At 69.6% G+C, this 56000-nt stretch carries 55 protein-coding genes (2 of these 55 only partly in view); 36 read left to right on the forward strand and 19 right to left on the reverse strand.

The genetic code is table 11. The annotated features are described in order from the left end of the window. The 19 genes from OG975_RS32560 to OG975_RS32650 all read left to right on the forward strand — a co-directional run. A protein-coding gene (locus OG975_RS32560; RefSeq protein WP_406332884.1) for a trypsin-like serine protease crosses the window boundary here: on the forward strand, positions 1–1185 show its 3' portion. Its footprint begins 669 nt before the window's first position; the window shows 1185 of its 1854 coding nt (coding positions 670–1854); its start codon lies off the left edge, out of view; its stop codon occupies positions 1183–1185. A gap of 205 nt (positions 1186–1390) precedes the next feature. Then, the gene (locus OG975_RS32565) at positions 1391–2530 is read left to right on the forward strand and encodes an LCP family protein (RefSeq protein ID WP_406332885.1); all 1140 of its coding nucleotides are present in this window, start codon (positions 1391–1393) and stop codon (positions 2528–2530) included. Between the two features lie 147 nt (positions 2531–2677). Beyond that, complete coding sequence (gene rpmE, locus OG975_RS32570) at positions 2678–2899, forward strand: 50S ribosomal protein L31 (protein ID WP_382787376.1); 222 nt, start codon at positions 2678–2680, stop codon at positions 2897–2899. A 135-nt stretch (positions 2900–3034) separates the two neighbouring features. Further along, positions 3035–4111 (forward strand): peptide chain release factor 1, encoded by a 1077-nt coding sequence (prfA, locus tag OG975_RS32575; protein ID WP_406332886.1) that lies wholly within the window; start codon positions 3035–3037, stop codon positions 4109–4111. A 70-nt stretch (positions 4112–4181) separates the two neighbouring features. Beyond that, positions 4182–5027 carry a peptide chain release factor N(5)-glutamine methyltransferase gene (prmC, locus tag OG975_RS32580; RefSeq protein ID WP_406332887.1) on the forward strand — a complete coding sequence of 282 codons (846 nt, stop codon included), beginning with the start codon at positions 4182–4184 and terminating at the stop codon, positions 5025–5027. A 53-nt stretch (positions 5028–5080) separates the two neighbouring features. Then, on the forward strand, positions 5081–5728 hold the full coding sequence (locus OG975_RS32585; RefSeq protein WP_406332888.1) for an L-threonylcarbamoyladenylate synthase: 648 nt from the start codon (positions 5081–5083) through the stop codon (positions 5726–5728). After that, positions 5725–6390, forward strand: coding sequence for a protein-tyrosine-phosphatase (locus tag OG975_RS32590; RefSeq protein WP_327431763.1), 666 nt, complete (start codon positions 5725–5727; stop codon positions 6388–6390). Before OG975_RS32585 ends, OG975_RS32590 begins: the two co-directional genes overlap by 4 nt. A gap of 135 nt (positions 6391–6525) precedes the next feature. Beyond that, the gene (gene glyA / locus OG975_RS32595) at positions 6526–7764 is read left to right on the forward strand and encodes a serine hydroxymethyltransferase (RefSeq protein ID WP_406332889.1); all 1239 of its coding nucleotides are present in this window, start codon (positions 6526–6528) and stop codon (positions 7762–7764) included. Between the two features lie 129 nt (positions 7765–7893). Next, complete coding sequence (locus OG975_RS32600) at positions 7894–9255, forward strand: MraY family glycosyltransferase (RefSeq protein WP_406332890.1); 1362 nt, start codon at positions 7894–7896, stop codon at positions 9253–9255. Between the two features lie 293 nt (positions 9256–9548). Next, positions 9549–9986 (forward strand): hypothetical protein, encoded by a 438-nt coding sequence (locus OG975_RS32605; RefSeq protein WP_330307327.1) that lies wholly within the window; start codon positions 9549–9551, stop codon positions 9984–9986. A gap of 225 nt (positions 9987–10211) precedes the next feature. Continuing rightward, entirely contained in the window at positions 10212–11033 is an 822-nt protein-coding gene (atpB, locus tag OG975_RS32610) for a F0F1 ATP synthase subunit A (protein ID WP_406332891.1), read from the forward strand. A gap of 75 nt (positions 11034–11108) precedes the next feature. Further along, positions 11109–11351, forward strand: a complete 243-nt coding sequence (locus OG975_RS32615; protein WP_406332892.1) for a F0F1 ATP synthase subunit C — start codon at positions 11109–11111, stop codon at positions 11349–11351. Positions 11352–11393: 42 nt separating this feature from the next. Further along, entirely contained in the window at positions 11394–11936 is a 543-nt protein-coding gene (locus tag OG975_RS32620) for a F0F1 ATP synthase subunit B (protein ID WP_381260593.1), read from the forward strand. Beyond that, entirely contained in the window at positions 11933–12748 is an 816-nt protein-coding gene (locus tag OG975_RS32625; protein ID WP_406332893.1) for a F0F1 ATP synthase subunit delta, read from the forward strand. The genes OG975_RS32620 and OG975_RS32625 overlap by 4 nt, the downstream gene beginning before the upstream one ends. Before the next feature lie 129 nt (positions 12749–12877). Further along, on the forward strand, positions 12878–14470 hold the full coding sequence (gene atpA / locus OG975_RS32630) for a F0F1 ATP synthase subunit alpha (RefSeq protein WP_406332894.1): 1593 nt from the start codon (positions 12878–12880) through the stop codon (positions 14468–14470). A gap of 20 nt (positions 14471–14490) precedes the next feature. Then, entirely contained in the window at positions 14491–15405 is a 915-nt protein-coding gene (locus OG975_RS32635; RefSeq protein WP_406332895.1) for a F0F1 ATP synthase subunit gamma, read from the forward strand. Beyond that, entirely contained in the window at positions 15405–16841 is a 1437-nt protein-coding gene (gene atpD, locus OG975_RS32640) for a F0F1 ATP synthase subunit beta (RefSeq protein ID WP_406332896.1), read from the forward strand. Before OG975_RS32635 ends, atpD begins: the two co-directional genes overlap by 1 nt. A gap of 110 nt (positions 16842–16951) precedes the next feature. Then, positions 16952–17326 (forward strand): F0F1 ATP synthase subunit epsilon, encoded by a 375-nt coding sequence (locus OG975_RS32645; RefSeq protein ID WP_327431774.1) that lies wholly within the window; start codon positions 16952–16954, stop codon positions 17324–17326. Positions 17327–17464: 138 nt separating this feature from the next. Continuing rightward, a complete protein-coding gene (locus tag OG975_RS32650) occupies positions 17465–17911 on the forward strand; it encodes a DUF2550 domain-containing protein (RefSeq protein WP_327431775.1) in 447 nt (148 codons plus the stop codon). Positions 17912–17927: 16 nt separating this feature from the next. On the opposite strand, the gene OG975_RS32655 is transcribed toward OG975_RS32650, so the two are convergent. Continuing rightward, positions 17928–19754, reverse strand: coding sequence for a glycosyl hydrolase family 18 protein (locus OG975_RS32655; protein WP_406332897.1), 1827 nt, complete (start codon positions 19752–19754; stop codon positions 17928–17930). Positions 19755–19972: 218 nt separating this feature from the next. Between OG975_RS32655 and OG975_RS32660 the strand changes: the two genes are divergently transcribed. After that, complete coding sequence (locus tag OG975_RS32660) at positions 19973–21460, forward strand: M4 family metallopeptidase (RefSeq protein WP_406332898.1); 1488 nt, start codon at positions 19973–19975, stop codon at positions 21458–21460. Here the strand turns inward: OG975_RS32660 and OG975_RS32665 are convergent. From OG975_RS32665 to OG975_RS32675, 3 genes are read right to left on the reverse strand one after another with little or no spacing between them, the layout of a single operon-like run. Beyond that, positions 21457–22029 carry a cob(I)yrinic acid a,c-diamide adenosyltransferase gene (locus OG975_RS32665; protein ID WP_406332899.1) on the reverse strand — a complete coding sequence of 191 codons (573 nt, stop codon included), beginning with the start codon at positions 22027–22029 and terminating at the stop codon, positions 21457–21459. The two genes, OG975_RS32660 and OG975_RS32665, sit on opposite strands and share 4 nt — an antisense overlap. 13 nt (positions 22030–22042) lie before the next feature. Then, positions 22043–22792: an ABC transporter permease gene (locus tag OG975_RS32670; RefSeq protein WP_406332900.1), complete on the reverse strand. Its 750-nt coding sequence runs from the start codon at positions 22790–22792 to the stop codon at positions 22043–22045. Positions 22793–22805: 13 nt separating this feature from the next. After that, on the reverse strand, positions 22806–23588 hold the full coding sequence (locus OG975_RS32675; RefSeq protein WP_330307341.1) for an ATP-binding cassette domain-containing protein: 783 nt from the start codon (positions 23586–23588) through the stop codon (positions 22806–22808). A 98-nt stretch (positions 23589–23686) separates the two neighbouring features. Between OG975_RS32675 and OG975_RS32680 the strand changes: the two genes are divergently transcribed. The 4 genes from OG975_RS32680 (at position 23687) to OG975_RS32695 (ending at position 28618) form a co-directional block, all read left to right on the forward strand. Next, the gene (locus OG975_RS32680; protein ID WP_406332901.1) at positions 23687–24328 is read left to right on the forward strand and encodes a TetR/AcrR family transcriptional regulator; all 642 of its coding nucleotides are present in this window, start codon (positions 23687–23689) and stop codon (positions 24326–24328) included. Between the two features lie 124 nt (positions 24329–24452). Beyond that, positions 24453–25301 carry a 3-hydroxyacyl-CoA dehydrogenase family protein gene (locus OG975_RS32685; protein ID WP_327431782.1) on the forward strand — a complete coding sequence of 283 codons (849 nt, stop codon included), beginning with the start codon at positions 24453–24455 and terminating at the stop codon, positions 25299–25301. Between the two features lie 180 nt (positions 25302–25481). Next, positions 25482–25805 (forward strand): STAS domain-containing protein, encoded by a 324-nt coding sequence (locus tag OG975_RS32690; protein ID WP_261707178.1) that lies wholly within the window; start codon positions 25482–25484, stop codon positions 25803–25805. 269 nt (positions 25806–26074) lie between these two features. Next, positions 26075–28618 carry an ATP-binding protein gene (locus tag OG975_RS32695; protein ID WP_406332902.1) on the forward strand — a complete coding sequence of 848 codons (2544 nt, stop codon included), beginning with the start codon at positions 26075–26077 and terminating at the stop codon, positions 28616–28618. Positions 28619–28685: 67 nt separating this feature from the next. Here the strand turns inward: OG975_RS32695 and nucS are convergent, their stop codons facing one another. After that, positions 28686–29357: an endonuclease NucS gene (gene nucS, locus OG975_RS32700; protein WP_381260618.1), complete on the reverse strand. Its 672-nt coding sequence runs from the start codon at positions 29355–29357 to the stop codon at positions 28686–28688. Between the two features lie 301 nt (positions 29358–29658). Between nucS and OG975_RS32705 the strand changes: the two genes are divergently transcribed. Further along, the gene (locus OG975_RS32705) at positions 29659–30051 is read left to right on the forward strand and encodes an SCO5389 family protein (protein ID WP_165340641.1); all 393 of its coding nucleotides are present in this window, start codon (positions 29659–29661) and stop codon (positions 30049–30051) included. 76 nt (positions 30052–30127) lie between these two features. Here OG975_RS32705 and OG975_RS32710 read toward each other — a convergent pair whose 3' ends face one another. After that, the gene (locus OG975_RS32710) at positions 30128–31156 is read right to left on the reverse strand and encodes an LLM class flavin-dependent oxidoreductase (RefSeq protein WP_406332903.1); all 1029 of its coding nucleotides are present in this window, start codon (positions 31154–31156) and stop codon (positions 30128–30130) included. Between the two features lie 221 nt (positions 31157–31377). Between OG975_RS32710 and OG975_RS32715 the strand changes: the two genes are divergently transcribed. Then, positions 31378–31710, forward strand: coding sequence for an ATP/GTP-binding protein (locus tag OG975_RS32715; protein ID WP_330307347.1), 333 nt, complete (start codon positions 31378–31380; stop codon positions 31708–31710). A 49-nt stretch (positions 31711–31759) separates the two neighbouring features. Here OG975_RS32715 and OG975_RS32720 read toward each other — a convergent pair whose 3' ends face one another. The 3 genes from OG975_RS32720 to OG975_RS32730 form a co-directional block, all read right to left on the reverse strand. Beyond that, positions 31760–32611, reverse strand: coding sequence for an ABC transporter permease (locus tag OG975_RS32720; protein WP_406332904.1), 852 nt, complete (start codon positions 32609–32611; stop codon positions 31760–31762). Further along, on the reverse strand, positions 32608–33885 hold the full coding sequence (locus OG975_RS32725) for an ABC transporter ATP-binding protein (protein ID WP_406332905.1): 1278 nt from the start codon (positions 33883–33885) through the stop codon (positions 32608–32610). The genes OG975_RS32720 and OG975_RS32725 overlap by 4 nt, the downstream gene beginning before the upstream one ends. 202 nt (positions 33886–34087) lie before the next feature. Beyond that, on the reverse strand, positions 34088–34975 hold the full coding sequence (locus OG975_RS32730) for a hypothetical protein (protein WP_406332906.1): 888 nt from the start codon (positions 34973–34975) through the stop codon (positions 34088–34090). A gap of 118 nt (positions 34976–35093) precedes the next feature. Between OG975_RS32730 and OG975_RS32735 the strand changes: the two genes are divergently transcribed. Further along, positions 35094–36065, forward strand: coding sequence for a hypothetical protein (locus tag OG975_RS32735; RefSeq protein WP_381260622.1), 972 nt, complete (start codon positions 35094–35096; stop codon positions 36063–36065). Between the two features lie 27 nt (positions 36066–36092). Here the strand turns inward: OG975_RS32735 and OG975_RS32740 are convergent, their stop codons facing one another. The 5 genes from OG975_RS32740 to mce all read right to left on the reverse strand — a co-directional run bounded on the left by OG975_RS32740 (position 36093) and on the right by mce (position 43748). Continuing rightward, positions 36093–36863: an ABC transporter permease gene (locus OG975_RS32740; protein WP_330307352.1), complete on the reverse strand. Its 771-nt coding sequence runs from the start codon at positions 36861–36863 to the stop codon at positions 36093–36095. 2 nt (positions 36864–36865) lie between these two features. Further along, positions 36866–37864 carry an ABC transporter ATP-binding protein gene (locus OG975_RS32745; RefSeq protein WP_406332907.1) on the reverse strand — a complete coding sequence of 333 codons (999 nt, stop codon included), beginning with the start codon at positions 37862–37864 and terminating at the stop codon, positions 36866–36868. 232 nt (positions 37865–38096) lie between these two features. Next, a complete protein-coding gene (locus tag OG975_RS32750; protein ID WP_406332908.1) occupies positions 38097–39032 on the reverse strand; it encodes a cellulose-binding protein in 936 nt (311 codons plus the stop codon). Positions 39033–39215: 183 nt separating this feature from the next. After that, positions 39216–43064 (reverse strand): polarized growth protein Scy, encoded by a 3849-nt coding sequence (gene scy, locus OG975_RS32755; RefSeq protein WP_406332909.1) that lies wholly within the window; start codon positions 43062–43064, stop codon positions 39216–39218. A gap of 243 nt (positions 43065–43307) precedes the next feature. Continuing rightward, the gene (gene mce, locus OG975_RS32760; protein ID WP_266762866.1) at positions 43308–43748 is read right to left on the reverse strand and encodes a methylmalonyl-CoA epimerase; all 441 of its coding nucleotides are present in this window, start codon (positions 43746–43748) and stop codon (positions 43308–43310) included. 146 nt (positions 43749–43894) lie between these two features. Here mce and OG975_RS32765 point away from each other — a divergent pair, with 146 nt between their 5' ends. The 3 genes from OG975_RS32765 (at position 43895) to OG975_RS32775 (ending at position 47741) form a co-directional block, all read left to right on the forward strand. Then, positions 43895–45097 carry an acetyl-CoA C-acetyltransferase gene (locus tag OG975_RS32765; RefSeq protein WP_406332910.1) on the forward strand — a complete coding sequence of 401 codons (1203 nt, stop codon included), beginning with the start codon at positions 43895–43897 and terminating at the stop codon, positions 45095–45097. A gap of 88 nt (positions 45098–45185) precedes the next feature. Next, on the forward strand, positions 45186–46142 hold the full coding sequence (gene meaB, locus OG975_RS32770) for a methylmalonyl Co-A mutase-associated GTPase MeaB (protein ID WP_406332911.1): 957 nt from the start codon (positions 45186–45188) through the stop codon (positions 46140–46142). 348 nt (positions 46143–46490) lie between these two features. Then, positions 46491–47741, forward strand: coding sequence for an MFS transporter (locus tag OG975_RS32775; protein ID WP_406332912.1), 1251 nt, complete (start codon positions 46491–46493; stop codon positions 47739–47741). A gap of 151 nt (positions 47742–47892) precedes the next feature. Here the strand turns inward: OG975_RS32775 and OG975_RS32780 are convergent, their stop codons facing one another. From OG975_RS32780 to OG975_RS32795, 4 genes are all read right to left on the reverse strand, one after another. Beyond that, positions 47893–48369 (reverse strand): MarR family transcriptional regulator, encoded by a 477-nt coding sequence (locus OG975_RS32780; RefSeq protein ID WP_330307360.1) that lies wholly within the window; start codon positions 48367–48369, stop codon positions 47893–47895. 92 nt (positions 48370–48461) lie between these two features. After that, positions 48462–49262 (reverse strand): AIM24 family protein, encoded by an 801-nt coding sequence (locus tag OG975_RS32785; protein WP_381265021.1) that lies wholly within the window; start codon positions 49260–49262, stop codon positions 48462–48464. After that, positions 49259–49909, reverse strand: coding sequence for an AIM24 family protein (locus OG975_RS32790; RefSeq protein ID WP_330307361.1), 651 nt, complete (start codon positions 49907–49909; stop codon positions 49259–49261). The genes OG975_RS32785 and OG975_RS32790 overlap by 4 nt, the downstream gene beginning before the upstream one ends. 1 nt (position 49910) lies before the next feature. Beyond that, on the reverse strand, positions 49911–50543 hold the full coding sequence (locus tag OG975_RS32795) for an AIM24 family protein (protein WP_327435213.1): 633 nt from the start codon (positions 50541–50543) through the stop codon (positions 49911–49913). A 159-nt stretch (positions 50544–50702) separates the two neighbouring features. Between OG975_RS32795 and OG975_RS32800 the strand changes: the two genes are divergently transcribed. From OG975_RS32800 to OG975_RS32820, 5 genes are all read left to right on the forward strand, one after another. Next, a complete protein-coding gene (locus tag OG975_RS32800) occupies positions 50703–51050 on the forward strand; it encodes a DUF3817 domain-containing protein (protein WP_406332913.1) in 348 nt (115 codons plus the stop codon). Further along, positions 51047–51340: an MTH1187 family thiamine-binding protein gene (locus OG975_RS32805; RefSeq protein ID WP_406332914.1), complete on the forward strand. Its 294-nt coding sequence runs from the start codon at positions 51047–51049 to the stop codon at positions 51338–51340. The genes OG975_RS32800 and OG975_RS32805 overlap by 4 nt, the downstream gene beginning before the upstream one ends. A gap of 149 nt (positions 51341–51489) precedes the next feature. Then, the gene (locus OG975_RS32810; RefSeq protein WP_406332915.1) at positions 51490–52242 is read left to right on the forward strand and encodes a hypothetical protein; all 753 of its coding nucleotides are present in this window, start codon (positions 51490–51492) and stop codon (positions 52240–52242) included. Next, the gene (locus tag OG975_RS32815; RefSeq protein WP_406332916.1) at positions 52239–52919 is read left to right on the forward strand and encodes a DUF4166 domain-containing protein; all 681 of its coding nucleotides are present in this window, start codon (positions 52239–52241) and stop codon (positions 52917–52919) included. Before OG975_RS32810 ends, OG975_RS32815 begins: the two co-directional genes overlap by 4 nt. Then, positions 52916–53545: a TetR/AcrR family transcriptional regulator gene (locus tag OG975_RS32820; protein ID WP_406332917.1), complete on the forward strand. Its 630-nt coding sequence runs from the start codon at positions 52916–52918 to the stop codon at positions 53543–53545. The genes OG975_RS32815 and OG975_RS32820 overlap by 4 nt, the downstream gene beginning before the upstream one ends. Positions 53546–53780: 235 nt before the next feature. On the opposite strand, the gene OG975_RS32825 is transcribed toward OG975_RS32820, so the two are convergent. Beyond that, a complete protein-coding gene (locus tag OG975_RS32825; RefSeq protein ID WP_406332918.1) occupies positions 53781–54764 on the reverse strand; it encodes a DUF5937 family protein in 984 nt (327 codons plus the stop codon). A 119-nt stretch (positions 54765–54883) separates the two neighbouring features. Between OG975_RS32825 and OG975_RS32830 the strand changes: the two genes are divergently transcribed. After that, positions 54884–56000, forward strand: the 5' portion of a protein-coding gene (locus tag OG975_RS32830) for an MFS transporter (RefSeq protein ID WP_406332919.1). The gene runs 161 nt beyond the window's last position; the window shows 1117 of its 1278 coding nt (coding positions 1–1117); its start codon is at positions 54884–54886; the stop codon falls past the right edge of the window.

Here is a 56000-nt window from a genome sequence, read left to right on the forward strand (position 1 = left end):
CGCATGACGACGTCCGGCGACACCGCCTCGTACGCGTCCGGCACCAACGCGACGCTCTACGGCTGGGGCCGCACCAGCTCCACCACGCAGGACATCTCCGAGACGCTGAAGACGGCCACGCTGCCGATCAAGTCCGACAGCACCTGCAACACCGCCATGAAGTCGGTCCTCGGTGAGGACGACTTCATCGAGGGCCACATGGTCTGCGCGGGCACCGCGGCGACCGGCAGCGACACCGGCACCACCACGGCGTGCAACGGCGACTCCGGCGGCCCGCTGATCGTGAAGGACTCGGCCGGCAACCCCCGGATCGTCGGCGTCGTCTCCTGGGGCGTCGAGGACTGCGTCGCGAAGGGCGCGTACGGCGTCTTCTCGAAGGTCAGCACGTACGTCGGTGCCGCGTACCCGCGCGTCGACGACGGCAACCTGAGCCGTGACCACAAGGCCGACCTGTGGGTGCGCAACTCGTCCACCAAGACGGGTTACGAGAAGGACTCCACCGGCACGGGGTTCGGCGCGCGCCAGTCGTGGGACAAGTGGGACGGCGTCAACGTCGTGCTCCAGGCCGATCTGAACCGGGACGGCGTCGAGGACCTCGTGGTCCGCGACAGCGCCACCGGCAACGTCTTCTGGTCCCACTACGTGTTGGCGAGCGACAGCTGGTCCACCGACCAGATCTTCAGCAACTGGAAGACCCGCACCCGCATCATCGCTCCCGGCGACATCAACGGCGACTACCTGCCCGACCTGCTCTCGGTCGACTCCGGCGGCGTCCTGTGGCTCTACCCGGGCAAGGGCAACGGCACCTTCTCGGCGCGGGTCCAGGTCAGCTCCGGCTGGAACCAGTACAACACCGTGCGAGGCCACGGCGACTTCACCGGCGACGGCAAGGCCGACCTGCTCGCGCGCAACAAGAGCACCGGGGACCTGTACCTGTACAAGGGCACCGGCAAGTCCGGCACGGGCGCCTTCTCCAGCCGTATCAAGGTCCGCAGCGCCTGGACCGGCTACAACGCCTTCGACGCGGTCGGTGACATCACCGGCGACGGCAAGGCCGACTTCCTGGCCCGTACGCCCGGCGGCACGCTCTACCTGTACAAGGGCACCGGCAAGGCGACCAGCGAGATCTTCGCCACAAGGGTCTCCGTCGGTACCGATTTCAAGCAGTACGACATTTTCGGCTGAAATCGCAGGTGAGCGGGGTTTCCCCGGATTCACCGATCACGCAGCGTGCCCACCGCTCCACGCGGTGGGCACGCTGCGTTGTGCAACCCTTTCCCGAGTTTCCCCGTCTGACCGTACGGAGTGACCATGGAGCAGTGCGTGTCACGACCAGACGGGCTTGGCCCTGAAAGCAGGGGTATCCGACCGCAGAGGGACTGAGGAGCACATGCCTGCCGAGAGCACGCCGGAACCCGGCATACCGGGGGAGCCCGGCACGAGCGCCGCTCGCCCCCGTGCGAAGGGGCGCCGCCGCAAGGCCCGCAGCGCGCGCCGCAAGGCCCTCCTCGTCACGGCCTGGACCGCCGCGGGCATCGTCGTGCTCGGCGGCACGGGCGCCGGGATCCTGTACTTCAAGCTCAACAGCAACCTCAAGAGCGTCGACATCAACCAGGCCCTCGGCACCGACCGGCCGACGAAGGTCGACAACGGCTCCGAGAACATCCTGGTCCTGGGCTCCGACACCCGCTCCGGCACGAACAAGAAGCTGGGCGGCGGCACCGACGACGGCAGCGCCCGCTCCGACACCGCGATGATCGTGCACGTGTACCAGGGCCACAAGAAGGCCAGCGTGGTCTCCATACCCCGCGACACCCTCGTCGAGCGGCCCTCCTGCACCGACACCAAGGGCGTCACGCACGACGCGGCCTCCAGCGTGATGTTCAACTCCGCGTACTCCACCGGTGGCGCCGCCTGCGCGGTGAAGACCGTCGAGTCCATCACCGGTATCCGCATGGACCACTACATCGAGGTCGACTTCAGCGGCTTCGAGAAGCTCATCGACGACCTCGGCGGGGTGGAGATCACCACCACCAAGGACATCTCCGACTCGGACAGCCATCTGAACCTGAAGGCCGGCACGCACACGCTCAACGGCCAGCAGGCGCTCGGCCTGGTCCGCACCCGGCACGGCGTGGGCGACGGCTCCGACCTCGGCCGCATCCAGCTCCAGCAGGCCTTCATCAAGGCCCTGGTCAACCAGGTCAAGCACATCGGAGTGCTGTCCAGCCCGACGAAGCTGGTCAAGCTCGCCAACACCGCGACCAAGGCCATCACCACCGACTCGGACATCGGCTCGGTCACCGACCTCGCGTCCTTCGCCGACGGCCTCAAGGGCATCAGCTCGTCGAAGATGAACATGGTCACGATGCCGGTCCAGTACGACAGCGCGAACGCCAACCGCGTCCTCGTCGACACCGCCAAGGCCGAGCTGGTCTGGAAGGCGCTGAAGAACGACCAGGCGATCCCGAAGTCGGCCACCAAGGGCACGGCCACGGGCACGGCGAAGGGCGTCGTCAGCTCGTCCTGAGCCCTTTGACGGAGCTCGGGAATAGATCGCAGCGGCCCCCGGTTTTGGGGGATGCGGCCAGTCCTGGCAGACTGGTACGTCGGCTCCGGTTCACGCACCCGCAATCCGCGGTGGCGACCCGGCGCCCTCCCGAAACTAGGAGACACCTTGAAGCGCGACATCCACCCCGAGTACGTCGAGACGCAGGTCAGCTGCACCTGTGGCGCGTCGTTCACCACCCGTAGCACGATCTCCAGCGGCACCATCCGTGCCGAGGTCTGCTCCGAGTGCCACCCGTTCTACACGGGCAAGCAGAAGATCCTCGACACCGGTGGCCGTGTGGCCCGCTTCGAGGCCCGCTTCGGCAAGGCTGCCGCTGCCAACAAGTAGCGAGCCCACAGCGCCGGTCTTCGGCGTCCCCGGCACGGGGGCGCCGGGACCGGCGCTTTGCGGTGCAGCCCCTATTCGTCTTACCTACGTCCCTGAGCCCACACTGGAGCTGGGGACAGTCCATTGGAGCCGGAGATGTTCGAGGCGGTCGAGGAACTGATCGGCGAGCACGCCGATCTGGAGAAGAAGCTCGCTGACCCGTCGGTCCACGCCGACCAGGCCAACGCGCGCAAGCTCAACAAGCGCTACGCCGAGCTGACCCCGATCGTCGCGACGTACCGCTCCTGGAAGCAGACCGGGGACGACATCGGGACCGCGAAGGAGCTCGCGGCCGACGACCCCGACTTCGCCGCCGAGGTCAAGGACCTGGAGAAGCAGCGCGAGGAGCTCACCGAGAAGCTCCGTCTGCTGCTGGTCCCGCGCGACCCCAGCGACGAAAAGGACGTCATCCTGGAGGTCAAGGCGGGCGCCGGCGGCGACGAGTCCGCCCTGTTCGCGGGCGACCTGCTGCGCATGTACCTGCGCTATGCCGAGCGCGCCGGCTGGAAGACCGAGATCATCGACGCCACCGAGTCCGAGCTCGGCGGCTACAAGGACGTTCAGGTCGCCGTGAAGACCAAGGGCGGCCAGGGTGCCACCGAGCCCGGCCAGGGCGTCTGGGCGCGCCTGAAGTACGAGGGCGGAGTGCACCGCGTGCAGCGCGTGCCGTCGACCGAGTCGCAGGGCCGTATCCACACCTCCGCGGCCGGTGTCCTGGTCACGCCCGAGGCCGAAGAGGTCGACGTCGAGATCCACGCGAACGACCTGCGCATCGACGTCTACCGTTCGTCGGGCCCCGGCGGCCAGTCCGTCAACACGACCGACTCCGCGGTGCGCATCACGCACATTCCCACCGGAGTCGTCGCCTCCTGCCAGAACGAGAAGAGCCAGCTGCAGAACAAGGAGCAGGCGATGCGTATCCTGCGCTCCAGGCTCCTCGCGGCGGCACAGGAGGAAGCGGAGCGGGAGGCCGCCGACGCCCGTCGCAGCCAGGTCCGTACCGTCGACCGTTCCGAGAAGATCCGTACGTACAACTTCCCGGAGAATCGCATCTCGGACCACCGCGTCGGCTTCAAGGCGTACAACTTGGACCAGGTGCTCGACGGGGACCTCGACGCGGTCATCCAGGCCTGCGTCGACGCCGACTCGGCCGCCAAGCTCGCGGCCGCGTAAAGCCGAACACAGCCTCGTAAGGCCGTACTTGTCAGGCCGTACGACAACAGCTCAGCCCCGGAGGACCAGCGTGAACCTGCTGCTCGCGGAAGTGGCCCAGGCCACCCAGCGGCTGGCCGACGCCGGCGTGCCCTCGCCGCGCAACGACGCGGAGGAGCTCGCCGCCTTCGTGCACGGCGTGAAGCGGGGCGAGCTGCACACCGTCAAGGACACGGACTTCGACGCCCGTTACTGGGAGGTGACCGCGCGCCGCGAGGCCCGCGAGCCGCTCCAGCACATCACCGGCCATGCCTACTTCCGGTACCTGGAACTCCAGGTGGGGCCGGGGGTGTTCGTCCCGCGCCCGGAGACCGAGTCCGTCGTCGGCTGGGCCATAGACGCCGTCCGCGCGATGGATGTCGTCGAGCCGCTGATCGTCGATCTCTGTACCGGCTCGGGCGCCATCGCGCTCGCCCTCGCGCAGGAGGTCCCGCGCTCCCGTGTGCACGCCGTGGAGCTGTCCGAGGACGCCCTCCAGTGGACGCGCAAGAACGTCGAGGGGTCCAGGGTCGACCTGCGCCAGGGAGACGCTCTGGACGCCTTCCACGACCTCGACGGCGAAGTGGACCTGGTGATCTCCAACCCGCCGTACATCCCGCTCACGGAGTGGGAGTACGTCGCTCCGGAGGCCCGGGACTACGATCCCGAACTCGCCCTGTTCTCAGGGGAGGACGGACTCGACCTCATCCGCGGCATCGAGCGCACCGCGCACCGGCTGCTGCGCCCGGGCGGTGTCGTCGTCATCGAGCACGCCGACACCCAGGGCGGGCAGGTGCCGTGGATCTTCACCGAGGAGCGGGGCTGGGCCGACGCGGCCGACCACCCGGACCTCAACAACCGGCCGCGGTTCGCGACCGCACGCAAGGCGATGCCGTGAGCGCGCGCATCGTGATCCCCAGCCAGCAGTACGTGTACGAGGAGGCCCGCTAAATGGCACGGCGATACGACACCAATGACGCGACCGACCGCACCACCGGTCTGCGTGAGGCCGCGTCCGCCGTCCGCCGTGGCGAGCTGGTGGTCCTCCCGACCGACACTGTGTACGGCATCGGCGCCGACGCGTTCTCCTCGGAGGCCGTCGCCGACCTCCTGGAGGCCAAGGGCCGGGGCCGCAACATGCCCACCCCTGTCCTCATCGGCTCCCCGAACACGTTGCACGGCCTGGTCACGGACTTCTCCGAGATGGCCTGGGAGCTCGTCGACGCGTTCTGGCCGGGCGCGCTCACCCTCGTCGCCAAGCACCAGCCGTCCCTCCAGTGGGACCTGGGGGACACCCGGGGCACCGTAGCCATCCGTATGCCGCTGCACCCGGTCGCCATCGAACTGCTGACGGAGGTCGGTCCGATGGCCGTCTCCTCCGCGAACCTCACGGGCCACCCGGCTCCCGAGGACTGTGACGCCGCGCAGGAGATGCTCGGCGACTCCATCTCGGTCTACCTGGACGGCGGCCCGACCCCGGGCATCGTGCCGTCCTCGATCGTCGACGTGACCGGCAAGGTGCCCGTGCTGCTGCGCGAGGGGGCACTGTCGGCGGAGGAGCTCCGGAAGGTCGTACCCGACCTCGAGGTGGCGAATTGACAGCCCCTGACGCGGGGCGTGGCATAGGCACGGGGATCACGGGGACCAGTGGGTTCTCCAGGGGGTCCTTCCGCATCCTCCACGTCAGCACCGGCAACGTGTGCCGCTCGCCGATCACCGAGCGGCTGACCCGGCACGCCCTGGCGGACCGGCTCGGCGACCCCCTGTGGGGCGGTCTGATCGTGGAGAGCGCGGGCACCTGGGGCCATGAGGGCGCGCCCATGGAGGCCAACGCCGAGACGGTCCTCGCCGACTTCGGCGCGGACCCCTCCGGCTTCGTCGGCCGCGAACTCCTCGACGACCACGTCATCCGCGCCGACCTGGTCCTGACGGCCACCCGCGACCACCGCGCCCAGGTCATCTCCATGGGCCACTCGGCGGGCCTGCGCACCTTCACCCTGAAGGAGTTCACCCGCCTCGTACGAGCGATAGACCCGGCCACCCTGCCTCCCCTGGAGGACGGCGTGATCGAACGCGCGCGTGCGCTGGTGCGGGCCGCCGCCGCTCTACGCGGGTGGCTCCTGGCCCCCACGGCGGAGGCGGACGAGGTGTACGACCCGTACGGGGCGCCGCTGCCGTTCTTCCGGTCGATCGGGGACGAGATCAACGAGGCGCTGGATCCGGTGGTGACCGCGCTGACCGGGGTGCGCGCGCGGGCCTAGGCCACCGCCGGGCTCTGATCACACGGCACCCGGCGGTGTCGGCCGCGGCACCCGGCAGGGCGTAACACCGGGCGTCCCAACGGTCCCGGTTCTACATTGGACGTAGCGCGTCCCCGCCGAGGTCCGGAGTCCATCATGCCGGTCGCACAAACGCTTGAAGTGGATGTCCTGCGTCGACAGGACCCCGAGCTCGCCGAGATCCTCCTCGGGGAACTGGACCGGCAGTCGACGACGCTCCAGTTGATCGCGGCCGAGAACTTCACCTCGCCGGCCGTGCTGGCCGCGCTGGGGTCGCCGCTGGCGAACAAGTACGCCGAGGGGTATCCGGGCGCCCGGCACCACGGCGGATGCGAGATCGTCGACGTCGCCGAGCGGGTCGCGATCGACCGGGCGAGGTCGCTCTTCGGCGCCGATCACGCCAATGTGCAGTCGCACTCCGGGTCTTCGGCCGTCCTCGCCGCGTACGCCGCCCTGCTGCGCCCCGGCGACACCGTACTGGCGATGGGCCTGCCCTTCGGCGGTCACCTCACGCACGGGTCGCCCGCGAACTTCTCCGGACGCTGGTTCGACTTCGTCGGGTACGGGGTGGAGGCGGACACCGGGCTCATCGACTACGAGCAGGTGCGGACCCTCGCGCGCACGCACCGGCCCAAGGCCGTCGTGTGCGGCTCCATCTCCTACCCCCGGCACATCGACTACGCCGCCTTCCGGGAGATCGCCGACGAGGTGGGCGCCTATCTCATCGCGGACGCCGCCCACCCCATCGGGCTCGTCGCGGGCGGCGCGGCGCCCAATCCGGTGCCGTACGCCGATGTCGTCTGCGCGACGACCCACAAGGTGCTGCGCGGGCCGCGCGGCGGAATGATCCTGTGCGGCGCCGAGCTGGCCGAGCGGGTCGACCGGGCCGTGTTCCCGTTCACCCAGGGCGGCGCGCAGATGCACACCATCGCCGCCAAGGCCGTCGCCTTCGGCGAGGCGGCGACTCCGGCCTTCACGGCGTACGCCCATCAGGTGGTCGCCCATGCGCGGACGCTGGCGGCGGCGCTGGAGGCGGAGGGGCTCGCGATCACCACGGGCGGCACCGACACCCATATGCTGATCGCCGATCCCGCGCCGCTCGGCGTCGACGGACGCACCGCCCGTGGGCGCCTCGCCGCCGCCGGAATGGTCCTCGACACCTGTGCGCTGCCCCACGGGGACGCCCGTGGCCTGCGGCTCGGTACGGCGGCGCTCACCACCCAGGGCATGGGCGAGGCGGAGATGGAGCGGATCGCCGTACTGTTCGCGGGAGTGCTGCGGGACGACATCGACGGCAGACAAGCGCGTGAAGAAGTGCGGGAGCTGACCGGAAGATTTCCGCCCTATCCCGGCTAGAGAGGGGCAGGCGCGCCCCCGGGCTCAGCCACTCGTGCAACCATCGTCGCTACCCGGAAGTCCCCAACCGTATGCGCACATCGCTAGGGTGTGGGGCTGAGATGGCCAGCGAGACCTGTGGGGAAGCCTGTGCGTGAATACCTGCTGACGCTCTGCATCACGGCCGCGGTGACGTATCTGCTGACAGGGCCGGTACGCAAGTTCGCGATCGTGGCCGGAGCCATGCCGGAAATTCGTGCGCGCGATGTGCACCGGGAACCCACTCCGCGGCTCGGCGGCATCGCGATGTTCTTCGGGCTGTGCGCGGGCCTGCTGGTCGCCGACCACCTGAAGAACCTCAACGCGGTCTTCTCGAACTCCAACGAACCGCGCGCCCTGCTCTCCGGCGCGGCGCTGATCTGGCTGATCGGCGTCCTGGACGACAAGTTCGAGATCGACGCCCTGATCAAGCTGGGCGGTCAGATGATCGCCGCGGGTGTGATGGTCATGCAGGGTCTGACGATCCTGTGGCTGCCGATCCCCGGTGTCGGCCTGGTCGCGCTGACCCAGTGGCAGGGCACCCTCCTCACCGTCGCCCTCGTCGTGATCACCATCAACGCCGTGAACTTCGTGGACGGCCTCGACGGCCTCGCCGCCGGCATGGTGTGCATCGCGGCCGCCGCGTCCTTCCTGTACGCCTACCGGATCTGGTACTCGTACGGCATCGAGGCCGCGGCCCCGGCGACGCTGTTCGCGGCGGTCCTGATGGGCATGTGCCTGGGCTTCCTGCCGCACAACATGCATCCCGCGCGGATCTTCATGGGCGACTCCGGCTCGATGCTCATCGGGCTGGTGCTCTCCGCCGGCGCGATCTCCATCACGGGGCAGGTCGACCCCGACGCGATGAACCTGTTCTCCGGTTCGGAGCGCAACACCGTGCACCAGATGGTGCCCGTCTACATCCCGCTGCTGCTGCCGCTGACGATCATCGCGGTGCCGGCCGCCGACCTGGTGCTCGCCATCGTGCGGCGCACCTGGCGGGGCCAGTCGCCCTTCGCCGCGGATCGCGGCCATCTGCACCACCGTCTTCTCGAGGTCGGCCACTCGCACAGCCGGGCGGTCCTGATCATGTACTTCTGGTGCGCGACGATCGCCTTCGGCGCCCTCGCGTACTCGGTCAACTCAGGTGCCATGTGGAGCGTGCTCGTCATCGTGGCGCTCAGCGCGGTCGGCCTCGTGCTGCTCCTGCTGCCCCGCTTCACGCCGCGCGCCCCGCGCTGGGCCGAGCACCTGGTGCCGCCGCGCTACCGCCGGCGCAGGGCCGCCTCCGTGGCAACTGCCGGGGCGGCCGAGCCGTCCGTCACACACGGGACGGCGGCCGAGGAGGAGACGGAGGAGGCCCGCGAACACCGTGCCCCGGTCGCCGCGGGAGTCTCAGGAGTCAACGGAGCGACGGCAATTGGCCCCCGTTCGCGCTTCCTGGATCGGCGCAAAGCCGGGTCGTCGCGCTGACGCAAGGTAAGAATCTGACTAACGCGTTGCCAAGTCGTGGGGGTGCAAAGCTCCCCAATACCAGACAACTTGGCGTTCTGGGCGCACAGACGCGCAGCGTCACTCTCATGTGTGACAGCGAGCACACCTTCTAGGTAAAGACCGCATCAAATAGTTTGTGATACCGTTCACGAGAACCCGGGACAGAGCCGAAGGACCCTAGTGCGACGGTCCTTTGGCGTGAGGTTCCCTCTCAGCCCGGGACTACGCTCGTCCATGACGACACGCCCCCCTTAGCAAGCGGAGTTGCCGCCATGCCGTCCAATGACGTCCGGATTCTCCTTCAGGCCGCTGTGCCCACAGCTGCCGTCGGCGCGATTGCCGCCGTCGTCAGCGGCGTGGTCGCGGGCGGCAAGGGAGCCATCGGGGCGATCGTCGCGACGCTGGTCGTGATCCTCTTCATGGGAATCGGGCTCTACGTACTGCAGCGCACCGCCAAATCGCTTCCGCACCTGTTCCAGGCGATGGGCCTCATGCTCTACACGGCGCAGATTCTTCTGCTGTTCATCTTTGTCGCCGCGTTCAAGAACACGACGCTGTTCAATCCCAAGGCTTTCGCGATCTCGCTCGTCGCCACCACGCTCGCGTGGATCGGCGCACAGGCGCGTGCTCAGATGAAGGCCAAGATCCTTTACGTCGAACCCGACTCCTCGAAGGGCGACAAGCCCGAAAAGACGGGGCACTCGTCGTGAGGGGTAGGGCCGGAATAAGTGCGCGTAAGAGATCCTGCTATCGTCCGGTGCCAACTGCGGCATCGCGGGCGCGGGCATCTGAGCTGACGCCTGCTCAATCGCGAGGCTTGATGCCCCACAGCCGCCCCCACATCCGTAACACCAGTCCAGTGCCGAACCGCGGCTGTGCGCCGCGCCGACACAACGAGGTTGCCGTACCTATGCGCCACGCTGAAGGAGCCCGCGGTGAGTGCTGACCCGACGCAGGTGCTCGCCTTCGAGACCGACTGCCACATCTTCGCCGACTGTGGCTTCCCCGCTCCCGGCCTGCACTCGTTCCTGTTCGAGCCCCTGTGGGGTGACGGCGACAGCAACGTGTACTTCAACAAGACGATGCTCCTGGCGCTGCTCGGCTCGATCATCGTTGTCGGCTTCTTCTGGGCCGCCTTCCGCAAGCCGAAGGTCGTCCCGGGCAAGCTCCAGATGGTCGCCGAGGCGGGCTACGACTTCGTCCGACGCGGCGTCGTCTACGAGACCATCGGCAAGAAGGAAGGCGAGAAGTACGTACCTCTGGTCGTCTCGCTCTTCTTCTTCATCTGGATGATGAACCTCTGGTCGATCATTCCGCTCGCCCAGTTCCCGGTCACGTCGATCATCGCGTACCCCATCGTCCTCGCGGCGATCGTCTACATCACCTGGGTCTCGCTGACGTTCAAGCGGCACGGATTCGTCGGCGCGTTCAAGAACTTCACCGGCTACGACAAGTCGCTGGGCCCGGTTCTCCCGCTGGCCATGTTCATCGAGCTCCTCTCGAACCTGATCGTCCGGCCGTTCACGCACGCCGTACGACTCTTCGCGAACATGTTCGCCGGTCACACGCTGCTGCTGCTCTTCACGATCGCCAGCTGGTACCTGCTCAACGGCATCGGGATCGCCTACGCGGGTGTCTCGTTCATCATGGTGATCGTCATGACGGCCTTCGAGCTGTTCATCCAGGCCCTGCAGGCGTACGTGTTCGTGCTGCTGACCTGCACCTTCATCCAGGGCGCGCTCGCCGAGCACCACTGAGCCTCCTGCCTCTGATCCCCTAGTCGTCCGGTGGCCAACCCCCACCGGATCCATGAAAGAGAAGGAAGACACCGCATGTCTGCCATCCAGACCCTTGCTGCTGAAGGCGTTTCCGGTTCGCTCGGTTCGCTCGGTTACGGTCTCGCCGCGATCGGTCCCGGCGTCGGCGTCGGCATCATCTTCGGCAACGGCACCCAGGCCCTCGCCCGTCAGCCTGAGGCTGCCGGTCTGATCCGCGCCAACCAGATCCTCGGCTTCGCCTTCTGTGAGGCGCTCGCCCTCATCGGTCTGGTCATGCCGTTCGTCTACGGCACCTGATCTACCCGATCAGCGACAGCCCACTAGACGAAAGGCACTGACATGAGCCAGCTGCTCATTCTGGCGGCCGAGAAGGAAAACCCTCTCGTCCCGCCGATCCCCGAGCTTGTCATCGGCCTGATCGCCTTCGTCATCGTCTTCGGTTTCCTCGCCAAGAAGCTCCTCCCGAACATCAACAAGGTTCTGGAGCAGCGTCGCGAGTCCATCGAGGGCGGTATCGAGAAGGCCGAGGCCCTTCAGACCGAGGCCCAGAGCGTTCTTGAGCAGTACAAGGCTCAGCTCGCCGAGGCCCGTCACGAGGCCGCGCGGCTGCGCCAGGAGGCGCAGGAGCAGGGCGCCACGCTCATCGCCGAGATGCGCGCGGAAGGCCAGCGGCAGCGTGAGGAAATCATCACCGCCGGTCACGCGCAGATCGAGGCGGACCGCAAGGCCGCGTCTCAGGCGCTGCGTCAGGACGTCGGCCACCTGGCCACCGACCTGGCCGGCAAGCTCGTAGGCGAGTCCCTTGAGGACCACGCCCGGCAGAGCCGCGTCATCGACCGTTTCCTTGAGGACCTTGAGGAGAAGGCCGAGGCCGCGCGATGAACGGAGCGAGCCGCGAGGCCCTGGCAGCCGCACGTGAGCGTCTCGACGCGCTGACGGACTCGACGTCCGTGGACGCGGCGCAGCTCGCCGACGAGCTGGCCGCCGTCACCGCGCTGCTCGACCGCGAGGTGTCGCTGCGTCGGGTCCTCACCGACCCGGCGCAGCCCGGCGAGGCCAAGGCCGAGCTGGCCGGTCGCCTGTTCGGCGGTCAGGTCAGCGGGTCGACCGCCGACCTGGTGGCCGGTCTGGTGCGCTCCCGCTGGTCGCGCTCGCGTGACCTGGTGGACTCCATCGAAGAGCTGGCCGCCACCGCCGACCTCACGGCGGCGCAGCGGACGGGCGCCCTCGACGACGTCGAGGACGAGCTGTTCCGGTTCGGCCGGATCGTCTCTTCGAACACCGAGCTGCGCGCCGCGCTGACCGACCGCGCCGCCACCAAGGCGGCCAAGAGCGAGCTGCTGCGCAGCCTGCTCGGCGGCCGGGCCAACGTGACGACCGAGCGTCTGGTGACGCGCCTGGTGACCGCTCCGCGTGGACGTAGCCTGGAAGCGGGACTCGAGTCCCTGTCCAAGCTCGCCGCCGAGCGCCGCAACCGCATGGTCGCCGTGGTCACCTCGGCGGTCGCGCTGAGCGACGGACAGAAGCAGCGCCTCGGCGCCGCTCTGGCGAAGCTCTACGGCCGTCAGATGCACCTCAACCTCGACGTGGACCCCGAGGTCCTCGGCGGGATCCGGGTGCAGGTGGGCGACGAGGTCATCAACGGCTCCATCGCGGACCGGCTTGAAGACGCCAGCCGCCGCATGGCCGGCTAGCAGCAACTCAATACGTAGTACGTACATACGGCCCTCGTTGGGCCGTGCAGAGGATTCACCTCTCTTAGGGGGGAGTCCCCATCCCCCCAAGTGAAACTTCGGGCCCAACAAGGAGAGCAGGGAACCCAGATGGCGGAGCTCACGATCCGGCCGGAGGAGATCCGGGACGCGCTGGAGAACTTTGTCCAGTCGTACAAGCCGGACGCGGCCTCGCGCGAGGAGGTCGGTACGGTCACCGTCGCCGGCGACGGTATCGCCAAGATCGAGGGTCTTCCCTCGGCCATGGCGAACGAGCTGCTGAAGTTCGAGGACGGAACCCTCGGTCTCGCGCTGAACCTGGAAGAGCGCGAGATCGGTGCGGTCGTCCTCGGCGAGTTCAGCGGTATCGAGGAGGGCCAGCCGGTGCAGCGCACCGGTGAGGTGCTGTCCGTCGCCGTGGGCGAGGGCTACCTCGGCCGCGTCGTCGACCCGCTCGGCAACCCGATCGACGGCCTCGGCGAGATCGAGACCACCGGCCGCCGCGCCCTCGAGCTGCAGGCCCCGGGCGTCATGGTCCGCAAGTCGGTGCACGAGCCGATGGAGACCGGCTACAAGGCCGTCGACGCGATGACCCCGATCGGCCGCGGCCAGCGTCAGCTGGTCATCGGCGACCGTCAGACCGGCAAGACCGCGCTGGCCGTCGACACGATCATCAACCAGCGCGACAACTGGCGCTCGGGCGACCCGAAGAAGCAGGTCCGCTGCATCTACGTCGCCATCGGTCAGAAGGGTTCGACCATCGCCTCCGTGCGTGGCGCCCTCGAAGAGGCCGGCGCGCTGGAGTACACGACCATCGTCGCCGCCCCGGCGTCCGACCCGGCCGGCTTCAAGTACCTGGCGCCGTACACCGGTTCGGCCATCGGCCAGCAGTGGATGTACGACGGCAAGCACGTCCTCATCATCTTCGACGACCTCTCGAAGCAGGCCGACGCCTACCGCGCCGTGTCCCTGCTGCTGCGCCGTCCGCCGGGGCGCGAGGCCTACCCCGGTGACGTCTTCTACCTGCACTCCCGTCTGCTGGAGCGCTGCGCGAAGCTCTCCGACGACATGGGCGCCGGTTCGATGACGGGTCTGCCGATCGTCGAGACCAAGGCGAACGACGTGTCGGCGTTCATCCCGACCAACGTCATCTCCATCACCGACGGCCAGTGCTTCCTGGAGTCCGACCTGTTCAACGCCGGCCAGCGTCCGGCCCTGAACGTCGGTATCTCGGTCTCCCGCGTCGGTGGCTCCGCCCAGCACAAGGCGATGCGCCAGGTGTCCGGCCGTCTCCGCCTCGACCTCGCCCAGTACCGTGAGCTGGAGGCGTTCGCCGCCTTCGGTTCCGACCTGGACGCCGCGTCGAAGTCCCAGCTGGAGCGCGGTCAGCGTCTGGTCGAGCTGCTCAAGCAGCCTCAGTACCAGCCGATGCCGACCGAGGACCAGGTCGTCTCCGTGTGGGCCGGTACCACCGGCAAGATGGACGACGTACCGGTCTCCGACGTCCGCCGCTTCGAGAAGGAGCTCCTGGAGTACCTGCACCGCAAGGAGCAGGGCCTCATGACCTCCATCAAGGAGGGCGCGAAGATGTCGGACGACACCCTCACCGCCATCGCGGACGCCATCGCGGACTTCAAGAAGCAGTTCGAGACCTCGGACGGCAAGCTTCTCGGCGAAGACGCTCCGGCCGCCGCGGCCAAGTGACGACGGAAGGGACCTGACTCATGGGAGCCCAGCTCCGGGTCTACAAGCGTCGTATCAAGTCCGTCACCGCGACCAAGAAGATCACCAAGGCGATGGAGATGATCGCCGCCTCGCGCGTCGTCAAGGCGCAGCGCAAGGTGGCGGCCTCCGCGCCGTACGCGACCGAGCTCACCCGCGCGGTCACGGCGGTCGGCACCGGCTCGAACACCAAGCACCCGCTGACCACGGAGGCGGAGACGGCGACCCGTTCCGCGGTGCTGCTCCTCACGAGCGACCGCGGACTGGCCGGCGCCTTCAACTCCAACGCCATCAAGGAGGCGGAGCAGCTGACCGCCCGCCTTGAGGCCGAGGGCAAGGAGGTCGACACGTACATCGTCGGCCGCCGCGGTCTCGCCCACTACAACTTTCGCGAGCGCAAGGTCGTGGAGTCGTGGTCGGGCTTCACCGACGAGCCCAGCTACGCGGACGCGAAGAAGGTCGCGGGTCCGCTGATCGAGGCCATCGAGAAGGAGACGGCTGAGGGCGGCGTGGACGAACTCCACATCGTCTACACCGAGTTCGTCTCGATGATGACGCAGACGGCGGTCGACGGCCGCCTGCTGCCGCTGCGCCTCGAAGAGGTTGCGGAGGAGGCGCCCAAGGGCGAGATCCTTCCGCTGTACGAGTTCGAGCCGTCGGCGGAGGACGTCCTCGACGCCCTCCTGCCGCGGTACGTCGAGAGCCGTATCTACAACGCGCTGCTCCAGTCGGCTGCCTCCAAGCACGCCGCCACCCGCCGCGCGATGAAGTCGGCGACCGACAACGCGGGAGACCTGATCACCACGCTCTCCCGCCTTGCCAACGCGGCCCGCCAGGCCGAAATCACCCAGGAAATCAGCGAGATCGTCGGTGGCTCCGCAGCCCTGGCCGACGCGACCGCGGGGAGTGACAGGTAATGACGACGACAGTTGAGACGGCCGTTGCCACGGGCCGCGTCGCCCGGGTCATCGGCCCGGTCGTCGACGTGGAATTCCCCGTCGACGCCATGCCGGACATCTACAACGCCCTTCACGTCGAGGTGGCCGACCCGGCCAACGCCGGCGAGAAGAAGACGCTGACCCTGGAAGTCGCCCAGCACCTGGGTGACGGCGTGGTCCGCACGATCTCCATGCAGCCCACCGACGGTCTGGTCCGTCAGGCCGCGGTCACCGACACCGGAACGGGTATCTCCGTCCCGGTCGGTGACTTCACCAAGGGCAAGGTGTTCAACACCCTCGGTGAGGTGCTGAACTCCGACGAGAAGTACGACGGCGAGCGCTGGACCATCCACCGCAAGGCCCCGCGCTTCGACGAGCTCGAGTCGAAGACCGAGATGTTCGAGACCGGCGTCAAGGTCATCGACCTTCTCACCCCGTACGTCAAGGGTGGAAAGATCGGTCTGTTCGGCGGTGCCGGCGTCGGCAAGACGGTGCTCATCCAGGAGATGATCTACCGCGTCGCCAACAACCACGACGGTGTCTCCGTGTTCGCCGGTGTCGGTGAGCGCACCCGTGAGGGCAACGACCTCATCGAGGAGATGTCGGACTCGGGCGTCATCGACAAGACCGCCCTTGTCTTCGGCCAGATGGACGAGCCCCCGGGCACCCGTCTGCGCGTGGCCCTCGCGGGTCTGACCATGGCGGAGTACTTCCGCGATGTGCAGAAGCAGGACGTGCTGTTCTTCATCGACAACATCTTCCGCTTCACGCAGGCCGGTTCCGAGGTCTCGACCCTGCTCGGCCGTATGCCCTCCGCGGTGGGCTACCAGCCGAACCTGGCCGACGAGATGGGTCTCCTCCAGGAGCGCATCACCTCGACCCGTGGTCACTCGATCACCTCGATGCAGGCGATCTACGTCCCCGCGGACGACCTGACCGACCCGGCCCCGGCCACCACGTTCGCCCACCTCGACGCGACGACGGTTCTCTCCCGTCCGATCTCCGAGAAGGGCATCTACCCGGCCGTGGACCCGCTGGACTCCACGTCCCGCATCCTGGACCCCCGCTACATCGCGGCGGACCACTACGCGGCCGCGATGCGCGTCAAGTCGGTTCTTCAGAAGTACAAGGACCTTCAGGACATCATCGCGATCCTCGGTATCGACGAGCTGGGCGAGGAGGACAAGCTCACCGTCCACCGTGCCCGTCGCGTGGAGCGCTTCCTGTCCCAGAACACCCACGTCGCCAAGCAGTTCACCGGCGTCGACGGGTCGGACGTCCCGCTGGACGAGTCGATCGTGGCCTTCAACGCGATCATCGACGGTGAGTACGACCACTTCCCGGAGCAGGCGTTCTTCCTGTGCGGTGGCATTGAGGACCTCAAGGCCAACGCCAAGGAGCTCGGCGTCTCCTGAACTTCGTGTTCATGAAGAGGGGCGGGTGCGTCCCGCCCCTCTTCGTACGCCTACTAGACTTTGACCCAACACCCGGCAGTAACGCCGGGTGGTGACCCGAGGAGCCCACCTTGGCTGCTGAGCTGCACGTCGAGCTCGTCGCCGCGGACCGCAGTGTCTGGTCCGGCGAGGCCACCCTGGTCGTCGCGCGTACCACGTCCGGCGACATCGGCGTCATGCCCGGTCACCAGCCGCTTCTCGGTGTGCTGGAGTCGGGCCCGGTGACCATCCGTACGAGTGATGGTGGAACGGTCGTCGCCGCGGTGCACGGCGGTTTCATCTCGTTCGCCGACAACAAGCTGTCACTGCTGGCCGAGATCGCCGAGCTGTCGGACGAGATCGATGTCCAGCGCGTGGAGCGGGAGCTCGAGCGCGCGAAGGCGGAGGGCGATGCCTCCGCCGAGCGTCGCGCGGACGTCCGCCTGCGTGCGGTGGCGGCGCGCTGAATCCAGCGCGCACGGAATGATGTGACTCAGCCGCGGCCGGGACTGGAGATATCCAGACCGGGCCGCGGCTGAGGCGATGCGGGTGCTTTTTTCCGTTTCATTACCTGCTTTACCTAGGAGACGAGGAGGTCGGTGTCGATGGTCCTCGCTCTGACTGTGTGCGGGTTGGTAGTGGCGCTCGTGGTGGTGGGGCTGTTCGTCTTCGGCCTCCGCCGCCGGCTGATCCAGCGCTCCGGCGGAACGTTCGACTGCAGCCTGCGCTGGGACGTCCCCGAGAAAGGCGACCCCAACGGCAAAGGCTGGAGCTACGGGGTCGCCCGCTACAACGGCGACCGCATCGAGTGGTACCGCGTCTTCTCCTACGCCCCCCGCCCGCGCCGCACCCTGGAGCGCTCGTCGATCGAGGTGGCGGGCCGCCGCGCCCCCGAGGGCGAGGAGGAGCTGGCGCTGCTCTCCGACGCGATCATCCTCGTCTGTCTCCACCGCGGGACACGCCTTGAGCTGGCGATGAGCGAAGACGCGCTGACCGGTTTTCTCGCGTGGCTGGAAGCAGCCCCGCCCGGTCAGCGCGTCAACGTTGCTTAGTAGTTCTTAGCGGCTGTTACGACAGTCCGCTGTTGATGGCGCTCACCAGCTCGCCGCTGGTGGTGTCACCGCTGAACTCCCAGAAGAACGCGCCGCCCAGACCCTGGGTCTTGGCCCACGCCATCTTCGTACCGATGGTGGCCGGAGTGTCGTACGACCACCAGTTGGTGCCGCAGTGCGCGTACGCCGTGCCGGCGATGGTGCCGGTGGACGGGCAGGACGTCTTGAGGACCTTGTAGTCCTCGATGCCCTGCTCGTACGTGCCTGCGGCCGGGCCCGTGGCGGTGCCGCCCGGCGCGTCCTGGGTGACGCCGGTCCAGCCGCGTCCGTAGAAGCCGATGCCGATCAGCAGCTTGCTCGCGGGGACGCCGATCGCCTTGAACTTGGCCATCGCGTCGGCCGTGGTGAAGCCGGCCTTCGGGATGCCGGTGTACGAGGTGAGCGGGGAGTGCGGGGCGGTCGGGCCGGTCGCGTCCCAGGCACCGAAGAAGTCGTACGTCATCACGTTGTACCAGTCGACGTACTGTGCGGCGCCCGCGTAGTCGGCGGCCTCGATCTTGCCGCCGGTGGAGCCGTCGGCGGTGGTGGCCGCGGTGACCAGGTTGCTGGAGCCGAACTTGGCGCGCAGCGCGGACATCACGTTCTTGAAGGCCGCCGAGCCGCTGGTGTCGCAGGACAGACCGCAGGCGTTCGGGTACTCCCAGTCGATGTCGATGCCGTCGAAGACATCGGCCCAGCGGGGGTCCTCGACCAGGTCGTAGCAGGACTGGGCGAAGGCGGCGGGGTCGGCCGCGGCCTGTCCGAAGCCGCCGGACCAGGTCCAGCCGCCGAAGGACCACAGCACCTTGAGGTTCGGGTACTTGGCCTTCAGCTCGCGCAGCTGGTTGAAGTTGCCGCGCAGCGGCTGGTCCCAGGTGTCGGCGACGCCGCTGACCGACTGGTCGGCGGTGAACGCCTTGTCGTAGTCGGCATAGGAGTCGCCGATCGCGCACTTGCCGCCGGTGACGTTGCCGAAGGCGTAGTTGATGTGCGTGATCTTGGCGGCCGAGCCCGACGTCACCAGGTTCTTGACGTTGTAGTTGCGGCCGTAGATGCCCCACTCGGTGAAGTAGCCGAGCTTGACCGCGCCGCTCGTGGCCGGCGGGGTCGTGGTGCCGCCGGTGGTGTGCACGGCGACCGCGCCGCTGACCGGTCCGGTCTGGTCGGCGGTGTCACGGGCCTGGACGGTGTACGAGTAGTCGGTGCCGGCGGTGAGACCGGTGTCCGTGTACGAGGTCGTCGTCACGGTCGCGACCTTGGTGCCGCCGCGCAGGACGTCGTAGTTCTTGATGCCGTTGTCGTCGGTGGCCGCGCTCCAGTCGAGCTTCACCGAGGTGTCGGTGATCGAGGAGGCGGTGGGAGTGCCGGGCGCGGAGGGCGCGCTGTCGCCGGGGACGGTGGTGCCGCCGTCACAACTGCCGCCGTTCAGCAGACAGTTGGAGGGCGAGCCGGAGCCGGCGCCGTTGAAGCCGAAGGAGACGGAGGCGCCTGCCGCGAGGGTGCCGTTGTAGGACTTGTTCTTGGCGGTCCAGTGAGTGCCGGAGGACGTGACGTCCGCGTCCCACGCCGACGTCACCGACGTACCGGAGGGGAAGTCCCACTCGATCGTCCAGGAACTGAGGGCGGTGGTACCGGTGTTGGTGACGGTCCACTTGCCTTCGAAGCCCGTACCCCAGTCCGAGCTCTTGGTGTACGTGGCGGTGGCGCTGGTGGCCGCCGAGGCGGGGCTCGCGAGCCCGACGAGGGCGGCGAGCGGAAGCAGCAGGGTGGTGAGCCCTGCGACAGCTCTGTGTCTGAAACGCATCCTGCGTCTCCTCCGGGGGAGTTGATGGGGGAGTTGATGAGGTGCGGTGGACAATAGAAAGGTCTGGACCATAGGTCAATAGGTCCAGACCAGTGAGACGGCAGCGTGTCATTACTTGTTACACGCCCAACTCCTTTGCCCGCACCGCCGCTTGGGGCAGAAGAAATACGTTCAGGGGGTGATTGTCAGGGGTGAGGGGTACACCGGATCCTGCGGGGATGGACAGTGCGCTGCTGGCGGCGGTCATCGGTTCGGTGGGGGGTGGCCTGGCCACCGGGGGCGCGGCGTGGCTGCGGACGCGAACCCATCTGCGCACGGCGGCGCGATTGATCTACGCGGAGCTGACGCGGGACAGCGCGGCGGTGGCGTACTTCCGGCAGACGGGGCATTGGGTGGCGCCCACGCTGAGCCGGAGGGCGTGGGACAGCCAGGGCGTGGTGCTGGCCCGGCAGCGCCGCGGGGACACCTTCGAGAAGGTGCACCGGGGATACGAGGCCTTGGAGGTGGCCCCGTTCATCGCGGACGAGACCCTTTCGTCGGGGGAGCGCGAGGAGTGGCTGCGGCAGGAACTGGCGCGGCTGGTCGACGCCATCGAGGAGGTCGGCGCGGTCGCCAAAGTGCCCCAGGCGCAGATCCAGGAGTGGACCGCGAGACTGAACGGCACTGTGTCAATGCACCGCACACCGCCACCCCGACTGGGCTCCGGCGTGGTCTCCCTGCCGTTGCTGGAGCGGCTCAGCGGGGGCATGGTGCCGCTTCGGATGTACGGCGGTCCAGGTGTCGCACTCCGGGACGGTCAGGTCGAGTGGGTCTCGGAGGAAGAGGGTGCGGAACTCGTCCGGCACGTGGTCTTCGACGCGCGAGGAGAAGAGGCCCTGCACGCACTGCCGGTGGCTCGCTGGACGGGGCAGCCGCCCACCGGAGATCCCGCCGTCGACGAGGCGTACGACGGTCTGGTGGCGGCCGACCGGCTGGTGTGCGAGGTGTTCGGGCGCGACCGCCTGCTCGCTACGGGCGGTCCGCTGGCCGCGGTGGTCCACTACGGGCGCGCCTCCGTCTATGGCGCGTGGCACGACTGTGTCTCCGTCCTCGGGGACGGAGACGGCAAGGTGTTCACCCGGTTCACCTCGCTCGACGTGGTCGCCAGCGTGAGCTGGCACGGCATCGCCGAGGTGGGCTTCTTCGACTTCCAGGGTGAGACCGGTGCTCTGGCCAACGCCGTGTGCGACGGATTCGGACTGCTGGCCAAGCAGTACGCACTCGGCCAGAGCGCCGCCGACGCGGACTGGGTGGTGGGCAGGGAGCTTCTGAACCCCGACATCAACGGCGTAGGACTGCGTTCGTTCAAGGAGCCGGGAGCCGCGTACGACGACGAGACGCTCGGCCAGGACCCGCAGCCCGGCCATATGGACGACTACGTGCACACCGAGGTCGACCAAGGAGGCGTCCACATCAACAACGGAATCCCCGGTCGCGCCCTGTATCTGCTCGCCGTTTCCCTCGGCGGCCACGCCTGGGAGCGCGCGGGCCGGATCTGGTGGGACGCGCTCACCGGGGACGGCATCCGTGAGGGTCTGCTCTTCGCCGACTGGGCCCGCCTCACCGCCGACGCTGCCGTCACCCGCTACGGCGACGACAGCGAGGAACACCGCGCCGTCCTCGCCGCCTGGGAAGCCGTAGGGGTGCCCGTCGGCAGTGGTGACTAGCGCTCGCCCCCCGGCACCCACAGCGCGTCCCCGACCTTGCCGTTGGCCGTGCGGGCCAGGATGAACAGCAGGTCGGACAGGCGGTTGAGGTAGGTGGCGGTGAGGGGGTTCATGACCTCGCCGTGGGCCTCCATCGCCGCCCACGTCGAGCGCTCAGCCCGGCGGACCACCGTGCACGCCTGGTGCAGCAGCGCCGCGCCGGGGGTGCCGCCGGGGAGGATGAAGGAGCGGAGCTTTTCCAGGCGTTCGTTGAAGTGGTCGCAGTCCGCCTCGAGTTTGTCGATGTAGAACTGTTCCACCCGCAGGGGCGGGAACTGCGGGTTCTCGACCACCGGCGTCGACAGGTCGGCACCGACGTCGAACAGGTCGTTCTGGACGCGGGTGAGGACCTTGACGACCTCCTCGTCCAGACCGCCGAGCGCGATCGCCGTGCCGATCACCGCGTTCGCCTCATTGGCGTCGGCGTACGCCGAGATCCGCAGGTCGGTCTTGGCGACCCGGCTCATGTCGCCGAGGGCGGTGGTGCCCTGGTCGCCGGTCCTGGTGTAGATGCGCGTCAGATTGACCATGAGCCCAGCGTAGTTACGCTCCGGCCTTCCGGAAGACCCGTGTGCCCACCGTCACGGCGAGCGCGGTGAAGCCGAGGGCGACGAGGGCGCCGTACAGCATGTGGGCGGTGGCGTACGAGCCCACGTATGCGTCCCGCACCGCGTCCACCAGATAGCGCAGCGGCATGAAGTGCGAGAGCACGTCCAGCCAGCCGGGGGCCAGCGCCATCGGCAGCATCAGGCCGGACAGCAGCATGGACGGCATGGTCAGCGCGTTGATGGCGGGGCCGAACTCCTGCGGCGTACGGACCTTCATGGCCAGGGCGTACGAGAGGGAGGCGAGGGAGAGCGTCAGCAGGGCGACGAAGGCGAAGCCGATCAGGATGCCGGCGAGGGGGGCGCGCAGACCCATCGCCACTGCCGCCAGCACCAGCAGTACCGCCTGGAAGACGAAGATGGCGGCGTCGCGCAGCACCCGCCCCAGCAGCAGGGCGAGGCGGCTCACGGGGGTGACCCGCATCCGCTCCACGATCCCCTGGTTCTTCTCGATGATGATCGTGAAGCCGGCGAACGCGGCTCCGAACAGCCCGAGTTGGAGCAGCAGCCCAGGGACCAGGATCTGCCAGGAGCTGCCCCGCGAGCCGAGCGGGAGGCCGGTCAGCAGCGGGCCGAAGAAGAGGAGATAGAGGAGCGGCATCAGGACGCCGAAGAGGAGCTGGAACTTGGAGCGCAGGGTCTGGCGGGCGTAGCGCCCGAAGATCAGGGCGGTGTCGTGCAGAAGCATGTCGTCGTACGTCCTATACGGCTACGGGGGTGGCGTCCGCCGGCGTCGGGCCGCGGCCGGTGATGGCGAGGAACGTGTCCTGGAGCGTGGCGTCGATCGAGCCGCCGTGCGCCAGTTTCAGCGCGCTCGGCGTGCCCTCGGCGACGACCACGCCCTTGTCGACGATCACCAGCCGGTCGGCGAGCGCGTCTGCCTCGTCGAGGTAGTGGGTGGTCAGGAAGACCGTGGTGCCGTGGTCGTCGCGCAGGCGGCGGACCAGGTCCCACAGGTCGGCGCGGCTGCCGGGGTCCAGGCCCGTCGTCGGCTCGTCGAGGAACAGCACCTGTGGCCGATGGGTGAGGCCCATCGCGATGTCGAGACGGCGGCGCCGGCCGCCGGAGAGTGCCGAGGTCCTGCGGTCCAACTCCTCGGTGAGGTCGAGTTCGCGCGCCAGCTCCCCGGCCCGCTCCACCGCCTGCGTCTTCGTCAGGCGATACAGCCGCCCCTGGGTGACCAGCTCCTCCCGCACGCTCACGTGTGGGTCGACGCCGCCCGACTGGGCGACATAGCCGCAGGCGCGGCGCACGCCGGCCGGGTCGGTGGCGAGGTCGTGGCCCGCGACGGTGGCCGCGCCGCCGGTGGGCGGCAGCAGGGTCGTGAGCATCCGGAGGGTGGTCGTCTTGCCCGCGCCGTTCGGGCCGAGGAAGCCGAGGATCTCGCCCGGCCGCACGGTGAGGTCGATACCGCGCACCGCCTCCACCGGGCCGCGCTTCGTCTGGAAGGTACGGGCCAGACCGGCCGTACTGATGATTGCCATGCCGTACAGAAAAACAGAGGCGATGAATTTTTGCAATGACACCAAGATTTCTGTGGCTCCAAAATTTCAGGAGGTGCACCGAAAGCTACGATGCGGGCATGGCTGAGGGACTCAGGGAGCGGAAGAAGCGGCAGACCCGGCAGTACATCTCGGATGTCGCCACCGGGCTGTTCCTGGAGCGGGGCTTCGACGCGGTGACGGTCGCGGAGGTCGCGGACGCCGCGAACGTCTCCGTGAACACCGTCTACAACTACTTCCCGACGAAGGAGGACCTCTTCCTCGACCGGTCCCAGGGAATCGTCGAACGGCTCGCCCGCTGGGTGCGCGGCCGGGAGAAGGGCGAGTCGGCCGCCGCCGCCGTGCTGCGCGAACTGCGCGAGGAGGTCGAGGCGGTCTCGCCCCGGCTCGGTCTGATGGACGGTTATGCCCGCTTCATGAAGGTCATCCACGACGCTCCCGCGCTCCGCTCGCGGCTGTGGGCGATCGGCCAGGAGATCCTCGACAACCTGGACGTGGCCCTGCGCGAGGAGACCGGCGCGCCCGATGACGACCCGCTGCCCGGGCTGATCGCCGGTCAGATCAACTGGGTGCACCAGACCGTGATGTCCGTCATCGGCCGGGAGATGATGACCGGCCGAAATCCGGACGAAGTATCACGCGAAGTGCTCGTTCTCCTCGACGACATGGAGGAGCTGTTGAGCGAGAAGGTCCTCAACTACGCCGTACGGGCGGCGGAATGACCCGCGCCGGTGTGACGTCCGTCAGATGAGACGTGACGCGCATTACTTACCGGTCACACAGGCCCTCACGAGCGCTAGTGTCCGCCGGAGAGGCGTACCTAAACAGCGTGTAAGGGGAGTCGGAGTGGCACGGAAGCTCGCCGTCATCGGAGCCGGACTCATGGGGTCCGGTATCGCTCAGGTCTCCGCGCAGGCGGGCTGGGACGTCGTCCTGCGCGATGTCACCGACGAGGCGCTGACCCGTGGCGTCGACGGCATCAGGGCCTCGTACGACAAGTTCGTGAGCAAGGGCAGGCTCGAAGCCGCGGACGCCGACGAGGCGCTCGCGCGCATCACCGCCACCACCGACCTGGACGCGGTCGCCGACGCCGACATCGTCGTCGAGGCCGTCTTCGAAAAGCTTGAGATCAAGCACGAGATCTTCCGGGCGCTCGACAAGATCGTCCGCCCGGACGCCGTGCTCGCCTCCAACACCTCCGCCATCCCGATCACCAAGATCGCGGCGGCCACCGAACACCCGGAGCGGGTCGTCGGCGTGCACTTCTTCTCGCCGGTGCCGATGATGCAGCTCGTCGAGCTGGTCCGCGGCTACAAGACGAGCGACGAAACGCTCGCCACCGCGCGGGAGTTCGCCGAGTCCGTCGGCAAGACCTGCATCGTCGTCAACCGCGATGTGGCGGGCTTCGTGACCACCCGTCTCATCTCCGCGCTCGTCGTCGAGGCCACCAAGCTGTACGAGTCCGGCGTGGCCACCGCCGAGGACATCGACCTCGCCTGCAAGCTGGGCTTCGGTCACGCCATGGGCCCCCTGGCCACGGCCGACCTGACGGGCGTCGACATCCTGCTGCACGCCGCGAGCAACATCTACACCGAGACCCAGGACGAGAAGTTCGCGCCGCCGGAGCTGATGCGCCGGATGGTTGACGCCGGTGACATCGGGCGCAAGAGCGGGCAGGGCTTCTACAAGCACTGAACCACCCACTGAAACCGCACGCACCTCTGGAGTGTCACTCCATGAGGTGAATTCGGTATCGGTTCGCTTACAGACGGCAACCTCTGCGCCCTTTCGGCAGTCAGACGGTGCAACACAGAACGACAGACAGAACGCGAACAGACAGACGCGGAGTACGAGACGCACTCTCGGGGAGCGCATATGTACATCAGGGGCGACCACGCCGAGCTGGTCGTCGGGGGCCGCCTCGACGTACGCAGCGCGGCGGACGCCCGTACGGTCCTGCACTCGGCCGTCGACGACGGAGCCGGCGACCTGGTGCTCGACCTGTCCGAACTGGACTCCTGGGACGCCACCGGACTCGGTGTCATCATGGGGGCCCACCGACGGGCCGGGCGGTGCGGCCGACGGCTCGTGCTGCGCGGCGTACCACCGCAGATGCAACGCCTGCTGGTCGCCACCCGGCTGCACCGGATCCTGGCGATCGAGGGCGGCATCGGAGTGGAATCCCTGCCCCGGGTGTGAGACCCGGGGACCTGCACCACCCCGGGAGTGAGGCCTCGTACACGCGTCCTGACCGGCGTACGAAACGCACCACGCGCACAATCCTCACGAAGCTGTGACGTCTCGGACGGCGCGGTACCCCGACTGTTCATAGATACTGTGCGAAGGTTTAGGGTTCGGCTGCCCGCCGACCGAAACCCTGCGAGCGGGCACCGGACCAGAAGCGACAGCGCGGTGTGCAGCAAGGCCGGGAGGGGCTCGGCACACGACGCTTTTGGGGGGCTTGGAACATGGACCCGAACACCCGGGGACCCGAAGATTACGGCCATGACGACGACGGCCAGGCGCCTCGCTCGCGCCCGCCTCGCGATCCGCTCACGACCGACCTGAGCCAGCACACACCGGCGCTCGCCCGCACGGTCCAGCTCGTCTCGGGCGACTTCCTGCTGACGGTCAACCCCGTCGACGGCAGCGAAATAGAGAACTGCCCGCCGCACGAGCGGCCGCAGCGCCCGGCGAAGTTCAGCGCCGCCGAGCGCGCCGAGCTGGCCCGCACGGCCCAGCCGCCCGTCCCGCCGGGACCCGCGCAGCCCCGGCTGCCGCTCCTGGAGCGTCAGGAGGAGCGCGAGCGGCTCGTACGCCTCCTCGCGCGCGGGCGCTCGGTACGGCTCACCGGACCCTCGGGATCGGGCCGCACCAGCCTCCTCGACGCCGTAGCCGACGACTGCGCGGACCTCGCCCCCGACGGCGTCGTACGCCTCTCCGGCTACCGGCGCACGGCGAGTGACCTGCTGTACGACCTCTTCGCCGCCGTCTACAGCGCACCCCTGCACCGCCCGGAACGGGACGAACTGCTCCGGCTCGTCCACGAGATCGGCGCGGTCGTCGTCCTCGACGACGTGGAGTTCGGCGGCAGCGCGCTCGACGAGCTGCTCGACGCCACCCCCGAGTGCGCCTTCCTCGTCAGCACGACGCCCGACGTCGCCGCGCCGTCCGCCGACTCCCTCCTCGAAGAGGTGTTCCTCGGCGGACTCGACCGCAGCGGCGGCCTCGAACTCCTGGAGCGGGCCGTCGGCCGCGTCCTCACCGAGGACGAGTCGAACTGGGCCGGCGACCTCTGGTTCGAGTCCGAGGGCCTGCCCCTGCGCTTCATGCAGGCGGGAGCGCTGCTGCGGCAGCGCGACCAGCTGCGGGCCAGCGAGAACGCCGTCGACGAGTTCGGTGTCTTCCAGAACATCCCCGTCGACGCGCCCTTCGACGCCGAGGACGGCGACGATCACGACGTACCGCTGCCGTCGCTCGCCGAAGGCGCCGCGCCCGCCGCGCTGCTCGCCTCCCGGCTGAGCGACTCGGCCCGCGCCACCCTGCGCTTCGCGGTCGCCCTCGGCGGCGAGGTGCCGCACCAGGCGCACCTGCCCGCGCTCGTGGGCGACACCCACGCCGACGCCGCCCTCGCCGAACTGGCGAGCTGCGCGCTGGTCTCCCCGGTCGGCTCCCGCTACCGGCTCGCCGCCGGCGTGCAGGCCCAGCTGGAGGCCGCCGGATACGCGGACGGCCTTGAGGAGCAGGCGCTCGCCGCGGCCCGGCACTACACCTGGTGGGCCGGGCACCCCTCGGTCACCCCGGAGCGGGTCTGCGCCGAGGCCGACGCGCTGCTCGCCGCGCTCACCGTCCTGGTGCCGCTCACCACGGCCCCGCTCGACGAGCAGGACGAGAGCGTCGCCGTACAGCTGGCCCGCACGGCCGCGCCCGCGTTCGCCGCGGGTCTGCACTGGAGCGCCTGGGAACGCAGCCTGCGCTCCGGCGCCGAGGCCTCCCGGCTCTCCGGCGAGGTCTCCGAACAGGCCTACTTCCACCACGAGTTGGGCATCCTCGCGCTCTGCGGCGGCCAGCTGGACCGGGCCCGCGCCGAGCTGGAGGCCTCCATCGGGCTGCGCGGCGCCCTCGCCGACAAGCGTGGCACCGTCGCGGGCCGCCGCGCCCTCGCGCTGGTCGCCGACCGCTCCGGAGCCACCCTGGCCGGCGGGCGCACGGCGGCGGGGGAGGAGGTGCCCGACGCGCGGCACGAGGAGTCGGCGTCGCCCCCCGGTGGCGTACCGGCCGCCTTCGTGATGGCCGAACCGCCCTTCGAACCCACCACGCTGGTCACCCACCGGGCCGAGCCCGGTGGCCCCGCGCCCAAGCGCGTCGGCGTCGCGGGCCGGCTGGTGAGCGGCACCCGGCGCAACCTGGTGGCCGCGGGCGCCGGCGCGCTCCTCGCCGCCGTGCTGGGCACCGTGGTGACACTCGGCGCGACCTCGGACCACAGCAACGACACCCCGTCCGAGAAGGTCGGCGTCAATCCCTCGGCCAGCCAGGGCAGCGACGACGACAGCCTCGGCGCGGACAAGGCCAAGAAGGGCGGCGACTCCGACACGGGTACCGTGGCGACGCCCACGGATCCTGGTCCCGACGGTACGTACGGGACGTCGGACGATCCGACGCCGACGGACACGGGCGGCAGTACGCCGTCCGACGACCCGAGCGGCACGCACACGTCGGGTACGCCGTCGAAGTCGCCGTCCACTTCGCCCTCGAAGTCGGCGACGACCAAGCCTCCGACGTCGACGACGAAGCCGCCGTCGAGTACGCCGACCCCTTCGTCGCCCACGCCCACGACTCCGACGCCCACGGAGTCGCCCACCGCGACAACCCCGTCGACGTCGGACACCGCCAGCGGCCCCGCGTCGAGCAGCGCCCCGGTGAGTACGTCGGCCAGCGCCCCGGAGAGCAGCGTCACCAGCGCTCCGGCGAGCGGCACCGGTGCCACATCGCCGGGCGGCGCGGTGATCTGACCGTACGAAGCGAGAGGGCCGGGTCCACGACGTGGACCCGGCCCTCTCGCTGTAGTCGTCCCCGCGGTCAGAACAACCGCAGCTTGTCGTCCTCGATGCCGCGCATCGCGTCGTAGTCCAGGACCGCGCAGCCGATGCCGCGGTCGGTGGCGAGGACACGGGCCTGCGGCTTGATCTCCTGGGCGGCGAAGATGCCGCGGACCGGCGCGAGGTGCGGGTCGCGGTTCAACAGCTCCAGATAGCGCGTGAGTTGCTCCACGCCGTCGATCTCACCGCGCCGCTTGATCTCCACGGCGACGGTCTGGCCGTCGGCGTCCCGGCACAGGATGTCGACCGGGCCGATGGCCGTCATGTACTCGCGGCGGATGAGCGAGTAGCCCTCGCCGAGCGTCTCGATGCGGTCGGCGAGGAGCTCTTGAAGGTGTGCTTCCACGCCGTCCTTGATCAGGCCGGGGTCCACGCCGAGTTCGTGCGAGGAGTCGTGGAGGATCTCCTCCATCGTGATGATGAGCTTCTCGCCCGCTTTGTTGATGACGGTCCAGGTGCCTTCGTCGTCGCCGGAACCCTCCTTCAGCGTGCAGGGCGGCGACATCCAGTTGAGGGGCTTGTAGGCCCGGTCGTCCGCGTGGATCGAGACGCTGCCGTCCGCCTTCACGAGGATGAGGCGGGGGGCCGACGGGAGATGGGCGGTGAGCCGGCCCGCGTAGTCCACGGAACAGCGGGCAATGACGAGACGCATGGTCGGCAACGCTACTCGACGGGCGGTGGTGCACGCGATTCGCCCGCCCGTCTCCCACCACCACCCTCAACCGAGGGCCCTCCGGTCCCGCCCCTTTCTTCCTGGAAGAACCCTGTTCGGTGGTGGCTGATTGTGCGCCTAGTGGGAGTTCGCTATGTGCGCATTCTCCTGGTGCCGTCACCGTCCGTTGCTTACCGTATAAACGGGAGGTCGCGATGCGTGTACTCAGCGTGTTCGATATCGCGAATTCCCTATCCCTGTCCGGCAACCCCCGAGGTCTGGGGGTGCGAGAGGAGTACCCATGTCGCTCGACGTCTCACCGGCCCTACTTGAACAGGCCGAGCGAGGCGAGGTCGACGAAGCTGAATTCGTCGACTGCGTCCGGACCTCCCTGCCCTACGCATGGGAGATGATCAGCTCCCTGGTGGCCCAGCTGAAGGTGGACGGCGGCAACTTCGCCGACAACCAGACGCCTCCGCCGGACGAGCAGGCACGTGGCCAGCTGCTGCGTGCGCTGGCGAGTGACGCGATACGCGGCGCACTGCAGCGGCACTTCGGAGTGCGGCTGGCCTTCCAGAACTGCCACCGGGTGGCGGTGTTCCCGCTGGACGCCTCAGTGGACGACACGCTGGCACGCTTCACCTCGGTCCGCAGCCAGCTGCTGAACCAGTCGCCGGAGTTCCGGGACTGCTGACGCGGTGACGCAGCACTGCTTGCCGCTCCGTACGCGGGAGGTGCATTTGTACTGGGGCGGCAAGCTCCCCGCGCGGTCACCTGAGGTGCGGCAGCACCTCGGCGCCGAGACGTCGTACGTTCTCCTCCGTCGCCGCCAGATCTCCCGAGCCCTCGACGAGCAGGGCGAAGCGTGAGATGCCGGTCCGCTCCGAGGTCGCCGCGAGCCGGTCGGCGCACAGCCGGGGGGTGCCCACCGGGTGCAGCCCGCAGAGCAGTTCGGTGTACGCCAGGGGGTCCCGCATCGCGCGGGTGCGGCCGTCGACCGTCACATGGGCGTCCAGCCCGTGCTTCAGCCAGCCCGGCATCGCCTTGAGGAGCGACTCGACGGCGTCGGTGCGGCGGTCCGCGATCTGGCAGACGCCGGCGGACACATGGGCCGCCGCGAAGATCTCGTCCGCCGGGCGCCGGGCCGCGCGCGCGTACTGCCGCCACAGCGCGACCATTTCGGCCTTCTCCTCGTCCCCGACATGCATCCCCAGGAGCATCGGCAGCCCGCGCTCGGCCGCGAGCCGCACGCTCGCCGGTGAGGTGCAGGCGACGACGACCTCGGGCCCCGGAGCTCCGCTCAGCGCCTCCGACGGCCGGGGGACGACGGGGACTTCACGGAAGCTGAACCGCTCCGAGGTGCCCCGCACCGACGGCTCGCGCAGCCAGCGCACCAGGAGGTCGAGTGACTCCGGGAACCCCTTCTCGTACGCCTCCAGTCCCGAACCGAAGACCTCCAGGTCGACCCAGGGGCCGCCGCGTCCGACGCCCAGCGAGAACCGTCCGCCGGACGTCAGATGCAGCAGCGCGGCCTGCTCGCCGAGTGCCACGGGGTGGACGGTGGGCAGCACGCTGACCGCTGTGCCGACCCGGATCCGGCTGGTGCGGCCGAGCAGGAACGCGGCGAGGGTGATGGCCGACGGGCAGGTGCCGTACGGCACGAAGTGGTGCTCGCCCAGCCATACCGAGTCGAGCCCCGCCTCCTCGGCGACCTCGGCGGACCGCACCGCCCGGTGCAGGGCCTCCCCCTGGCCCTGTCCGGGGAACTGGGCCGCCAGTACAAAACTTCCTACGTGCATCGCACTTCCTGCTTCCTCGGCTCCGACAGGGAGCTCCCCCGCCGGGCATAACCGCCTGACACGTGCCGAAGTCACGGTCTGGCGGGGAGATTTGCGGATTGTCTGCGAATTGGGCCGCCCGGTGGGGGATCTGTACGGGTTGGTGGAGTACGCGTACCCCGGTGCGCGCCGCGTAGGCTGGAGATGGCCCCTGCTCCCTGTATAGCTCCGTGAGGTGTCCCGTGTCCCCGCGTCGCAACCGTCCGAAGGCCGCCGGTGCGTCCGGCAGTAGTGCGGACGAGGAGCGGTCCGGCCGTTATGGCGGCTGGCAGTCGACCGAGAGCTGGCAGGGCGAGGAGTGGAGCGTGCGCCATGTGGCGGGCGCGAGCGCCGAGGGCAAGACCTACCGATGCCCCGGCTGCGACCAGATGATCCCCTCCGGTGTCCCGCACGTGGTGGCCTGGCCGGAGCACTCGGGCGTCGACGAGCGGCGCCACTGGCACAAGGCCTGCTGGAACGCGAAGGACCGCCGCACCTCGCGGGTGCAGCGGTCCCGTAACGCGCCCAGGTTCTAGGCGGTCAACGCGCCCAGCTTCTGGGCGACTTCGGAAATCAGGGCGGGGCTCAGACGTCCCGGCGCTCCAGCAGCACGAACGCGCCGACGATCGCCGCCGCCGTCACTCCGGCGAGCAGACCGAGCTGCGCGCCGCCGTGGCCGCTCTCGGTGTCCAGCCGGAAGATCCTGGCGAGGGCGTTGGGAGCGTTGTACTCCTGCATCTTCTCGCCGATCGTGCGCATGCTGTCGGACATCATGAGGAACGCGGGCATGATCGCGGGCACCAGCACCACACCGAGCATCGTGGTGATCGCGCCCGCCGAGTGACGCAGCATCGAGCCCACCGCGAGCGCGAGGACGCCGAGCAGTGAGACGTACAGCGAGCCCATGATCACCGTGCCGCCCCACGGCACGTCCGAGGTGCCGCTGCTGCCGTGCATCCCCGAGGTGATCAGGCCGACGAAGCCGATCGCGAACGCCGACACGACGAACGCCACCGCGAAGAAGATGATCAGCTTCGCGGTGAGCACCCGGTGCCGCTGCGGCGAGGCCGTGAACGTCGTACGGATCATGCCCGTGCCGTACTCGGACGAGACGACCAGGACGCCCAGCGTGATCAGGCAGATCTGGCCGAGCATCAGCCCGAAGAAGGCCGGGATCGTGTACGGGACGTCGGTGAAGTCCTCGTTCGTGGTCTGCGCGGCGACCAGGAAGCCGATGCCGATCACGAGGAGCAGGAAGGTGCCGAGCGTCCACATCGTGGAGCGCACCGACTTGATCTTCGTCCACTCGGAGTTGAGCGCGTGACCGAGGTGGGTGCGGGTGACCGGGATCGGCGAGGTGTACGAAGTGCCGGGCGCCGCCTGCCAGTTGGGGGCAGCGACGGCCTGCTGCGGCATCGGGGGCTGGGGCGTGCTCATCGGGCGTCCTCGGGCTTGGTCAGGTCGGGGGCGGCGGCAGGCGCGGCGGCGGGTGCCGCGGGCGGCTGTGCGGGGGCCTGGGGCGCGGCCTGGGCGTACGGGTTGACGTCCGCGGCACCGGGAGCCACGGGGGCGGCCGAAGCGCCGTAGGGACCCGGCTGGCCCGCTCCGGGCGCGGCGGGGGCGGCGGGCGCGCCGTACGGGCCCGGCTGTCCCTGCGGCATCGCGAACGGCTGCCCGCCCTGCTGGGGCGGCGGCGGCGCGTACCAGCCCGGCTGGCCCTGGCCCGCCACCGGCAGCTGCGGCGGCGGCATGGCGCCCGGCGGCAGCTCCTGCTGGAGCCCGGCCTTCTGGTCGATGGTCGAGCGGTAGTCGACGGCGCCCTGCGTCATCCGCATGTACGCCTCCTCCAGCGAGGCCTGGTGCGGCGACAGCTCCCACAGGCGTACGTCGGCGGAGTGCGCGAGGTCGCTGATGCGGGGGAGCGGCAGACCCGTCACGCGCAGGGCGCCGTCCTGCTCGGGCAGCACCTGGCCGCCCGCCTCGGTCAGCGCGGCCGTGAGCTTCTCGCGCTGCTGCGGCTCGGTCTCCGGGGTGCGGACCCGGGCGAAGTCGGCCGAGTTGTGCGAGATGAAGTCCTTGATGGTCATGTCGGCGAGCAGCTGGCCGCGGCCGATCACGATCAGCTGGTCGGCGGTCAGCGCCATCTCGCTCATCAGGTGCGAGGAGACGAAGACCGTACGGCCCTCCGCCGCGAGGGACCTCATCAGGTTGCGCACCCAGAGGATGCCCTCGGGGTCGAGGCCGTTGACCGGCTCGTCGAAGAGCAGCACCTGGGGGTCGCCGAGGAGCGCGGCGGCGATGCCGAGCCGCTGGCCCATGCCGAGCGAGAAGCCCTTGGAGCGCTTCTTGGCCACGTCCTGGAGCCCGACGACACCGAGCACCTCGTCCACCCGGCGGGCCGGGATGCCCGACAGCTGGGCCAGGCACAGCAGGTGGTTGCGGGCGTGCCGGCCACCGTGCACGGCCTTGGCGTCGAGGAGCGCGCCGACCTGGCGGGGCGCGTTCGGCAGCTTGCGGTACGGGAAGCCGCCGATCGTCACCTGCCCCGAGGAGGGGTTGTCCAGGCCGAGGATCATCCGCATCGTCGTCGACTTGCCCGAGCCGTTGGGCCCGAGGAAGCCGGTGACGGCGCCCGGCCGCACCTGGAAGGAAAGGTTGTACACGGCCGTCTTGGCGCCGTAGCGCTTCGTCAGGCCGACTGCCTCGATCATGCTCCGCACCCATCGAAAGGTTCAGGACGTCGGGGCGCACGCCCCCGTAAGGGTTAGGAGGATATCGGGGCGCTGACGGTTCCACTCAAGAGAAAGTAAAACTGCGCAGGTCACACGGGGGAGAGATCGAGTAAGGACTCTTACCTACATACCTACCTTTGTCAGGTACCCGCCGTGCCTGGTCGGGCTTGAAACGGAACCCTCAGAGCCGGTTCGGCAGCGAATCGTCCCGCGGAGGAAGGTCGTCGTACAGCTTCAGTTCCGAGTCGTCGGACTCGTAGGGCAGGAACTCCGGCTGCTCGGTGAGCCAGCCCTCCTCTCGGAAGATACGCGTGCCCCGGTGCCGCGTCGCCTCGTCGGAGCCCGCCCGGCGGACCCAGGTCTCGGGGTCCGGGCCGAGCAGTTCGCGCAGCGCGGTGGAGTCGGCGAGCAGTTCCCTGAGCAGGGTGGCCTGGTCCCCGCCGCCGGCGCGGGGGGAGCCCTTCGGGTCGGCCAGGACTCCATAGGCGCTGAAGTAGATGTACGCGGCGCCCAGTCGTTCCCCGGACGGCATGGTCATCGGGAACACGTCGCCCGGCAGCAGCGCCCGACGGTATCCAGGGAACTCCGTGTCGTCCACGACCTTCAGCTGGGCCGCGTCCAGCCAGGTCACGACCAGCGGGGTTTCGGCCGCGGGGTCCATGTACGGCGCGGCGGCGACGTATCCCGCCGGGCTGATGTGGGCGGAGAGCCCCACCTTGATGCCGCGCACCCGCACCGGGATCATCGGCATCTCGTCGGGGACTCCGATGCGGTCGAACTTGTGGCTCACCTGGCCCGGTGCGGCGTTCGACCCCACCGAGACGACCGGGTAGCGGCCGCCGACCGATGCCTGGCCGAGCCGCTCCAGAGCCGCGTCCAGGGTCTCTTCCCCGGACGCGACGCCGCTCCGCACGGTCCAGGCGCCCAGGCGCCGCGGTTGCACGCCGAGCGCCAGCAGTTCCTTGCCGGAGAGCAGGACAGGTTCGTCGATGACGCGGCCCGGGTATGTCAGCGGCTGCAGCGCCGGGACGTCGGTGTAACCGAGTGCTTCGATGCTGCGGTCGGTCATGGAGAAGCCCTTCTGTGAGCTGGCCGGGAGTCGGGCGGACGACAGTCTGAGCCTCCCACAACGGCGTATACCCGCGACACCTGTCATCGGGCGCCGCAGGGCCGGGTGGGGGACACCGATGCGTTTACCGAGGCGCGGCCACCGGCCGCATCCCAGATTCCGTAAGTCTGTTCGCTGGTGGATAGCGGATCGCACGCTGTCCGCCCTGCTGCTGCTCGCCCTGGCGGTTCTTCTGGTGTTCTCGGTGCTGCTCGCGGTGGGTTTTGTGCTGGCGGAGGACTCCTCCCGGCCCCTGGGGGAGCGCCTGTGGTCCCGTCAGTTGCTGGATGTGACCCTGGAGGTGCTGCGCGCCTGCGTGGGCACGGACAGCCTGTCCGTCGAGGGCGCGAACACCGCGCAGGAAGTACTGTCGACCGTCGCGTCGCTGACCGGCGCACTGGTCCCGGCGACCCTTCTGGGAATCGCGCTCATCAAGGTGTTCACGGTCCGGCCGGTCGTCTGGCGCAGGAAGGCCAGCATCGCGCTCGCCGCGATGTCGGACTCGCCGAACTACGCGCGCGATCACCAGGGCAGTGACAAAGCGGTGATCGCCGTACGCTTCTACAACCACGTACTGAACCTGGTCATGATGGAGGCGCGTGCGGAGGCCCATCTGCGCTTCCTGGAGAAGTCGCCGCACGCCGACACGCTGGTGATGTACAAGCAGCGGCTGAAGATTCTCGGCGAGGACGGCGGGTTGTGCGACGAGCGTGTGTGGTCCGTCGTGGAGCGCGCGGCCCCGTTCACCGTGTGGATACCCGTCGGCTCCGAGGTGCCCGAGCTTCCGCTCGGCTCGCTCCAAGGCAAGGACCTGCGGGGACTTCAGGGCGTACGCATCATGGTGCGCTTCACCGCCAAGGCGGTGGGGACCGGAGCGCAGCTCAGTGACGAGCGCTGGTTCAAGCTGGACGACTCGGATCTTGAGTTGGGCAAGTTCGTGTCCGTGGAACCGGATCTCGACGTTCATGTGAGCAAGTGGAAGGGGTGGAGGGAGTTCGACGAACTCCAGCCCGACGCCCCGCCGGAGGACTCCGCGCCTCCCGCTTCCTGAGCGGTCACACGCCTGTCTTGAGCGGTCTCACGCGTCCCGCCTCTTGAGCAGCGCGTAGCCCCCGAGGAGCGCCAGGGCCACCCACAGCACCATGATCGCGAGGCCGCCCCAGGGACCGTACGGAGTGTCGTCGTTGATCGGGGTCACGACCCGCATGATCTTGCTGCCGGCCTGGTCGGGCAGATAGCGGCCGATCTTCTTGGTCGCGGAGACGGCGCCCAGGATGTTGGAGATCAGGAAGAAGAACGGCATCAGGATGCCGAGCGAGAGCATCGGACTGCGCAGCATCGCCGCGACGCCCATCGAGAAGACGGCGATCAGCGTCATATAGAGCCCGCCGCCGATCACCGCGCGCAGCACACCGGGGTCGCCGATCGACGCCTTGTGCGTGCCGAGCATGGCCTGGCCCAGGGAGAAGGCGATGAAGCTGGTGATCATGCCGACAACGAGGGCGAGGCCGGCCGCCACCGCGATCTTGCTGAAGAGGAACGTGCCGCGCTGGGGGACCGCGGCGAGCGAGGTGCGGATCATGCCGGTGCTGTACTCGTTGCCCACGACGAGCACCCCGAACACGATCATCGCGAGCTGGCCGAGGCTCATCCCCGCGAAGCTGATGAACGTCGGGTCGAAGGAGAGCTTGTCCCCCGCGCTCAGCTTGTCCCACTCGTTCCTGGACAGCAGCGAGATGAGGATGCCGAGAGCGATGGTGACCACCGCGGCGAGACTGAGCGTCCACACGGTGGACGAGACGGAGCGGATCTTGGTCCACTCGGACTTGAGGACCTGGGTGGCCGCCATGGTCAGTCCCTCTTCCAGTCGTCGCCCCAGTGCGGGGCCGCCGACGCGGTCTGCGGATGCGAGCCTTGCGACGGCGGGCTCTGCGGAAGCGGTGCGTCCGTGTGCGCGTGGTACTCCACCGACTCCGCGGTCAGCTGCATGAACGCCTCCTCCAGGGAGGCCTGCTGGGGACTCAGCTCGTGCAGCACGATCTGGTGCTGCGCGGCCAGCTCACCGATGTGCTCCGGCTTGCCGCCGTCGACTTCGAGCAGACCGCTGCCCGTCTCGACGACCGTGATGCCCGCGCCGTGCAGCACGTCGAGGAGCCGCTCGCGCTGGGGGGAGCGGATACGGACGTAACTGCGCGAGTTCTGCTCGATGAAGTCGGCCATGGAGGTGTCGGCGAGGAGCCTGCCCTGGCCGATGACGACGAGGTGGTCGGCTGTCAGCGCCATCTCGCTCATGAGGTGGGACGAGACGAATACCGTGCGCCCCTGCGCCGCGAGGGACTTCATCAGGTTGCGGATCCAGTGGATGCCCTCGGGGTCGAGCCCGTTGACCGGCTCGTCGAACATCAGGATCCGCGGGTCGCCGAGCAGCGCGCCCGCGATACCGAGCCGCTGGCCCATGCCGAGCGAGAAGCCCTTGGCCTTCTTCTTGGCGACCGGGGTCAGACCGACCGTGTCCAGGACCTCGTGCACCCGCGCCTTCGGGATGCCGTTGCTCTGTGCGAGGCAGAGGAGGTGGTTGACGGCGCTGCGTCCGCCGTGCATGGCCTTGGCGTCGAGGAGGGCGCCGATGTACTTCAGCGGGTCCCTGAGGTGGTCGTAGTGCTTGCCGTCGATCCGTACGTCGCCCGCGGTGGGGCGGTCGAGGCCGAGCATCATCCGCATCGTCGTGGACTTTCCCGCGCCGTTGGGGCCGAGGAAGCCCGTGACGATGCCCGGTCTGACGGTGAAGGTGAGGTTGTTGACCGCCACCTTCTCGCCGTACCGCTTGGTCAGCCCCTCGAGCTCGATCATGCGGCCACGCTAAATCGGACCTATGGGGCGCGCTACTTGAGTGGGGAGGGGGTGCCGCTTGGCCGCCGTGCCTGACTGCTGCGCCGTTGTGGCTTGTCGCGCCCACGCGGCGGAGCCGCATATGTCACAGCCCCGCGCCCCTTACGGGGCGCTCCCCGACCCGGTGATATGACAGCGGCCCGCACCCCGAGGAGGGGTGCGGGCCGGAGCCTTGAGCAGGAACTACCAGGAACTACCGGGACTGCTGCGCCGGAACCCCACGCGAGATCGGCTCGTCCTCGGCCGGCGTGGTGGCGGCGGCCACCGCGGCGCCCGTGAGCGTCGCGAGCATCTCGCGGACGTTCGTGAGCTGGGCGTTGATCGAGTCGCGGCGGTTGGTGAGGGCCGCGAGCTCGCGCTCGGATTCCGAGCGGATGCGGTCGGCCTTGGCGTTCGCGTCGGCCACGATGTCCTCGGCCTGGCGCTGAGCCGTCTCCACCGTCTGGCGGGCGCGGCGCTCGGCGTCCGTGCGCAGCTTCTCGGCCTCCAGGCGGAGCTGCTCCGCGCGGTGCTCGATCTCCGCGAGACGCTTCTCGGCCTTGGCCTGACGGGACGCGAGGTCGCGCTCCGACTGCTCGCGGCGCTTGGCGAGGTTCGTCTCGAAGTCGGCGGCGGCCTGCGCGGCCTTGGCGCGGGTCTCCTCGAAGAGGGCGTCGGCCTCCTCGCGCTTCTGCTGCGCGTCCTTCTGCGCCTCCTGGCGCAGCTGGGAAGAGTCGGCCTTGGCCTTCTCGACGATCCGGACGCCCTCGTCCTCCGCCTTGGCCTTGCGGTCCGCAGCGAACGATTCTGCGTCGTTGCGGACCTGCTGGGCCGCCGACTCGGCGAGCTCGCGGTGCTGCTCGGAAGCGCGACGGGCCTCCTCGCGCAGGTCCTTCGCCTCCTCCTCGGCGAGGCGGAGGATCTTCTCGACGCGCGCGCCGAGACCCGCGTACGACGGCTCTGCGTCGCTTACCTGGGACTGGGCGTTCTGCGTTTCGAGGTGGAGCTCCTCGATGCGCTTTTCCAGAGCAGTGATACGGGCCAGAGCGCTGTCACGGTCGGAGACGAGCTTCGAAATGCGTTCGTCCACCTGAGCGCGGTCGTACCCACGCCGCACAAGCTCGAAGCCGTAGGGGGAAGTGTCGCTCATGGGGTTCCTGTCGAATGAGACCGGTGAGGTGATAGGGGGAATCCTAGGGGCCAAAGCGGTGTGTCATCGAGCGGATACGTGTTTGATCTGGAGAATGACACTCCTTTTGGGTGGCTAGCTGTCGGAGGGCTTGCCAGAAGCTGTGCCAAAGGTCCCTGCTAAGCATGGAATCGGTGCTTCTGGCTAGCCCTCTGACGACTTGCCACTCGAACGTGGTGCGCCGATGGCAGCGCCCGCCTTGACTCCACCGTCCTTGTTCCCGGACGGGGCCTCAAAGGACTCCAACGCCTCCAGGACGTCCTGGACACGGGAAATCTCGGCATTGATGTCCTCGCGGCGGCGCACCAGGACCTCCAGGTCCCGCTTGCCCTCCTCGACCGCCGCCTTCGCCTCGCGGATCGCCTCGGACCTGATCTGCTCGGCCTCGGTGACGAGCGAGCTCTTCTTCTGCTCGGCCTCCTTGAGGAGACCCTCGGCCTTCCTGACGGCGGCGATTCGCACCTTGCTCGCCTCGGAACTGGCCTCCGAGATCAGGTCCTTCGCCTTCGCCTCGGCCTCGGCGAGCTGGTCCTCGGCCGCCTTGATGAGCGCGTCGCACCGGTCGCCCGCGTTCTTCATCGTCTCGGCCGACTCGCGGCGGGCCCGCTCGTGCAGCTCCTCGATCTCCGTGGTGATGCGGTCGCGCAGTTCCTCCGCGCGCTCCCTGATCGCCGTCGCGTCCCGGCGCGCGCCGACCAGCAGCTCGTCCGCGTCCGTACGGGCACGCTCCACCAGGGAGTTGCCCTCCACGGTCGCCTCGGAGACGACCCGCTCGGCCTCGTTGCGGGCCGCGCCGACCATCGTGTCGGCCTGCGACTCGGCCTCTGCCGTCGTCTTCTGCGCGCTCTGCTGCGCCTCGGAGAGCAGCTTGTCGGCCTCCGACGCGGTCTCCGAGATGAGCGTGTCGACCTGCTCGGCCGCCTCGGAACGCCGCTTGTTGGCCTCCTGGCGCGCCTCGTCCAGCGTGTGCTCGGCCTCCTCGCGCGCCGACGACGTGAGCCGCTCGGCCTCCGCCGCCGCCTCGGCCTTGACGCGCTCCGCCTCGCTGCGCATCCGCTCGGCGTGCTGCTGCGCGGAGCCGACCGTCTCGGCGGCCTCGGCACGCAGCCGCTCCGCGTCGCCCGTCGCGTCCGAGATGAGCTGCTCGGCCTTGGCCACGGATTCGGCCCGTACGCGCTCGGCCTCGGTGGCGGTGTCACGGGCCAGCCGCTCGGCCTCCGACGTCGCCTCGGTGATGAGGGTGTCCGCCTGCGTGGCCGCGTCCGAACGGATCCGGTTCGCGTCCTCCCGGGCGTCCGCACGGGTGCGTGAGGCGTCCTGCTCGGCGTTCGCGATGGCGTCCGACGCGTCGGTGCGGACCCGCTGGGCGTGCGCGGCGGCGTCCGAGCGCAGCCGCTCGGACTCGGCGATCGCCTCCGAAACCGTGCGCTCCGCCAGCGACTTGGCGGCGTCCGTCTCCTCGGCCGCCTCCCGCCGGATGCGCGCCGCGTCCTCGGACGCCCGCTCCCGCTCCGCGTAGGCGTCGGCGCGGACCCGGTCCGCCTCCTCCTGCGCCTCGGTCCGCGTCCGGTCCGCCACATGCTCGGCGGCGCTGCGGAGACCGGTGATCTCCTCCTGAGCCTGCTCGTGCAGCCCCGCCACGGAGTCGCGCACCTGCTGTGCGGTCTGCTCGGCGTTGGAGACCATCTCGGTCGCGCGCCGGTCGGCCTCCTCGACCACGCGTACGGCCTCGGCCTGGGCCTCCTCGACACGGTTGCGCGCGGAAGCCAGCAGCTCCTCGCTCTGCTCGCGGGCCCGCTCGCGCTCCTGGTCGGCCTCCTGGCGTGCGGAGCCGAGAAGTTCCTCGGCCTCGCGACGGCGCCGGGCGGCCTCCTCCTGGGCGGCGGCCAGCGTCTCGGCACCCTCGGTCGCCAGGCGTTCGGCCGCGGCCTGCGCCTCCGCCCGAACCCGGTCGGCGCTGTCCTGGGCCTCCGACTTCAGCCGCTCGGCCTCCGCCGCCGCCTCCGAACGCAGCCGTACGGCGATGGTCTCGCCCTCGGCCCGGGACGCGGACGCGTCCGCCGCGGCTTCGTTGCGCAGCCGGTCGGCCTCGGTCTCGGCCTGCGCCTGGAGCGCACGGATCCGCTCGGCGGCCTCCGAACGCAGCCGCTCCGTCTCCGCGGCGGCCTCGCGCCGGATGCGCTCGGCCTCCGCACGCGCGTCGGTCAGTGCCTCCTCGGCGGCGGCGAGGCGCTCCTCGGCCTCCGTGTGCCGCCGGGTCAGCTCGTCGGCGGCCTCGGCCTGGCGAGCCGCTATGGCGCGCTCGGTGTCCTCGCGCAGCTGCTCGGCGGCCCGCTCGGCCTCCGCGTTGATCGCCTCGGACTGCTCGACCGCCTCCGCGCGATGCCGCTCGGCCTCGGCGCGGGTGCGCTCCAGGGTCTCCTCGGCCTGCCGGCGCAGCGTCGTCGCGCGCTCGATGGCCTCGGTGCGGACCTTCTCGCTGTCCGTCGTGGCGGTCTGGCGCAGCTCGTCCGCGTCGGCCTTCGCCTTGGCGAGCAGCTCCTCGGCGGTCTTGGCCGCCTCCTCGATCTGCTGGACGGCCTCGCGCCGGGCCTCGGCGCGGATGCGCTCGCCCTCCGCGACCGCGTCGGCGCGCAGCTGCTCGGCCTCGCCGCGCAAGCGGCGCGCCTCCTCCTGCAGCTCGACCGTCTTGGCCCGGTACTCCTTGGTGTCGTCCTTCGCCGTGCCCTTGAGCTGCTCGGCGATGTCGTGCGCCTCGGCGCGCAGCCGGTCCGCCTCGGCCTCCGCCTCGGTGCGGATCCGCTCGGCCTCCTCGGTGGCGGCCTTGGTGGTGCTCTTCGCTTCCTCGGACGCCTTGTTCAGCACGTCCTCGGCGGTACGGGCCGCCTTGGCGAGCTGGGAGGCGGTCTCCTCGGCGGTGAGACTGCGGGCGTTCTCCTCGGCCTCGGCGACGATCTTCTCGGCCTTGGCGCGGGCGTCCTCGACGAGCTGCTCGGCGTCGGCCTTGGTGGTCTCGGCCTCCTGATTGGCCTCGGTGACCAGCCGGGCGACCTGCTCCTTCGCCGTACGCGTGCGCTGCTCGTTCGCCGACTCGGCGCTCGCCAGGGCCTTGGCCGCGGCCTCCTTCGCCTCCGCGACGACCTTGTCCGCCGCGGACCGCGCCTCGCGCAGCGCCCCTTCGGCCTCGGTCATGCGCTGCTCGGCGGCCCGGCTCAGCTCGGTGGCCTGGCGGCGGGCGGAGTCCGACTCGGTCGCCGTGGAGCTGCGCAGCTGCTCGGCGTGGTCGGTGGCCTCCTGGGCCTGCGTGGACGCGGCGTTCAGCAGCCGCTCGGCGTCGGTGCGGGCGCGGCGCAGCAGTGCCTCGGCCTCCGCGCGGGCCGACTCGGCGTCGGCGGTGAGCCGCTGACGGGCCTCGGCGGCGACCCGCTCGGCCTCCGTGCGGGCGGCGGCCAGCGACTGGTCGGCCTCGGCGCGCGACTCCTCCAGCAGCCGGCGGGCCTGCGACTCGCTGCGGGCGCGCAGCTGCTCCGCCCACGCCACGTTCTCGTTGACGTGCGACTCGACGGTCTGGCGGCGCTCCGCCAGCTCCTGGTCGAGCTGCTGGCGCCGGGAGACCGCCTCCTGGTGCAGCTCCGCCTGGAGCCGGGCCGCCTGCTCGGCGTGCTCCTGAAGGATGCGCTGCGTCTGCGCGCGGGCCTGGCTCAGCTCGCGCTCGGCGTCCGCGCGCAGCTGGTCGGCCTGGATCTGCGCATTACGCAGCAGCTGCTCGGCCTGGTAACCGATGTCGCCGCCGTCATAGGCAGGACGGGTCGCCAGACTGCGCCGCGCCTCATGCAGCTTGGCGCGCAGCACCTCGACCTGATAGCCGAGGTCCTCGGCGTGCTGGACGGCCTTCTCCCGCTCGGTCTTCAGCCGCTCCATCTCGGCCTCGAACCGAGAGAGGTGGTCGACGTCAGCCGCCGGCTCTCGCTCCTGGCGTTCGTAGCCCCGCACTGCGCGGTCCCATCCGTCCCCTGGTCGCAAGTCACTCCAAACGAGCTCCGTCCATCCGCCGAACGGGGCCCCCGGGGAATGGTGTCAGATCAACGGCGGAGCATGGGCTGCTGCCCCGACGCTCGTCCCCCGAAACCTGGACCCCGGCCCTCGGTCCTGCTCGCTGGAAGACGGCAGGACCTCGGCCGTCCCCGTGTAAAGGCGACGGCCGCCCCCAACCCTACCGGCCCAGATATACGGAGGTCAGTGCTCAGGTGACTCAACAGCCGCCGAAGTGACCAGTTCTGTCAGGACACCATGGCAATCCTTTGGATGAAGGAAGGTGATCCGGGACCCCATGGACCCGATCCGGGGCTCGTCGTAGAGCACCCGGACGCCCTTGTTCCTGATGTCCGCGGCGTCGCCGTCGACATCCGCCGTGCCGAAGGCGATGTGGTGCACCCCCTCACCGTTCTTGGCCAGCCACTTCCCGACCGCGGAGTCCTCGCGGGTGGGTTCGAGCAGCTGGAGGTAGGAGGCGCCGCCGTCGGACGTCTCGTTGATCTTGAGCATGGCCTCTCGTACGCCCTGCTCCTCGTTGACCTCGGAGTGGAAGACCTCGAAGCCGTACGTCGCACGGTAGAACTCGACAGTCTTGTCGAGGTCGAAACAGGCGATCCCAATGTGGTCGATTCGCGTCAGCATGGAGTTAGTGCAGCGCTCCGGAGGTGGTTACGCAACGTGCGCGCGATCACACTCCAGGCCGGATGACGGGTGGCCTACCGCTCAGTACATTCAAGTAAACCCTCGTTCACTCCTCGGCTGTGCAGCCGGTAAGGGGATCGCACCTCATGTCTGGAACGAACAGCAGTACCTCGGTGATCGTCGCGGGCGCCCGAACGCCCATGGGGCGGTTGCTGGGTTCGCTGAAGTCCTTCTCCGGAGCCGACCTCGGCGGCTTCGCGATCAAGGCCGCCCTCGACCGTGCGGGCATCGGTGGCGACCAGGTGCAGTACGTGATCATGGGCCAGGTGCTCCAGGCCGGGGCAGGGCAGATCCCGGCACGCCAGGCCGCGGTCAAGGCGGGCATCCCGATGAGCGTTCCGGCACTCACCATCAACAAGGTGTGTCTGTCGGGCCTGGACGCCATCGCACTCGCGGACCAGCTGATCCGCGCGGGCGAGTTCGACGTCGTGGTCGCGGGCGGCCAGGAGTCGATGACGAACGCGCCGCATCTGCTCCCCAAGTCCCGTGAGGGCTACAAGTACGGGGCGATCGAGATGCTCGACGCCATGGCGTACGACGGTCTGACGGACGCCTTCGAGAACATCGCCATGGGCGAGTCGACGGAGAAGCACAACAGCCGGCTGGGGATCCAGCGGCCCGAGCAGGACGAGATCGCGGCCCTGTCCCACCAGCGTGCGGCCGCCGCCCAGAAGAACGGCATCTTCGAGGCGGAGATCACTCCCATCGAGATTCCGCAGCGCAAGGGCGAGCCCGTCGTCTTCAGCAAGGACGAGGGCATCCGCGGCGAGACCACGGCCGAGTCGCTCGGCAAGCTGCGTCCCGCCTTCACCCGCGACGGCACGATCACGGCCGGTACGGCGTCGCAGATCTCGGACGGCGCCGCCGCCGTGGTCGTGATGAGCAAGGCCAAGGCGCTGGAGCTGGGCCTGGAGTGGATCGCCGAGATCGGCGCGCACGGCAACGTGGCGGGGCCGGACAACTCCCTCCAGTCGCAGCCGTCCAACGCGATCCTCCACGCGCTCAAGAAGGAGGGCCTGGACGTCTCGGACCTCGACCTCATCGAGATCAACGAGGCCTTCGCGGCGGTCGCGGTCCAGTCAATGAAGGACCTCGGGGTGTCCACGGAAAAGGTGAACGTCAACGGCGGCGCCATTGCCCTGGGTCACCCGATCGGTATGTCGGGCGCCCGTCTCGTGCTGCACCTCGCCCTCGAACTGAAGCGGCGCGGCGGCGGCGTGGGCGCGGCCGCACTGTGCGGTGGCGGTGGGCAGGGTGACGCGCTGATCGTGCGGGTACCGAAGGCCTGAGAGCGTTTGTCGCCACTGGTGACTCATGACCTCTCATGACCACGCATGACCCCTCATGACCCGTCGTGACTTCGTGAACGGAGCTGTGATGCAGGACGTCTCCTCGCTGGTGGCCCAGGCCAGGGAAGGACGGCCGCGGGCCGTGGCCCGGCTGATCTCCCTGGTGGAGGGCGCGGCACCGCAGCTCCGTGAGGTCATGGCGGCGCTGGCACCGTTGGCCGGCAACGCGTATGTGGTCGGGCTCACCGGGTCCCCGGGTGTCGGCAAGTCGACCTCGACGTCGGCGCTGGTGACGGCGTATCGGCGGCAGGGCAAGCGGGTCGGGGTGCTGGCCGTCGACCCGTCCTCACCGTTCTCCGGGGGCGCCCTGCTCGGCGACCGCGTGCGGATGTCCGAGCACGCGTCGGATCCGGGGGTGTACATCCGCTCGATGGCCACCCGGGGGCACCTGGGCGGCCTCGCGTGGGCGGCTCCCCAGGCGATCCGGGTCCTGGACGCGGCCGGCTGTGATGTCGTCCTGGTGGAGACGGTCGGTGTCGGCCAGTCCGAGGTCGAGATCGCCTCCCAGGCGGACACCTCCGTCGTCCTCCTCGCCCCCGGCATGGGCGACGGCATCCAGGCGGCCAAGGCCGGAATCCTGGAGATCGGCGACGTGTACGTCGTCAACAAGGCGGATCGGGACGGGGCCGACGCGACCGCCCGTGAGCTGAACCACATGCTCGGCCTCGGCGAATCCCGTGGCCCCGGTGACTGGCGGCCGCCGATCGTCAAGACGGTCGCCGCGCGGGGCGAGGGGATCGACGAGGTGGTCGAGGCGCTGGAGAAGCACCGGGCGTGGATGGAGGAGCACGGGGTGCTTCACGAGCGGCGTCTTGCCCGGGCGTCCCATGAGGTCGAGACGATCGCGGTCACCGCGCTGCGGCAGCGGATCGGTGACCTGCACGGGGATCGGCGGCTCAGTGCGCTGGCGGAGCGGATCGTGGCGGGCGAGACGGATCCGTACCGCGCCGCGGACTCCCTGGTGGAGGGCCTGACGGAGGGCTGACCCAGGGGCTCTGCCCCTTCGACCCCGTTCGGTTGTGTGTCGGGTGCGGATGGGTGGGGGCGCGCCTAAAAGATTGCGCAGTTCCCCGCGCCCCTAAAAGGGGCGCGGGGAACTGCGCAATCTTTTAGCGGGGGTCTGGGGGCGCAGCCCCCAGGGATGGGACGGGTAGGGGCGGCGGGGGCGAAGGAACTCGCTGGTCAACTTTTATTGGGCGCTGGTAAGTTGGGGCGCATGTTCCTTCACTTGGCGTAGGGCCGACCAGGCCCGCGACGGATGCACAGCGAGTCGGCTGTGTCGTCGCGGCACCCAGGCGTCCCCTTTTCCGCCTCGCTGTTGAGGAACCTTCACATGTCTGCGTCACCTTCGCGGCCCTCGTACGCCGCGCTCTTCCGCATGGCCCACACCCGCCGCACCTTCACCACCGCCCTCATCGGCAGACTCTCGTACGGCATCGTTTCGCTGGCCATGATGCTCACGGTCACCCGCGCGACCGGGTCGTACGCCGTGGCCGGCACGGTCATGGCGCTGTTCGGCGCGATGAGCGTGGCCCTGTCGCCCGCGCGGGCGGCCCTGATCGACCGGTACGGCCCGCGCCGTGCCCTCATCCCGATGGCCTCGCTCTACGCGACCCTGCTCGCGGCCTTCGCGGCGGCAGCCTGGCGCCCGGGAGCACCGGTGACGGGCATCGGCGCGCTGGCCGTCGCGGCCGGCGCCTGTACGCCGCCCCTGGGCCCCACGATGCGTGCCGTATGGAGTGAGGTCATCGAGGACAAGGCGCTCTTGCAGCGGGCGTACAGCCTGGACGGTGTCGCGGAGGAGATCCTCTTCGTCTCGGGGCCGTTGCTGGTGGGCGTGGTGGTGCAGTTCGCGCCGCCGGCCGCCGGGGTCGCGCTCAGTGCCCTGCTGGTGTGGGCCGGAACCCTCGCGTTCGTGCTGTCACCGATCGTCGCCGGCGTACGCCCGGCCGCGGCGAAGTCCGCCGGACGCTCCGGGCGTCGGCTGCGGGGCGGGCGCGCGCTCGTGCAGTCCGTCGTCGTGGCGGCGGGTGTCGGTCTGTCCCTGGGAGCCATCGACCTGCTGGTCATGGCCTTCGCGCAGCAACGCCATCACGGTGACGACGTCGTGGCCTGGGTGCTCGCCGCGCTGTCGGTGGGCAGCGCGCTGGGCGGCCTGCTCAACGGCGCCGTCAACTGGCGTACGTCCGCACGGGTCCGGCTGCCGCTGCTGGCCGGCGGCCTGGGCCTCGCCCTGCTCGCCGCGGGACTCGCTCCCGGCCTCGGCACCCTGACGGTCGCGGTGGCCTGCGCGGGCTTCTTCGTCGCCCCGGCCCTGACGACGTCCTACCTGATCGCCGACGAGGCGGCCCCGCCCGGCTTCCGCACCCAGGCGGGCGCCTGGGTCAACACCGCGGTGAACGCCGGAAGTTCGGGCGGCGCCGCCGGGGTGGGCTTCCTGGTCGGCCACGTGTCCCTGGGCCTGTGCTTCGCGATCTCGGGGGCGGCGGCCGTGACGGCGGCCCTGATCTCCGCACGGGGTACGGGCGCGGCGTCGGTGCCGCGGGAAACCCCCAAGGACGCTGAGGAGCCTTCCCGAGTCTGATCGGCGGGGCACTGTTCGAACTCCGGCTCCCCGCGCCCCGTCAGGGGCGCGGGGCAGCGGCATTTGCGGCTCCGCCGCGTGGGCGCGACCAGCCACAGGCAACCCGCAGACATCGGACGGCCCGGAGCTCCCGGCTGAACCCAGCGGAGCGCTACGGCTTACCTCGTTGCCCCCGCAGATGCTCAGCGATCGGCCGCAACGACTTGTGCAGCTCCTCCAACGCCTCCGGCGACACCAGATCGATGAAGTGCCTCCGCACGGACCCCACATGATGCGGCGCGACCTTCTTCATCGTCTCCATGCCGTGCTCGGTGAGCACGGCATACAGCCCCCGCCGGTCGGACTCGCAGTTCTCGCGGCGCACCAGATCCGCGTTCTCCATGCGTGTGATCTGGTGCGAGAGGCGGCTCTTGGACTGGAGGGTGGCGGACGCGAGGTCACTCATCCGCATCCGTACGCCCTCCGACTCGGAGAGGTTCACCAGGATCTCGTAGTCGTTCATGGTCAGCCCGAACGGCTGCAGGTCCCTTTCGAGCTGGTAGGCCAACAGCCTGTTGACCTCCAGGTGGGTGCGCCAGGCGCACTGCTCCGCATCGGTCAGCCAGCGCGTGGCCGTCTCGGTCTCCATAAATGAAGTCTACCTAAAATGTTGAAAGGCGAACTAGTGAGGGTGGTGTGACTGCGCGCACGCGTTCGATGTCACACTCCGCAGACTACCGCTCACAGCCCGAAGCGACGCTGGAGGTCCCCCAGCTGTCCGGGAAGGCGCGGTGCGCCGGCTTGCTGCCCCTGGTGACCAGGCACCCCGCCCGCGCCCGGCACTCCGGGCTCGCGTGGGACCGCCCCCATGGCCTGCTCGGCCATGAGGGTTTCGGTGGACTGGAGCAGCACCGTGCCGGCCCCTACGAACTCGAACTGGTGCTCCTCTCCGGAGGCCCCGCCGAGGCCCGTCATCGCACGTAGACCGCCCATTACACCTGTCATGTACCCGTGGTCGTAGTGATGGCAGGGGGAGGGGCAGTCGGCCCAGCCGACCAGGGCCTGTGGGTCCACCCGGATCGGGGGTTCCATGAACACCACCGGACCGTTAGATGCGGCTACGAACTTCCCGGTTCCGATCAGGGTCAGAAACCCCGGCACGATCGACTGCTTGAGGGCAAGACTTGGCTGAAAAGCGAGCAAGTTGCCCGAGCGAATGGTCAGATTGCCGTTGTCCAGATCGTAGGAATTCACATCGAAGGCCCGGTCGGCGAGCAGCATCTTGCCCGAGCCCTCCGCCACGACCCAGTCGCTCGCGTGCAGAGGCGAATGGAACGACGTACGGACGAGACGGTCGAGCCGGCCGTGTCCGACGCCGTTGAATTGCATCGACCCGTAGTAGGCGATCATCTTGCCCTTCTGCAGGAACCACTGGCTCCCCTTGAGCTCCACGCAGAAGGTGTAGTTGTTGACGTTGTCGTCGACCGGCAGCGTCATCGGGTCGTGGATGACCGGGCCGCCCGGAGTCCCGTACGCGCTCACAGCTTCTCCTCCGAGGCCTGGACGTACACCGCACCACTGCCGCTCAGCTCCAGCTGGAACGCCTCGCCCGAACCGCGGCCCACCATGTCGCGCCAGCCCAGCGCCGTGGACAGCTTGTTCCGTACGTCGCCGTGGTGCGCGACGTAGGCCTGCGGGTCGACGTGGACCGGGCGCTGCGGGGTGATCGGGACCTCGAAAACACCCCCGTGCGCCATGACCGCGACCGCGCCCTGCCCCTTCAGGGTGGTCGTGAAGAGCCCCTGGCCGGTCACCTGGCCGCGCACCATGCCCATGACGCCGCCCTGCGAGCCCAGGAACATCGTGCCCTGCTGGAGCGTGCCGTCGAAGGCGAGCAGCCGGTCCGCCTCGACGTACAAGGTGTCGCCGGTGAGATTGATCACCTGGACATGGTGGCCGCCGTGCCCGAAGAGCACCGTGCCGGAGCCCTCGACGGTCATCAGCGGGGTCGCCTCGTTCGCCAGGCGGCGGCCGATCATCGACATCACACCGCCCTGGCCACCCTGGACGTTGGGCGTGAAGGAGACCTCGCCCTTGTAGGCGAGCATCGCGCCGCGCTGGCTGAACAGCCGCTGGCCCGGCAGCACCGTGGCCTCGACCATCTTCGAGTTCACTTCGCGAAAGGGCATGTCACACGTCCCCCGCGATCGTGTTGCGCTCACTGGGCTGTACGTAGACCAGGCCGTCGCCCTCGAAGCGGATCTGGAAGGCCTCGCCACCGCCCTCGCCGAGCAGCGTGCGGAACGTCACACCGGACTGGAAGGACTGCCGCACATTGCCCTGGTGCGCGATGTACGCGCCCGGGTCGACCGTCAGCGGGTACTGGGAGCTGACCCGCAGCACCACCGCCGGGCCGTCGGACGTGATCGCCGCCTGTCCGTGCCCCTCGACGGTGGTGGTGAACAGCCCGTTGCCCTGCGAGGCGCCCCGCAGCCCCGTGAAGGACGTGCCCGTGCGCAGGCCCGCGTCCGTCGCGAGCAGATTGCTCGACTCCACGTAGAGCTTGTCCCCCTGGAGACTGACGAGGTTTATCTCGGAGGCCCGGTCCGCGAACCAGCAGGTCCCGTGCCCTTTCACCTCCATCACCGTCATCTGCTCACCGGTGAGGCGCCGGGTCACCATCCCCCGTACCCCCTCACCGCCACCGCTCAGCTTCTTGAAGGCCATTTGACCGTCGTACGCGACCATCGAGCCGTTCTTCGCCTTCACGGCGTCCCCGGTCATGTCGACGGCCAGCACCTTGCTGCCTTGAAGTCGAAACATCGCCACGCAGTGAAGGTAGCCGCCGGGCCGCTCCGCGGGACAGGGCCCGTAGGTGGACAGACACCCTGAGCGCACCCTTAGGGGGACCGTTTGCCACAATGGGCGATGCTTGTGCGTGCGTTCACAAACTGTGGACGTCTCTCCCACCGAAGGTGACCCGTGGACCTGAAGACAGCCTCCGCCCTCCGCCGCCTGCGTCTGGTCTCGGCCCCCGAAGCCGTTTCCTTCCTGCTGCTGCTCGTCTGCTCGGTGCTGAAGCGGACCACGGAATTCAACGCGGTGCCCGTCATGGGCGCGATCCACGGTGTCCTCTTCATCCTGTACGTGATCTTCTGGCTGGATGCCTGGAACCGCACCAAGTGGAGCACCGGCACCGGCCTCCTCTACTTCGTCCTCTCCGTCCTGCCCACCGGCGGCTTCTTCGCCGAGCGCAAGCTCAAGCGCGAGGCCGAGAACGCGGTCATCGCGTCCCGCGCCCGCCGCGAGGGCGTGGTGAAGACGTCATGATCGTCGCTTTCTCCGTGACGCCGCTGGGCGTCGGCGAGGACGTGGGGGAGTACGTCGCCGACGCCGTCCGAGTCGTCCGCGAGTCGGGCCTGCCGAACCGCACCGACGCGATGTTCACCTCGATCGAGGGTGAGTGGGACGAGGTGATGGACGTCGTGAAGCGCGCCGTCGCCGTCGTCGAGGAGCGCGCTCCGCGCGTCTCGGTCGTCCTGAAGGTCGACATCCGTCCCGGTGTGACGGACGGTCTGACCTCCAAGGTGGAGACGGTGGAGCGGCACCTGTCGGCCTGAATCTCCGCGACGGAACGGCGAAACCCCGGTCCTCAGGGCCGGGGTTTTTCGTGTCGCGATATTTGAGCGATCGCTCAAACCTCGGTAGTCTCCTGTTCCGATCGGTTGAGCAGTCGCTCAAAAAGCGTTGCTGAAGTGGGGGTTCGGGGATGGGGCTCTACGTAGAGGCGCATATACGCGTCGGTCTCGACGAGTTGTGGGCGCGGACGCAGGACCCCGCGCAGCACCGGCGCTGGGACCTTCGCTTCACCGAGATCGACTACCTCCCGCGCGTGGAGGGCGAGCCGCAGCGCTTCCGCTACGCCACGCGCGTGCTGCCGTTCCTGACCGTCGCGGGCACCGGTGTCTCGGCCGGCGAGAAGGAACGCCCTGACGGCACCCGCACCTCCGCGCTGCGCTTCGCCTCACCGCATCCGCTCTCGCTGCTCGCCGAGGGCAGCGGCTATTGGCGGTACGTCCCGGGCGGCGACGGCGTCCGCTTCCTCACCGGGTACGACTACCGCCCGCGCTGGGGCCGCCCCGGAGCGGTGGCCGACCGGCTGCTCTTCCGCCCCCTCATGGGCTGGGCCACCGCCTGGTCCTTCGACCGGCTGAGGCTGTGGCTGGAACGGGGCGTCACGCCGGAGCGGGCGCTGCGCAACTGGCTCGCCGAAATGGCGGTCCGCGCCCTCGTGCTCCTGGCCGCCTGCTCGGGGCTGGTGTGCGGGGCGCTCATGGACGCGGCGGGCCCGCTGGCGCCGCTCGCCCTGTTCGCGACCCCCGTGCTCGCCGTACTGGCCGCGCTGTCCGCCCTCTTCGTACCGCCGCTGCCGAGCACCCCGGCGGCCCGCCGCTGTCTGCGCACACCGCATGCCCACGCCCGCGCCCCCCGCCTCCTCACCACCCTGGAGCTCCAGCGATGACCTCGATCTTCCGTACGGTGATGGGCGCGGACTTCGAACGCCTCCACCCCGAGCTGCAACGCCGCTTCTCCGTCGGCCTGTCGAGCGGCGAGGCGTGCACCGGGCGCGGTGTCATGGACCGGATCTGGCACGGGCGCGGCTTCGTGAAGCCGTTCCTGGCGCTGGGCACCACGCGCAACATCCTGGTCCCGCGTACGGGTCGGCACGTGCCCTTCACCATCGAGAACGTGCCGTACGCCGACGGCTTCGGGCGGGAGACGGTGACGTTCGTGCGCACCTTCGACCTGCCCGGCCGCTCGCGCCGCTTCGACGCCCAGATGGTGCTGAGCCCCAAGGGCGACCGCGTCCTCGACTACCTCGGCACGCATCAGCACCTGGCCAGCGACCTGTTCTTCCGCGCCGAACCCGACGGCTCCCTGCTGATCCGGTCCGGCGAACACCGCTTCCGTGAGGGCCCCGTGGACGTCCGGGTGCCCGAACTCGTGGGCGGCGAGGCCGAGGTGCGGGAGTCCTTCGACGACGCCACGGGCCGCTTCCGTATCCAAGTCCGCGTAGTGAACCGCCACTTCGGGCCGCTGTTCGGCTACTCGGGCTCCTTCCGGGCGACGTACACCGACATCCGTACGCGCGGTGTGCGCGCCGGTCTGCGGCCGGTCCGTGAGGAGGTGCGGGCGTGAGTGAGGCGACCAGGGAGAAGCTGCTTGAGGGGGCGCTGCGGACGCTCGTCGAGCAGGGGATCGCGAAAACCTCGGCCCGTTCGATCGCGGCGACGGCCGGGGTCAATCAGGCGCTGGTGTTCTACCACTTCGGGTCCGTGGACGAGTTGCTGTCGGAGGCGTGCCGGTACGGGGCGGAGCGGCGGGTCGCTCGCCACCGTGAGCGTCTCGCCGAGATCGGGAGCCTTGCCGAACTTCTCTCCTTCGGGCGGGAGATGCATGAGGTCGAGCGGGCGGAGGGGTATGTCGCCGTGCTGGGCCAGCTCCTTGCCGGGGCGCAGACGCATCCGCGTATCGCGCCTGCCACGGCGGCCGGGCTCGACCTCTGGATCGCGGAGATCGAGAAGGTCCTCACGCGGGTCCTGCCGGCGACGCCCCTCGGTGAATTCGCCGATCCGGTGGGGCTCGCCCGTGCGGTCGCGGCCTCCTTCGTCGGTATCCAGCTCTACGAGGGCGTCGACCCGGCCGGGGCCGCCTCCGCCCTCGCGTCCCTCGAACAACTCACCGCCCTCCTCACGGCCCTCGAGTCCCTGGGCCCGGTCGCCCAACGAGCCATCCGCCACCACCTGCGCCGCACCACCCGCTGAACGCACGTGGGGTCTTCGCCCCCGCCGCCCCTACCCGTCCCGTCCCCAGGGGCTCTGCCCCTTCGACCCCGTTGGGCTGTGTGTTGGCTGCGGGTGGGTTGGGGTCTGGTCCAAAAGATTGCGCAGTTCCCCGCGCCCCTAAAAGGGGCGCGGGGAACTGCGCAATCTTTTGGGGGTCTGGGGGCGGAGCCCCCAGGGATGGGACGGGTAGGGGCGGCGGGGGCGAAGACCCTCGTCAGGTGTCCCCCGACGCCAGCGCCATCCCCAGTGGTGTGCGCTCGTACAGGACCTGGTGTCCGTAGCGGCGCGAGATGAGCAGGCCCGTGTCACGCAGGGCCGTGAGGTGGGCCGACACCGAGGACGGTGCGAGACCGAGACGGTGCGACAGGGCCGTCGTGGTGGCGGGTTCGTCCAGGGATGTGAGGACGGTGGCCCGGCCGCGGCCTAGGAGTCGTACGAGAGCGTCGGACGTGTGGTGCGAAGGCTCGGCCCAGAGGCCGCCGATGCCACGGGCCGGATAGGCGAGGGTCGGCTGCCAGGGCGGATCGAAGGAGCTGACCACGTCCGGCCAGATGAAGACGCTCGGCATCAGGACCAGGCCCTGCCCCGCGAGCTCCCGCTCGTGCCGGCCCTTCCATTCGATGGCCAGCGTGTGGGACTGCCATCCGAACCGCCGGTCGATCTCCGGCAGCAGCCCGCCCAGCCCGACCTCCGCGAGCCGCCGGGAGTGGAACGCGACATCCGCCTCCAGCAGGGCACGCAGCCGCGGCCAGTCCGGTTCAAGAAGCGTGTGCCAGGCGGTCTCCATCAGGTCGGCCAGCTCCTGGACCATGCGCACCGGGTCCTTCAGCAGGGCCCGGCCCCGGGACGATTCGAGGGCGCCCGGGGTGTCCGCGAGCGACCTCGCGGTTTCCTCCCGGGCCGCCTCCGGGTCGGCCGCGCGGACCGCGGCGATCTCCTCCTCGAAGGTGGCCGCCGGCCCGATCGGGGGCGGGCCGAGCCAGTCGGGGGAGTAGCCGGTCTGCGGCATCAGGAGCCACAGGGGCGCGAGGTCGAGTCCGGCGGCCGCCGTGCGGATACGGCGCAGCCAGTGCGCCTGGTAGCCGTGCCGCGCGGGGCGGTTGAGCGTGCGTACCGCCTCCTGCGTCTCCCACAGGGGCGACACCGCGAAGCGGCAGTTGAGGAGGTCGTCCTCCTCGAAGTGCAGAAGCGACGGCACACGCACCCCCTGGAATGCCCGAAGACGACTGAAGACGACTGAAGACGACTGAAGAGCAAAGATTCGGCTGTCGCCGAAACTCTACGGCGGCGGGCGAGCGCGCGTGCACCCTGCTGCACATGCCACAAGCCCCCGAAACCACCGGTTACCGCCCCCTCTTCGCCGTACGCGAGTTCCGTGCCGTCTTCGTCGCGCACGCGTTCTCGGTCCTCGGGCTCGTGGTCAGTGAGATCGCCCTGTCCGTCCTCGTCTACGACCTGACGGGCTCTCCGCTGATGAGCGCCCTGACGTTCGCGCTCGGCTTCCTCCCCTATCTCATCGGAGGGACCCTCCTCGCCGGCCTGGCGGACCGCTTCCCGGTCCGTCGGGTCCTGGTGGTGTGCGACCTGGTGTGCGCGGGGTGCGTGGGCGTGATGGTGGTGCCGGGCGCGCACATCGCGGTGCTGCTGGCCATGCGCTGCGCGCTCGCCATGGTCGCCCCGTTGTTCCAGGGGGCGCGGACGGCGACGCTCACCGATGTCCTCGGCGACGGAGAGCTGTTCGTGCTGGGCCGCTCCCTGCTGCGGATCGTCGCGCAGGGCGCGCTGCTCGCCGGGTTCGGGCTCGGCGGTGTGCTGCTCGGCGTCGTACCGCCGCGTGGTGCGCTGCTCATCACCGTGTGCACCTTCCTGGCCTCCGCCGCGCTGCTGCGGTTCGGCACCCGGCGGCGGCCCGCGCGGGCTCGTCGAGGCCAGGCGCTGGTGCGGGACTCGCTCCGCGGCACCCGGCGGATCCTCGCCGACCGGCGCGTGCGCGTGCTGCTCCTGCTGTTCTGGGTGCCGCCGATGTTCGCCGTCGCGCCGGAGGCCCTGGCCGCGCCGTACGCCGATGGGCTCGGCACCGGATCGGCCGGGCTCGGCCTGCTGATGTGCGCGCTGCCGGTCGGCGCGATCGCGGGTGAGCTGTACGCGGGGTCGAGGCTGCGGCCCGCGACCCGTACCCGGCTCGCCCTGCCGCTCGTCAGCGTCACGTTGCTGCCGTACGCCGGGTACGCGCTGCGGCCCGGGCTCGCCGGGTCGCTGGTCCTGCTGCTGCTCGCGGGCGCCGGATCGGCGTACTCGCTCGGGCTGGACCAGTGGTTCGTGGCGGCGGTGCCCGAGGAGGTGCGCGGGCGGGCCATGACCTTGAACACCGCCGGGCTGATGACCGTGCAGGGGGTGGGGATGGCGCTGTCGGGGACCGTGGCGGAGTTCGCCG

Source organism: Streptomyces sp. NBC_00203, assembly GCF_045206325.1.
GTDB classification, from domain to species: Bacteria; Actinomycetota; Actinomycetes; order Streptomycetales; family Streptomycetaceae; genus Streptomyces; species Streptomyces lutosisoli.

Coding starts and splice junctions, on each gene's coding strand:
- OG975_RS32565 (WP_406332885.1), top strand. CDS start 1,391: ATGCCTGCCGAGAGCACGCCGGAACCCGGCATACCGGGGGAGCCCGGC.
- prfA (WP_406332886.1), top strand. CDS start 3,035: ATGTTCGAGGCGGTCGAGGAACTGATCGGCGAGCACGCCGATCTGGAG.
- OG975_RS32585 (WP_406332888.1), top strand. CDS start 5,081: ATGGCACGGCGATACGACACCAATGACGCGACCGACCGCACCACCGGT.
- glyA (WP_406332889.1), top strand. CDS start 6,526: ATGCCGGTCGCACAAACGCTTGAAGTGGATGTCCTGCGTCGACAGGAC.
- OG975_RS32605 (WP_330307327.1), top strand. CDS start 9,549: ATGCCGTCCAATGACGTCCGGATTCTCCTTCAGGCCGCTGTGCCCACA.
- OG975_RS32615 (WP_406332892.1), top strand. CDS start 11,109: ATGTCTGCCATCCAGACCCTTGCTGCTGAAGGCGTTTCCGGTTCGCTC.
- OG975_RS32620 (WP_381260593.1), top strand. CDS start 11,394: ATGAGCCAGCTGCTCATTCTGGCGGCCGAGAAGGAAAACCCTCTCGTC.
- OG975_RS32625 (WP_406332893.1), top strand. CDS start 11,933: ATGAACGGAGCGAGCCGCGAGGCCCTGGCAGCCGCACGTGAGCGTCTC.
- atpA (WP_406332894.1), top strand. CDS start 12,878: ATGGCGGAGCTCACGATCCGGCCGGAGGAGATCCGGGACGCGCTGGAG.
- OG975_RS32635 (WP_406332895.1), top strand. CDS start 14,491: ATGGGAGCCCAGCTCCGGGTCTACAAGCGTCGTATCAAGTCCGTCACC.
- atpD (WP_406332896.1), top strand. CDS start 15,405: ATGACGACGACAGTTGAGACGGCCGTTGCCACGGGCCGCGTCGCCCGG.
- OG975_RS32650 (WP_327431775.1), top strand. CDS start 17,465: ATGGTCCTCGCTCTGACTGTGTGCGGGTTGGTAGTGGCGCTCGTGGTG.
- OG975_RS32655 (WP_406332897.1), bottom strand. CDS start 19,754: ATGCGTTTCAGACACAGAGCTGTCGCAGGGCTCACCACCCTGCTGCTT.
- OG975_RS32660 (WP_406332898.1), top strand. CDS start 19,973: ATGGACAGTGCGCTGCTGGCGGCGGTCATCGGTTCGGTGGGGGGTGGC.
- OG975_RS32665 (WP_406332899.1), bottom strand. CDS start 22,029: ATGGTCAATCTGACGCGCATCTACACCAGGACCGGCGACCAGGGCACC.
- OG975_RS32670 (WP_406332900.1), bottom strand. CDS start 22,792: ATGCTTCTGCACGACACCGCCCTGATCTTCGGGCGCTACGCCCGCCAG.
- OG975_RS32675 (WP_330307341.1), bottom strand. CDS start 23,588: ATGGCAATCATCAGTACGGCCGGTCTGGCCCGTACCTTCCAGACGAAG.
- OG975_RS32680 (WP_406332901.1), top strand. CDS start 23,687: ATGGCTGAGGGACTCAGGGAGCGGAAGAAGCGGCAGACCCGGCAGTAC.
- OG975_RS32690 (WP_261707178.1), top strand. CDS start 25,482: ATGTACATCAGGGGCGACCACGCCGAGCTGGTCGTCGGGGGCCGCCTC.
- OG975_RS32695 (WP_406332902.1), top strand. CDS start 26,075: ATGGACCCGAACACCCGGGGACCCGAAGATTACGGCCATGACGACGAC.
- nucS (WP_381260618.1), bottom strand. CDS start 29,357: ATGCGTCTCGTCATTGCCCGCTGTTCCGTGGACTACGCGGGCCGGCTC.
- OG975_RS32705 (WP_165340641.1), top strand. CDS start 29,659: ATGTCGCTCGACGTCTCACCGGCCCTACTTGAACAGGCCGAGCGAGGC.
- OG975_RS32710 (WP_406332903.1), bottom strand. CDS start 31,156: ATGCACGTAGGAAGTTTTGTACTGGCGGCCCAGTTCCCCGGACAGGGC.
- OG975_RS32720 (WP_406332904.1), bottom strand. CDS start 32,611: ATGAGCACGCCCCAGCCCCCGATGCCGCAGCAGGCCGTCGCTGCCCCC.
- OG975_RS32725 (WP_406332905.1), bottom strand. CDS start 33,885: ATGATCGAGGCAGTCGGCCTGACGAAGCGCTACGGCGCCAAGACGGCC.
- OG975_RS32730 (WP_406332906.1), bottom strand. CDS start 34,975: ATGACCGACCGCAGCATCGAAGCACTCGGTTACACCGACGTCCCGGCG.
- OG975_RS32735 (WP_381260622.1), top strand. CDS start 35,094: ATGCGTTTACCGAGGCGCGGCCACCGGCCGCATCCCAGATTCCGTAAG.
- OG975_RS32740 (WP_330307352.1), bottom strand. CDS start 36,863: ATGGCGGCCACCCAGGTCCTCAAGTCCGAGTGGACCAAGATCCGCTCC.
- OG975_RS32745 (WP_406332907.1), bottom strand. CDS start 37,864: ATGATCGAGCTCGAGGGGCTGACCAAGCGGTACGGCGAGAAGGTGGCG.
- OG975_RS32750 (WP_406332908.1), bottom strand. CDS start 39,032: ATGAGCGACACTTCCCCCTACGGCTTCGAGCTTGTGCGGCGTGGGTAC.
- mce (WP_266762866.1), bottom strand. CDS start 43,748: ATGCTGACGCGAATCGACCACATTGGGATCGCCTGTTTCGACCTCGAC.
- OG975_RS32765 (WP_406332910.1), top strand. CDS start 43,895: ATGTCTGGAACGAACAGCAGTACCTCGGTGATCGTCGCGGGCGCCCGA.
- meaB (WP_406332911.1), top strand. CDS start 45,186: ATGCAGGACGTCTCCTCGCTGGTGGCCCAGGCCAGGGAAGGACGGCCG.
- OG975_RS32775 (WP_406332912.1), top strand. CDS start 46,491: ATGTCTGCGTCACCTTCGCGGCCCTCGTACGCCGCGCTCTTCCGCATG.
- OG975_RS32780 (WP_330307360.1), bottom strand. CDS start 48,369: ATGGAGACCGAGACGGCCACGCGCTGGCTGACCGATGCGGAGCAGTGC.
- OG975_RS32790 (WP_330307361.1), bottom strand. CDS start 49,909: ATGCCCTTTCGCGAAGTGAACTCGAAGATGGTCGAGGCCACGGTGCTG.
- OG975_RS32795 (WP_327435213.1), bottom strand. CDS start 50,543: ATGTTTCGACTTCAAGGCAGCAAGGTGCTGGCCGTCGACATGACCGGG.
- OG975_RS32805 (WP_406332914.1), top strand. CDS start 51,047: ATGATCGTCGCTTTCTCCGTGACGCCGCTGGGCGTCGGCGAGGACGTG.
- OG975_RS32810 (WP_406332915.1), top strand. CDS start 51,490: ATGGGGCTCTACGTAGAGGCGCATATACGCGTCGGTCTCGACGAGTTG.
- OG975_RS32815 (WP_406332916.1), top strand. CDS start 52,239: ATGACCTCGATCTTCCGTACGGTGATGGGCGCGGACTTCGAACGCCTC.